We start from the raw sequence: 57011 nt of genomic DNA, 5'->3' as shown, positions 1-57011 counted from the left end.
ACTATATTTCTAAAACCTTGCCCAGGCCAGATACGATTGCGTTTTGCTGTGTAGCAGGTGATGCTGCTATTGAAAATCTACGTAGCCTCTTTCCGCAATGGCAAGATCTTGAGTGGAAGCAATTTATAGGCAGCAGTTCTTACGACGGTGTTCGCACACTCTATCAAGACCCAAGCAAGTTGGGCGCAGACCGATGGGCGGCATTGATTGGTGCAAGAGCAATCTCAAATACCAACACACTGGTGATTAATGCTGGGACCGCCACAACCATTGATTTACTAGGCGGTAATGGCATTCATTACGGCGGCTGGATACTACCGGGCCTCAGCATGATGCAAGAAAGCCTGCAACAAAATACGGCCCAACTCCCATTAGCGGTTCGCATCAGCAAGACTACAACTCAAGCGAGCTTTGGCACAACAACGGATGAAGCTATTACTGGCGGTTGTGATGCGGCACAAATTGGAGCAATACTGCGCGCAGCTTATTTAGCTAAAGCGATGAATCATCCTATCGAACGAATTTGGCTTGATGGCGGCAATGCCAAAGTCTTGGCGAATGAGATTAAACAATTTCCTGAGCTGGCAGCACTTCCAATTGAGCCTATCGAAGGCTTAGTACTTCGGGGGCTTTGGGCTTGGCTCTTACAAAACTTCTAGGTATTTGTATGCGTTAATTGGCAAGGCTTAACTAGTACGGATCTTGCCCAACAGAGTTGTTGTAGAGCGCTCATATAAAAATGGAATAGCAACCGCTTTGCCACCCCAGGTTTTCACTAAGCGAGTTTCTTGGAGGGTATCGATTTCATAATCTCCCCCCTTGACGTAGATATCTGGATGAATTTTTGCAATGAGATTCACTGGAGTCTGTTCCGTAAATAACACCGCTAAATCCACACTCTCCAGCGCCGCTAATAGAGCTTGGCGATCAGCCTCAATATTAATAGGCCTGTCATCACCCTTACCCAACATCTTGACTGAAGCATCTGAGTTCACACCCACCACCAGACTGGCGCCTAATGCTCGCGCTTGGGCTAAATAACTAGCGTGACCACGATGCAAGATATCAAAAACACCATTAGTGAACACCAGAGGTCTTGGAAGGGCGGCAATACGCGCCTCCAGCTCTGCAGGGTCACAGACTTTGGACTCAAATGAAGGTAAAGATAAAGAGCTCATAGCGTCATATTAATGGCATTGAGCTGGGCCCAACGATATTTGCCAGAATGTCTTAGACTTGGGCATCCCCACCCAGTCCATAGGCTCAAGATGATTCGCAATATGCAGAGCTACTTACTAGCACTACTTTTGCTGCTACCAGTAATGCAATTAGTTGAGGCAGCACCGCCAGCCTCACCCAGCTGCAGCCCCCTTCTGTCTCAGACCTTTCCGAGATTGCAGGATGAGGCACCTCAAAACCTCTGCCAATACCAGGGCAAAGTCATTTTAGTTGTGAATACAGCCAGCTTCTGTGGTTTCACTAGCCAATATGAGGGTCTTGAGAAGTTATATGCCAAATATAAAGATCGCGGCTTAGTGGTATTGGGATTTCCATCTAATGATTTTGGTCAACAGGAGCCCGGCAGTAATAAAGATATTGCTGAATTCTGTAAAAATACCTATGACGTGAAGTTCCCGATGTTTGCCAAGAGCTCAGTAAGCGGGGGCAACCCCAATCCTTTATTTAAGATGTTGATTGCTAAAACCGGTACAACACCTAAATGGAATTTTTATAAATACCTCATTAATCGCAACGGTAATGTAGTGGACGCATTTGGTAGTCTGACCAATCCAACAAGCACTAACATTACCGGTGAGATAGAGAAACTTCTTGGAGAGAAAATTTAGTGGGCAAGAAAAAAATTGCCATCATTGGCGCCGGCATTTCTGGCTTAGGATGCGCACATGCATTAAGACAGCACCCCGATTTAGATCTCACCATATTTGAAGGCGGCAACCATATTGGCGGCCACAGTAATACCGTAGATCTCACGCTAGAAACTCCTCAAGGCAAGATGACCCATGGAGTGGATACTGGATTTTTAGTATTTAATCGCAAAACCTATCCCCGCTTAGTTCGCCTTTTTGAGGAAATTCAGGTGCCCATTGCGCCATCAGAGATGTCATTTTCAGTGTCAATTGATGCTAGCAAAAAAACAGGTGCCAGTAAAAAGATTGAATGGGCTGGAAACGATCTCAATTCCTTCTTTGGACAAAGAAAGAATTTATTCTCGCTGTCATTTTGGAGCATGGCTTATGACATATTGCGCTTCAATCGTCTCGCCACTCAACTCGCAGAAAAGCAAATTACTGCCAAGCTTGAATACTCGGAGCCAGATGAGCGTATTAAAGATTTTTTAGATCGCAATCGTTTTGGCTCTAGTTTTAGAGAGAATTATTTTCTACCAATGATTGGCGCTATTTGGTCATGCTCCGTTGAGCAGATGCTGGAGTTTCCAATTCAGACCATGGTCCGCTTCTGTCATAACCATGGCCTTTTGCAAATTCAAAATCGCCCGCAATGGCTTACTGTGAAAGGCGGCTCGCGAGAGTATGTAGATCTTTTAGTGGCGGCTCTGGAGAAATATCGAGTTAAGTTTGTGCGCGAGGCGGTTACTCGCGTCAATGCCTGTCAAGCTGAAAATTCTCAGGTTGAAGTCATTGCGTCCACTGGATCACATTGGTTTGATGAGGTAGTTATGGCATGTCATAGTGATCAAACCTTAGATCTGGTACATGGTATTGATCAGGATGCCCGCAATATTTTGGCCTCGGTACCTTATCAAAAAAATCGTGCAATTTTGCATACAGACATTAATTTCTTACCGACTACCGAGCGCTGCTGGGCAGCCTGGAACTACACCGCAAAATCTGGCGCAACACCGACTGCACAACAACACGTCAGTGTGAATTATCTAATTAATCGCTTACAACCTCTACCCAAAGCATTCGAGGGCACACAGATTATTGTCAGCTTGAATCCATTGACTGATCCCAATCCAAAATTGGTGCATGAGGAAATTCACTACTCACATCCAGTCTTTGATATGCGCGCCGTTCAGGCGCAAAAAGAGCTACCACTGATTCAGGGTAATTCCTCAATTTGGTATTGTGGTGCATGGACTGGCTTTGGCTTTCACGAAGATGGTCTTCGCTCAGGTGAATTAGTGGCGATGGATCTAATGGGAAAAATTGCTCATCGTGTTTTACCCAATTCCATCAAAGATGCTCAGTAAATGAGTTTGCCAACGATTAATTTTGGCGCGGTAAAGCATCGGCGCTTTCGCCCCGCCAAGAACGCTTTTGGCTACGGTGTATTTACCTTATCTATTCCGATGCGTGCGCGCAGAAGTGACCCAAAACTACTCAGCAAGCACGGCCTTAAAGATAATCAGTTCGGGCTCTTCTCATTCTTCGACCAAGATCATGGATTGGGTAATGCGGATAGCCTATCCTGGATTGAAGCGATCCTCAAGGAAAATCATATTCAGCATGTTGATGGTGAAATTTGGTTACAAACCTTCCCGAGAGTCCTAGGCTACGTCTTCAATCCTGTGAGCTTTTGGATCTGCACTCAAGCCAATGGCCAAGTTCAAGCTGTATTAGCCGAGGTAAATAACACCTTTGGTGAACGGCACTGCTACTTACTCAATCATGACTCTGGCAAAGCCTTGCAATCCGGGGAGACCTTGGTAAGTAGGAAAGTTTTCCATGTATCGCCTTTCTGTGACGTACGCGGGGAATACCACTTCCGCTTTTTATTTCCCCAGGACAGCAATTCAAAGCGGAATAGCGTTTGTCGGATTGAACTCCACGAAGATGGCGCCCCACTGATTAATACAAGCATCAGCGGGCTAGCTCAGCCTTTAAATAAGAGCTCCCTCTATCTTGCCTTCCTTCAATACCCCCTGATGAGCTTAGGCGTCATTGGCCGAATTCATTGGCAGGCATTGAAATTATGGTTAAAAGGTGTACCCTTTCATTCAAAACCTAAACCACCAGAACTTGAAATTACCCGATGAATCGCCCCGGCCAATCACTGCTGTCCCGCCTAACCTTCTCTCGCCCTGAGAAGTGCGAATCTAAACAGCAACAATATCGCTCAAGCACAGAAACCTTATTAACTCTTTTAGGGCAATTACGCAGCGGACATTTGCTGCTCACCCTGCCAAATAAAGAAGTCAAAGAATTTGGAAATAGCGCAGACCAGCTGCATGCAGAAATCCAAGTTTTAGATTGGTCCGTATTTAAAGAAGTGTTATCTCATGGCGATATTGGCTTTGCTGAGAGCTATATTCGGGGTGAATGGAATACGCCTGATCTCAAAGCGGTTCTGGAATTAGCTATTCGTAACCGTACCATCCTAGAAAGAGCAATTTATGGAAGTTGGTTAGGCTCTATAGCGTATCGACTGAGGCATTGGTTTAGAGACAACTCCAAGTCTGGAAGCCGTAAGAATATTCATGCGCACTATGACTTAGGCAACGCTTTCTATACCCTTTGGCTAGATCCCACCATGAGCTATTCAAGCGCCTGGTTCTCTGAAGGTGACAAGCAACCTCTGATGGATGCGCAACGTGCCAAGATCAAACGTATTTTGGATGCCATACATGCCAAACCAGATGATCAACTCCTCGAAATTGGCTGTGGTTGGGGTGGCTTTATGGAAGAGGCTCTGCGGAACGGCAATCAAGTTACGGGCCTGACTTTATCGACTGAACAAAAGGCTTTTGCCGATACCAGACTGCAAAAAGTTGCTGCGCAGACAAGTGATGGCCAGCAATTCGAGGTGCGTCTTCAGGACTATCGAGACTGTGTAGAGCAGTTTGATGGCATCGCCTCAATTGAAATGTTTGAAGCAGTTGGTGAAAACCATTGGGGTGAGTACTTTCAAACCATTGCCAATCGACTAAAAGCAGGCGGCCGAGCTTGCATCCAAACCATCGTCATAGCAGAAGGTTTGTTTGATCGTTATCGCCATAGCACCGACTTTATCCAGCAGTATGTTTTCCCAGGTGGAATGCTGCCATCACCAAGCAAATTCAAGGCTGCAGCTGCTAGTGCCGGCTTAGAGGTTGAAGCTGAGTTTGCATTTGGCGCTGACTACGCTAAGACTTTATGCTTATGGCGTGATAGCTTTAATCAAAAGATTGAAGAAATATATCGCCTTGGATTTGATGAGGCGTTCATTCGACTCTGGAATTTCTATCTCATGTATTGCGCAGCTGGATTTTCCGAAAAGAATATTGATGTCGTTCAGTACATCCTTAAACACCAAGATGTTATTCACTCAAGTGATGCACTACGCCCATGAAGCAAAAAGGAATGGATTCATTTGTAAATCAACGGATTTGGATTGTTGGGGCCTCGAGCGGAATCGGTGAGGCCTGCACAAACGCTTTTATCAAGGCAGGCGCTAAAGTTGCCCTCTCTAGCCGTCGTGTTGAGCGTCTAGATGCACTTGCACAATCGGCAGACCCAGGACAAGCCTTAGTTCTCCCGCTAGATGTTACCCAGCAAGGGCAGCTCATTGCAAGCTATCAACACATCCTAGAGGCATGGGGCGGATTAGATCTACTACTCTTTGTTTCGGGTGTGTACACACCATTGCGTGCTGACAATTTTGACTTTGAGGTTGCACAACAAACTATTGATGCCAACTTACTAGGACCCATGCGGGCAGTAGGGGCAGTCTTGCCCAATATGCTTGAGACCCACTCTGGTCATATTGCGATCGTTGGTAGCGTTGCTGGATATAGCGGACTACCAAAAGCTTTGGCTTACGGGCCAAGCAAAGCAGGGATTATTAACTTCTGCGAAACCCTGTATTACGACTTACTGCCGCAGGGGGTGAGCGTACACATGATTTCACCAGGATTTGTGGCAACAGAAGCTACTGCACAGAATGATTTTGAGATGCCAGCACTGATAACCGCTGATGAAGCTGCAAAAGAAATCCTCGGCGGAATTCAGGCGGGAGAGTTTGATATTCACTTCCCTAAGCGGTTTTCAGGATTCTTAAAATTCCTCAGAATCCTGCCTTACCCTCTTTACTTCTGGATCGTACGACGCTTCGTCAAAATCTAAGACACTGAATTACTTGTACTTATCCTTACGGATTTTTTGCTCCAGATAATCCATTACAGCAATTGCTTTAGCCTTTGTTCCAGCAATGGATGGAGAAGTGACATAGCGACCCTGCATCACAATAGTTGGCACACCATCTATACGATAGGCATCAGCCATCTGTCTTGCAGCACGAGCTTTGGATACAACAGCAAATGAACGATAAGTAGCCAAGAAAGTATTGCGGTCGATGCCTTGAGAAGCAACCCAATCTGCAATCTCATTTTCTGTCATGAGGCGTTTATTTTCTTTATGCATCGCATACATCACTTTGTCATTCATCGCTTCACCCTTGCCCATAGACTCTAAGGCATAGAACAACTGGCTATGTGGCATAAAGTCATCGCGAAAGGCAACAGGTACTTTACGGAATGTCACATCCTTTGGCTGGCGCTTAAGCCATGCATTGAGCTCTGGCTCAAAGTCATAGCAATGCGGACAGCCGTACCAAAAAAACTCGATAACCTCAACCTTACCTTTGGACTCAACTGGCTGAGGGGTAGGCAGAATACGGTAATCAAAGCCCTCTTCAATTTTCGGGCTTTGCGCAGAAGCCAGACCTGAAAAAGAAAATGCCAAACCAAGAATGGCGGCAGATATAAGTGCTCTCTTAGACTTAGATAATGTGATCATGATTTACTAGATTTAATAACACTCGGTTTAATGCCCATGCCATTTAACTTATCTCGCACGGGATTGCTTTCCTCAACACTGTTATATGGGCCAACGCGAACACGCCAAAGCGTATTGCCCTCGCTACTAATTTCACTCAATTGTGACTGAATACCCTGAATAGCTAAACTTGCTTTTTGTGCATCTGCATCAGCGCGTTTATTAAAAGCACCCACTTGCAAGAAATAAATGGCATCCGATTTTGCAGCTGGTGCCGGGGTTGATTCAGCTGGTTTCTTGCCATTAGCTAAATCAGCAATTGGGTCTGGGGCATTGGCGGCAGGTGCTGCCGACTTGCCTTGCAAAGGCTTATTTAAGTCTAGAGCTTCCACTGGTGCGGTTGCTTCACCTTCTGCGGGAGCTGGCCCTGGCTTAATGGTCAAAGGCAGATTAGGCGCTCTGACTCCAGGGCGCTCTTGAGGTGTATTTTTAGAAAGATAGAAGGCGATCACAAAAGCAACCCCTAGTCCAACCCCAAGCCCCAAAATAAAACCAAGGATAGTGCCGCCATACTCTGGGCTCGTAGACTTCGTCTTTGGAGTGAAGCTGGTGTGTTGATTATTTTGTTTCATCGTATCCCCATCCTTCTTTTTACATCTTAAGCGCTAGCAATTGGTACAGCTTACATCTTAGCGGGTGCTGAGACACCCAATACTTTTAATCCATTTTCAAGCACCTGACGCGTCGCCGAAAGCAGTGCCAGACGAGCTAATTTCAAGGCAGGGTCATCCACCAGAACGCGATCTGCGTTATAAAAAGTATGGAAATCTCCAGCCAAATCACGTAAGTAAAAAGCTAAGGTATGTGGCGCTAAATCTGCGGCTGCATCCGTGAGCATTTCTGGATATTCAGCTAAACGACGTAAGAGATGATCTGAAGCTTTGCTTTGCAACAAAGAAAGATCTGCACCCTTCAGGTCAGAAACTTGTCCACCCCATTGGGTCAAGATTGAGCAAATACGCGCATGCGCATATTGCACATAGAACACGGGGTTTTCATCATTTTGCTGCAATGCTAGATCAACATCAAATACAAATTCCGTATCAGCCTTGCGAGAAATCAGGAAGAAACGTACCGCATCGCGTCCACGCTGCAACGCAAGCTCGCGCTCATCAACAGTCATCTCTGGCGTAACACCGCCGGACCATTCGACTAAGTCACGTACAGTCACATAAGAGCCTGCACGTTTAGAAATTTTTACCTCTTCACCATGGCGCATCACTGTCACCATCTTGTGCAATACATAGTCTGGGTAGGTTTTTGGAATATCCCAACCGCGCTTCTGCGCTACGCCCTGCAAGCCTGAGCGCACACGGGCGATCGTGCCATGGTGATCACTACCTTGGACGTTAATCACTTTTTGGAAGCCACGATTCCATTTACTGGTGTGATAGGCAACATCAGGCACGAAGTAAGTAAAGCTACCATCAGACTTACGCATAACGCGATCTTTATCGTCACCATCATCTGTTGTCTTCAACCAAAGCGCACCTTCAGACTCGTAGGTCTTACCAATATCCTGCAACTCTTCAACTATCTTGGCAACGCTACCATCGGTATACAAGGAAGATTCTAGGTAGTAGCAATCAAACTTCACGCCAAATGTTTTTAAATCGATATCTTGTTCATTGCGCAAATACGCTACGGCAAATTGACGAATGGCTTCAAGGTCATCTTTATATTCGGGTGAAGCCTTAAAAGCAGTCGCAATCTCCGCAATGTATTCACCGTTATAAGCACTTTCTGGCCAAGTGACATCACCTGGCTTAAGTCCGTTTAATCGAGCTTGTACTGAGAGTGCCAAGTTTGCGATCTGCACTCCAGCATCGTTGTAATAAAATTCGCGGTGTACTTTAATGCCCTGCGTTGCCAATAAGTTTGCCAAGGCATCACCGAGTGCAGCCTGACGACCATGGCCAACGTGTAGTGGCCCAGTGGGATTGGCCGACACAAACTCAATCATGGCGCTGGAGACTGGAGCCGCTTCTGGAGCTAACTGACCAAACTGAGGCCCCGCCATAAGAACCTCTTGAACCACCGCTGTTTTAGCGGCATTGCTTAGGCGAAAGTTAATAAATCCAGGGCCCGCGATTTCACAAGAAGCGATGAGGTCACCATAGCCGGGTTGCCGCTCCAAACGCTCAACCAGCGCTTGGGCTAATTCCCTGGGATTTAACTTCCAAGCCTTGGAAAGCTGGAGGGCAATATTGCAAGCAACATCGCCATGGTCTACCGCCTTGGGGCGCTCTAAACGAGGGGCAGGGGCATCACCCAAGCTGTGCTCCTGGGCCAAACCCTCTAGAGCGGCACTGAGCATCTCAATTAAACGATTTTTATTAGTTAACAACATAGATAAGTGAGTTTATCAGGTGGTAAGCTACTGAAATGATCTATCAATTTCGCTCCAAAGCGGGTCCTGACGTCATCATGTTGGCTGATCTGACCCAGCGAATCTTTGAAATTTTGGGCCGCCCATTAGAGCCCAGGGGGATTTTCACTGTTGAGCAACTACCAGCCCTCATTATTGCCCTAGAAACCGCCATTCTGAAAGATTTGGAAGAGCGAGCTAAAAGCAATGCGGATGACCAACAAAATACTGAAAAACCGAAGCTTGCAGACAGACTCGGCCAGCGTGCCTACCCCTTCCTAGAACTCATGAAACAGGCCAAGGCCAAAGATGAACCGGTGATGTGGGGCGTTTAAAGCACCACATCAAGGAAGTTCTTAGTCGATAGAGCTGGCCAGCTGACGGCGGATATCTTCCACAGTCTCGTTACGGCGCTTAGCAAGATCTTCAATTTGGTCTGCCGACAACTTACCCACATTGAAATACCGCGCATCTGGATGTGCCAGATAAAAACCACTGACGCTGGAAGCCGGATTCATTGCCATCGATTCAGTCAGGGTCATACCAATATCTTCTGAACCAATGACGCGCAATAAGTCTTTTTTCACTTCATGCGCAGGGCAAGCTGGATAACCTGGCGCTGGACGGATGCCACGGTATTCTTCATTGATCATTTGATCATTCGTCAGAATTTCATCAGTTGCATAACCCCACAGATCAGTACGAACACGGTGGTGCATTAACTCTGTAAATGCCTCTGCCAAACGGTCAGCTAAAGATTGCAACATGATTGCGCTGTAGTCATCATGCTTGGCATGAAACTCAGCCACTTTTTTCTCAACGCCATGGCCAGTCGTCACAGCAAAGCAGCCGAGATAATCAGCCACCTTAGAATCTTTTGGCGCAACATAATCTGCCAAGCAACGATTAGGTCGACGTACGCCATCAACTACAGGGCGCTCGGCCTGCTGACGCAAGTTATGCCAAACAAATAATGGATGTTCGCGTGATTCATCGCTGTATAAGACGATGTCATCACCGATTGTGTTGGCTGGATAAAAGGCCACTACAGCATCGGCTTGCAACCACTGACCTTTGATTAATTTATCTAAAAGCGCCTGGCCATCTTCAAATACTTTGCGAGCCTCTACGCCAACGATTTCATCATCCAAGATTGCTGGGAACTTACCAGCTAAATCCCAGGTCTGGAAGAATGGTGTCCAGTCAATATATTTAGCAATATCACTTAAAGCAAAATTCTTGAAAACACGGCGCCCAATGAACTTCGGCTTCTCAGGCACATAACTATCCCAATCAATCAGCTCGCGATTCTTGCGTGCAGCTTCTAGTGAGATGGTTGGCGAAGCTTTTTTATTGGCATGCTGCTCACGTATGCGCACATAGTCATCGCGCAGATCTTGAATAAATTTCTTGGCGCTCTCATCTGAAAGCAGGCTCGATGCCACCGACACAGAACGGGATGCATCAGGTACGTAGACCACAGGACCATCGTAGTGTGGCGCAATCTTAACTGCAGTGTGTACACGAGAAGTCGTAGCACCCCCAATCATCAATGGAATTTGACGTTCACGGAAATAGTCATCACGCTGCATCTCTTGAGCAACGTAAGTCATCTCTTCTAAGGATGGGGTGATCAAACCAGACAGACCAACAATATCCGCCTTTTCTTCTTTAGCACGCTTCAGAATTTCTGCGCAAGGCACCATCACGCCCATATTGGCAACTTCAAAGTTATTACATTGCAGCACTACCGTCACAATATTTTTACCAATATCGTGCACGTCGCCTTTAACAGTCGCCATCACAATCTTACCCTTGGCTTTGGCTTCACCACCAGAGGCAATATGCAAGCGTTTTTCTTCCTCAATGTAAGGAATCAAAATCGCCACTGCTTGCTTCATCACACGTGCACTTTTAACCACTTGAGGCAAGAACATCTTGCCGGCACCAAACAAATCGCCAACGACGTTCATCCCATCCATCAAGGGACCTTCAATCACCTCGATCGGACGACCACCCGCACCCATAATTTGCGCACGTAGCTCTTCAGTATCTTCTTCAATAAAAGTAGTGATGCCATGTACTAAAGCATGGGTTAAACGCTCACGTACTGGAGATTCACGCCAAACTAAGTTCTCTACCTGCTTTGCGCCACCACCCTTAAATTGGTCAGCAATATCCAGCAAGCGCTCCGTTGGAGTCTTGCCGTCTTTATCTTTAAAGCGGTTAAGCACCACATCTTCAACGCGTTCACACAATTCGGGATCTAGGTCTGCATAGACGCCGAGCTGTCCTGCATTGACGATACCCATATCCATGCCTGCCTGAATGGCGTGATACAGGAACACCGTATGAATAGCTTCTCGTACGCGATCATTGCCACGGAAAGAGAAGCTAACATTGGAGACGCCGCCACTGACCTTCGCGCCCGGCAGATTTTCTTTAATCCAGCGCGTAGCATTAATAAAATCTACTGCGTAGTTGTCATGCTCTTCAATACCAGTCGCAATTGCAAAGATATTGGGATCAAAAATAATATCTTCTGCAGGAAAACCAATCTCATTCACAAGAATTTGATAGCAGCGTTGGCAAATTTCAGTCTTGCGCTTAAAAGTATCGGCCTGACCTACTTCATCGAACGCCATCACCACGGATGCTGCGCCATAACGTCGAATTAGGTGCGCTTGTTTTCTAAAGGACTCCTCGCCCTCTTTGAGTGAAATTGAGTTAACAATCGGCTTACCTTGAATACATTTCAGACCCGCTTCGATAACACTCCACTTGGAAGAGTCAATCATGATCGGTACACGTGCAATATCTGGTTCTGAAGCAATCAAATTCAAGAAGCGCGTCATCGCTGCTTCAGAATCCAACATCGCTTCATCCATATTGATGTCAATGACTTGAGCACCATTCTCAACTTGCTGTCTTGCAACTACCAAGGCTTCATCAAATTGATTATTCAAAATCATTCGTGAAAATGCTTTAGAGCCTGTGACGTTAGTACGCTCACCGATGTTCACAAAGCCAACTTCAGGCGTGACATTGAAAGGCTCTAAACCCGAGAGCTTCATCGGCGGCATTACCTTTGCAGTCTTACTCATGCTGATGCCTCCACGCTCTCACGATAGAAGGCACGAGGCTTACGCTTAGCAACTGCATTCGCAATCGCACGAATATGGTCTGGCGTCGTTCCACAGCAACCGCCCACAAGATTCACCAAACCATCTTTTGCAAAGCCATCGACTAAGCTGGAAGTAATTTCTGGAGTTTCATCAAATCCAGTGTCACTCATTGGATTAGGCAAGCCTGCATTGGGATAGCAAGATACAGCGGCATCACAAATACGAGCAAGCTCAGCAATATACGGGCGCATTAGTGCAGCACCTAAGGCACAGTTCAAGCCAAAAGTTAATGGCTTAATGTGACGCAAGCTATTCCAAAATGCCTCAACTGTTTGTCCAGACAAAATACGACCAGAAGCATCAGTCACTGTACCTGAGATCATCACTGGTAAACGTTCACCAGTTTCTTCAAAGAATTCATCTAAAGCGAACAATGCAGCTTTTGCATTAAGTGTGTCAAAAATGGTTTCGACTAAAAATAAATCAACGCCACCTTCAAAGAGGCCTTCAATCTGTTCGCGATAGGAGGCACGCAATGCATCAAAAGTCACGTTACGGGCACCTGGATCATTTACATCTGGAGAAATGCTTGCTGTCTTTGGAGTAGGTCCGATTGCGCCCGCTGCAAAACGTGGCTTATCTGGCGTAGAGTATTTTTCGCAGGCAGCGCGCGCCAATTGAGCTGAGATGACATTCATCTCACGTGCCAAGCCTGCCATTTTGTAATCCTCTTGCGCAACCGAGGTAGCACCAAAAGTATTGGTTTCAATAATGTCTGCACCCGCATCTAAATACTGCTCATGAATCTTGCTAATGATTTGGGGCTGCGTTAAAACTAAAAGTTCGTTATTGCCCTTGATATCGCCCGGATGATTTTCAAAGCGAGTGCTCGCTGGTAATCCACGGTAATCCGCCTCATTCAGCTTGTATTGCTGAATCATGGTGCCCATAGCGCCATCCAAAATCAGAATGCGCTGCTTCAGTAGCTCGGGAAGTGCCTGGCCGCGGGTGTAAGGCTGGGATAAACCATTAGATTGCATTGCTTAACCGGGATTAATCTCTAGAATCTCTTATTGTATTGGCAATAAGCCACTTTTATCTGACCCGGAGCTCGCCCTATGTTTGGAACTATCCCTGAATTCAATCAAAGCCTTGAAATGATGAAAACCATGTGGGGCCAGGGGGCAGGCGGATCGACGCCAGGACAATTTCCCTTCACTACAGATGCCTCCAAGGCTGCTGGGGGGTTCGGCTCAGCATTTCCAGGGCTGGATACCGATGAGCTAGAAAAGCGCATCAAAGACCTCAAAAGCGTTGAAAACTGGCTTAACCTCAACCTCAATATCTTGAAGTCCACTATTCAGGGTCTTGAAGTACAACATGCCACCATGATGGCCCTCAAATCCTTTGGAGATGCGGTTTCAGCAACTGCTGCTGCCGGCGGATCTACTGAAGAGTCCGGAACTAAGGCCTCTAAACCACGCAAAACCGCAACACGCCGTCGTCGCAAAGCTGGCGACTCAACTTTCCTCGACGAAGTAGGTAATTCAGATGAGCAATAGCCTCACCCATAGCAAATGTCATTTGGTGAATATCTAATTCACGCTTAAATAAAACCGGCACTATCTCTCGAGCAGTTGCCGGTTTTTTACAGGCCCCAAGCGTTTCTGCCAAGCGCTCATCGTGGTGCAATTTCAACTGATCAATCCGCGACTTCATTCCTATAAATGGCTTACCATGAGATGGCAGTACTAAGGTGTTATCAGGCAAAGGTAGGTAGCGATCCAAAGAACTCAGATATAAACCGAGAGGATCTGCATCAGGATCCGCGTCATAGACACTGACATTGGTGGAGATGCGTGGCAACAACATGTCCCCAGAAATCAACACACCTAAATCTTTACAAAATAGTGAAGCATGCTCAGGCGCATGGCCAAACCCCATAATCACTTGCCACTCGTGTCCACCAATCAAAATCACTTCACCATCGATGATGCGACGATATTGTCGCGGTACACCTGGAACCATATTGCTGTAGTAATTCGAGCGTGCCCGGATTTTTTCTAAATCTTCTGGAGCACTTAATCCATGTCTCTGAAAGTGGTCCGCAGAACCACCGCCGCCAGCACGGGCACCAACAGTAGCACCACCTTCTTTATGGCTCAACCATTGCGCTGTTAAATAATCCGTCATGGAGATCCAGAGAGGTACATTCCATTTTTCGCAGAGCCATTGAGAGAGTCCCACGTGATCTGGATGCATATGGGTCACGATCACCCGCAATACCAGTAAGCCCTCTAGCTGTGTGGCAAAGATCTGCTCCCAAGCTGCTTTGGTCTCCTCATTGGCAATGCCGCAATCAACAATTGTCCAGCCTTGAATGCCTTCAAGCTCATCACGCAGCAGCCATAAATTAATGTGGTCCAGAGCAAAGGGTAAGCGCATACGCAACCAGCGCACGCCAGGCGAGACCTCCATTGAGTCACCCACTTCCGGCAAAGCATCGGCTAAGGGATAATGAATAGAACTAAGATCGCTGGATTGGTTTTTGGTATTCATCTATTTCTATTCTAGGTTTGCTTTGACAACAGTTCCATCGCCTTGCATCAACTGGTGCGACATCAACCCTGAAAATGGTTTTTGCCGTGGCTGCTATCGCACGCTCACTGAAATTGCAGGCTGGTCTGAACTTTCTAAGGCCGACAAGCTTGAGGTCTGGGAAAAACTAGAAACGCGCAAACCTCAAGTACCGCAGTAAGTATTGCCAATTACTAATTGCTTATTTATTGACATCAACAATCAAACGACCACGCACATTGCCTGCCATCAGTTCTGTTGCGTACTTTAAAGAATCTTCCAAGCTAATTTCATGAGAGATTTCTTCTAGAGTTTTGAGGTCAATCAGCTTACTCAATTGCTCATAGGCTGCAATACGTTTTGCTTTTGGCACTGTCACACTATTAATGCCGTACAAAGTTACACCACGCAAAATGAATGGAGCAACAGTCGATGGAAAATCCATTCCCTGAGCAAGACCACAAGCGGCAACCGCACCATCACTTTTGGTTTGTGCGCAGGCATTAGCCAAGGTATGACTACCAACGCTATCGACTACTGCCGCCCAGCGCTCTTTAGCTAAAGGCTTACCAGGGGCCGACAATGCGGTGCGATCAATTACTTCGCTTGCACCCAATTTCTTCAAATAATCAGCCTCAGACATACGTCCAGTGCTGGCAACTACGGTAAAGCCCAATTTACTTAATAGGGTGATAGCGAAGCTACCCACTCCACCAGCAGCCCCCGTCACCAATACTTCACCATCACTAGGTTTTAAGCCATGCTTTTGTAAAGCCATCACACATAGCATTGCCGTGTAACCTGCAGTACCAATAGCTAAGGCCTGCTTAGCAGTAAAACCCTTTGGCAGTGGAATGAGCCACTCTGACTTCACGCGTGCTTGTTGGGCTAACCCACCCCAATGACCTTCACCAACACCCCAACCATTCAGCAACACCATGTCGCCGGCCTTAAATTCTGGGCTAGCACTCTCCAATACCTCACCCGCAAAATCAATTCCAGGAACCATCGGAAAGCTGCGCACTACTGGCCCTTTGCCAGTAATGGCCAAGCCGTCTTTGTAGTTCAGCGTGGAATAGAGCACCTTCACTCTGACATCGCCCTCAGGCAAACTTGCCTCATTGACCTGAGCAAGCTCAGCTCGATAACCTTGATCATCTTTATTCACCAAAATCGCGTTAAACATGTCTCTTCCTTTTAAAAGCGCTGCATTCTCCACAGCAAATACGTAATAGGTTTATCCTAACGAGCATTGCTGATTATGGAGGTTTCCATGAAAAAAATTCTACTATTAACTGCGGCCTCTGGTCTAACACTAGTTGGATGCTCCTCAAGCCAAATTAATATGTCTATGGGTAATATGCGCTTAATTAGCTCCAGCGCAGCACCACAAGATGTCATGGATTTCGCCAACACAACTTGTAAGAATGATTTCTACCAAGGAGCAAGCTTCCTCTCTAAGGCAGGCAAGGAATATCGCTTTAAATGCGTAAAAGCTGAAGAAAATGAAATCCTCACCCCGATTCCTGGCACAGCAATGTCCTCTGATGCACCCACTACAGCTGTAGCAAAGTAAGTAAATCACTAAATAGATATAGCAAGATGACCCCATTTACCTCCCAAGAGCTACGCAAAGGCTTTTCCTCTTTTGCGACAGGGGTCACTGTGATTACTTGCCTGGATCCCGACCAGCAGGCGCACGGCATCACCATCAGCTCATTTAATACTGTTTCATTAGAGCCACCACTCATTTTGTGGAGCCTCAAAAAGCATTCACGTTTAATGCCCCACTTTGAGGTCGGTCAGAAACAGCTTATTCATGTCTTGGAGCGTTCGCAGGAAGCCATGGCAATGCACTTTGCCACCGTTAAAGAAAATCAGTTCGTTAACATTCCCCATCAAATTGCAGCTAGCGGCCTTACTCAAATTGATGGATGCTGCGCTTACTTTGAATGCGAAACTGTATCAGTGCACACCGGGGGCGACCACAACATTATTGTTGCCAAAGTTCTCAACTTAAAGCACGCAGCACAAAGTCACCCCCTCATCTTTGCGCATAGCAAATTTATGGGACTGGACTCACCCCTTTAAATACAGGCCAATAGGAGCTCTCATGATGCGTTTGTGGGGAAGAAAAACTTCAATCAATGTCCAAAAGGTGTTGTGGTGCCTGGCAGAGTTAGGGTTAGAAGAAGGCAAGGATTTTGAGCGCATTGATGCGGGCCTTCATTTTGGCAAGAGTCGCACTCCCGAATTCTTAGCCCTTAATCCAAACGGCTTAGTACCAACGCTTGAAGATGGAAATCTTGTGCTTTGGGAATCTAACACTATCTTGCGCTATCTAAACAACCAGTACGATCAAGGGAAACGCTTTCCTGCAGACATAAAAAGTCAGTTCCAATCTGAAAAATGGATGGATTGGCAACTGGGAACCATGTGGCCACCTTTAAGGGTGGCAGTGCTTGGACTCACTCGCGTCCCTGAAGCAGACCGTAACTATGAGCTAATTAAAAAGTCTTATCAAGAGGCAGACTCATGGCTCGCCTTGCTTGATCAGTATTTAGAGAATAACTCCTACTGCTCTGGTGAACAATTCACTATTGGAGACATTCCATTGGCTTTGTGCGTAAGTCGATGGCTCCTACTAGAGCAAACCTTCCCAGAAAAAACTGGACCACGCTCGCAATTAAGCAATATTGATGAGTGGATGAAGCGCATATCTAGGGAAACCAAATACAGCGTAGTAGAAGAAAAAGCACTCAACATTGTGAAGTAATATAAGTGCTCAATTAGAAAAGGGTGAACCAAGTTCACCCTTTTTCTTTACTTACTTGAGGAATATATTACTGCTGCTTGAATTTCTTTTGGTGGTGATCAGCGCCAATAAATAAATACATAGCGGGCACTACAAAGAGCGTGAACAGAGTGCCAATCGATAGGCCAGTAAAAATCACGATGCCCATAGATTGACGACCAGCCGCACCTGCACCAGAGGCAATCACCAGAGGTACTACACCCAACACCATTGCAGCAGTAGTCATCAATATCGGACGCAGACGCACGCTACTTGCCTCTACGATGGCATCCAACTTACTACGACCAGCTTCCTGCAATTCATTTGCAAACTCCACAATCAAAATACCGTGCTTACTAATCAATCCCATCAGCGTGACCAGTCCAACCTGGGTATACACATTCAAGGTGGTGAATCCTAAATTAATAAAAATCAATGCCCCAAACAAGGCGAGCGGTACTGAAACCAAAATCACGATCGGATCGCGGAAGCTTTCAAACTGTGCAGCTAAGACTAAGAACACGATCAAGATCGCAAAGAACATCGTCACCAAGAAGCCGCCGGACTCTGCCATGAACTGACGTGATGGGCCAGCGTAATCCATGGTGTAACCGTTCGGCGCTACTTCTTTTAAAGTTTGGCGCATGAACTCCAGCAGGTCCGCTTGAGAAATAAATGGCGTACTTACACCAGAGATTGTTGCGGAGTTGAGTTGCTGAAAGTGATTAATCGACTGCGGTACCACTCTTTGCTTAATCGTTGCGATGGTGCGCGCCTGAATCATCTGACCACTTGGCGTGCGTATGTAGTAATCCAAGATCTGGTCTGGATTTAAGCGATCTACTTGCTTAACTTGCGGAATGACACGATATGAACGGCCAGCGACAGAGAAGTAGTTAACATAACCGCCGCCCAAAGCAGCTGATAGCGCATTACCCACTTGCTGCTGCGTCATGCCCAGTGCAGCGACTTTTTCACGATCGATTTCTAAAACGTCTTGTGGCTTATCAATCTTCAAATCCGAGTCTACGAAGAAAAAGTTGCCGCTACGACGCGCTTTATCTAAAACTGCTTGCGAGACTTCATTCAGCGATTCATAAGACTCAGTGGTATTAATAACCACCTGAACAGGTAAGCCCTGCGCACCTGGCAACGCTGGGAACTGGAAAGCTGCTACACGAGCGCCAGCGATCGTATTCCACTTGCCCTGCATATCCTCTTGGAACTTTGTAGCATTGCGACTTCGCTGATCCCAATCCTTGAGCAACACACCACCAAAACTACTGGTGGGGCTGGTGATCTGGAACATCTGCTCATACTCAGGCTCTGCTGCTGATATTTGATAAATCTGATCGGCATAGGTCTGCATCTGATTGACCGTGCTGTTGGGTGGGCCTGAAGCCTGCATCAACACGATACCTTGATCCTCTGTTGGCGCTAATTCAGCGCGGGCAGTAGCGTAGAGGTAGGCAACTCCACCTAGCAAAATTACACCCATCACAATGATGACTTGCCAGGTACTCAAGAGCTCACGCAAAGTGGTTTGATAGCTGTGGTGGACCTTTTCAAATATGCGGTCAATCTTTTGCACAAAAGAAGAGGCCTCTTGCTCCTCAGTAAAGATGCGGGAACACATCATTGGAGAAAGCGTCAATGCAATTAATCCTGATACCGCGACTGCACTGGCTAGGGTAAAGGCGAATTCCGTAAAGAGCGCACCGGTTAATCCACCCTGAAAACCAATAGGGATATATACCGCGATCAATACAATGGTCATCGCCAAAATCGGGCCGCCTAACTCACGAGCAGCAATCAAAGAAGCCTCTAGCGGAGACTTTCCTTCCTTCATATGACGGTCAACGTTCTCAACCACAATAATGGCATCATCGACGACCAAGCCAATCGCCAGAACGAGGGCAAGAAGTGTCAGCAAATTAATGGAGTAGCCCAAGACCTGCATCAAAAAGAATGTGCCAATCAAAGAAAGTGGCATCGCAATCACAGGCACAGCAACAGCACGTGCGCTTCCTAAGAAGAGATAGATCACCACCGTCACAATCAACAGCGCCTCTAGAAGCGTTGCCACCACCTCATCAATCGACGTGGTAATGAACTTAGTAGAGTCGTAAACTACCTTGCCTGACATGCCAGTGGGTAACTGCTTCTGAATATCGGGCACCGCTGCACGCACACGCTCAGCAACATCAAGCAAATTCGCTTGGGGTGCTACCTTGATAGCAATAAACACCGATTTCTTACCGCTAAAGGCGACGTTGGTGTTGTAGTCCTCCGAGCCCATGCTTACAGTAGCCACTTGATCAAGGTACACAATATTGATGCCATCTTTCTTGACAACCAATTTACGGAACTCATCAAGCGTATGGAGATCGGTACCTGCCACCAAGTCAACAGCAACCATATCCCCTTTAGTGCTACCTACTGCGGATAAGTAGTTATTGGCTGCCATGGCACTATAAACATCATCTGCACCCACACCAAGCCCTGCCATCTTCTCGCGATCAAGCCAAGCGCGCAGAGCAAACTTTCTGCCACCAGTAATTTCAGCATTCTGTACACCGTCTACAGAATCCAGCTTTGGCTTCACTACCCGCAATAAGTAATCAGTAATCGCATTGTTTGGAATGTCATCGCTATAAAAACCCATATACATCGCTGCAGTGGACTGACCAATCTGTACAGTCAACACAGGTTGCTGGGCTTGCGGTGGTAACTGATTCTTAACCGAACTAATCTGAGTTTGGATCTGCGTTAACGCAGCATTGGAGTCGTAATTGAGCTTCAGAGTTGCGGTAATTGTCGATAGGCCGCTCACACTCATCGAGGACAAATAGTCGATACCTTGAGACTGAGCAATCGCCGTCTCTAGTGGCTGCGTAATAAATCCTGCAATCGTCTCTGGATCAGCGCCATAGTAAGCCGTTGTAATCGTAACGATCGCATTTTGCGTTTGCGGATATTGATTGACAGGCAAAGATCCAACCGCCTTTAAACCAAATACCAAGACGAGCGCACTCACTACCAGTGAGAGCACCGGCCTACGAATGAATATGTCAGTCCAATTCATCTAGGACTTATTCCTGTGGCTGTGGGTTTGGTGAATTCGCTGGCAACACCTTGTTATTCACAATCAGCGGAGTACCGTTCTTCAGCTTAAGTTGGCCACTAGTCACAACCGTGGCCCCCTCTTCAACCCCTTTGAGAATCGCCACTTGATCTCCACGGGTTAGTCCAGTAGTCACAAAAACTTGTTGAGCCTCAAGCGCAGGTTTGCCCTGCTTATCCTTTTTACCAGTTGGCTTAGCAATAAAGACTGTAGAGCCATATGGGTTATAAGTCACAGCAGTTTGAGGCAAGGTCAGCAACTTCACTTCATCACCCAACTTAATATTCACGTTAGCAAACATGCCCGGCAAAATCTTTTTATCCGGATTAGCCAGCTGGGCTTCAATCTGAATATTGCGCGTGTTGGTATCTACTTTAGGACTCACAGCAGTAACTTTGCCAGTAAAGCTTGAACCCTTAAAGGCATCGGTCGTCACTACAATTTCTTGGCCAACCTGAATCTGCTCAGCATTACCTTGTGGGAGATTAAAGTCCACAAAAATAGGATCTAAGGTTTGGAGGGTAAGCAACTTATCGCCCGGGTTAACGAACTGCCCAGGGTTGATCATCACAATACCGACGCGACCACTGAAGGGAGCTTTTAGATTCTTCTTAGCCACTAAAGCAGTTTGCTGCTCTACCTGAGCCTGCTTTGACTTGGCATCTGCTTTACTGGTATCGAATACATTCTTACTAATCGCCTGAATCTCTAACTGCTGTCTATCACGCTCATTAATTACCTTAGCCAAATCTGCCAATGCTTTTAAGGAGTTGAGCTGTGCAACATCAGAGGCATCATTCAATTTAATGAGCAACTCGCCCTCTTTAACATCCATGCCAGATTTAATGGGTACGTTTTGCACTAAGCCACCAATTTCAGTGCTGAGCTCTACACCTCTATATGCACGCACATTTCCAACGCTAGACAACTTGGGTTGCCATGCCGTTGTCTCCACCACCATCGTCGAAACTGTTGCTGGTGGTAAGCCCATGCCCGCAATGAAATGCTTAATCATGAAAGTCTTGAGTTGATTAAATCCAAATATCAAGCCCAATAACAAAAATACGCCGCACAACATAATCGTCATGCGACGACCTAAAGGCGTCATTGATTGCAGTTTGGCATTAGCCTTGCTCCGCAGAAAGCGTTCACGCAAGCGTACCCATACACCTTTTGCCTTTTCCCAAAGTGCAATGATCTTCTCGCGAAGTTTCCACTCGATCGCCTTAGCACATACCCAAGCCCACAAGGCAAGCACTGCTGCAGTTACTTTGGTTTTAATTGTTTCCAGAAGTTTCATTTTGATCTTTGTTCGCTATGGCTTTTGGTTGAAAGGCTGGGCCGGTACGATTCCACCAGCCACCGCCTAGTGCTGCAAATAATGCCGCTGTATCAGAGAACCGGGTTGCTTGCGCAGAAACCGATTTGACTTTAGCAATTTGGTATTGATTTTGATAATAGAGAACAGCCAAATAACTTGCAGTCCCTAGCTTGTATTGCTGCTGTACCAACTCTAAAGTTTCATAAGCGTAGCGCTCTGCATCTGATGCAGACTTCAATGCTTGGGCACCAGTCTCTAAAGCACGCAATGCATCAGCTACCTCTTGAAATGCCTTGAGTACAGTTGCTTGGTATTGATATACAGCTTGTTCGTAATTAGCCATGGCGCCACGGCGTTGCGCTAATAGTTGCCCGCCCTGAAAGAGTGGCTGAAAGATACCGCCAGCAATCGACCATAGCGTCGCGTTCGGCCCAAACAGAGCTGCACTAGTTAATGCTGCCGATCCAATTGCGCCAGTGATATTAAATTGTGGCAATAAATTTGCAGTGGCTACACCCACCAAAGCATTGGTAGCCTTGAGTTGTGCCTCTGCTGCACGGACATCTGGGCGCTGGCGCACTAAGCTTGATGGCACGGAGAGCGGCAGCTTCTCTGGTAAATGCAAAGACTTCAAATCAAATTTAGTGATGTTGGCATTACTGGGTAACTCACCAACCAACACTGCCAACTGATTGCGTGCAAAAGATAGATTGCGTTCGTAGGTAAATAAATCTACTTGCGAGTTAGAAACCAAAGTTCTTTGCGATGTCACATCCACTCGAGAAACTGTACCAATCACTAATTGCTTCTCTGTTACTTCAGCTAAATTCGTTTGCGCTTTCAGAATTTCTTCTGTGGCTTGCATTTGCGCACGCAGAGCAGCTTCACGCACAGCGCTAGTCACAATATTGGCAGTCAAGGAAAGGTATGCGCCTTCTAGCTGAAACTGTGCAATCTCCGCTTGCGCTCTCGCACCCTCAACAGCGCGGCGCGCACCACCAAAAACATCGAGCTTATAAGTGACATTTACAGAAGCGTTATAGAGGTTGTAGGTATCGGAGCCATAAGGCAGGCCATAAATAGCAGAAGGCTGCAACTGCCGAGCAACGCCGCCATTTAAACCTATCGCCGGGAAGTACTGTCCACCAATTTGCGCACTGACATTTTCCTGACTAGCGCGTAGTGCAGCATCTGCTGCACCTAAATTCGGATTTTGCTGCAAAGCTTTTTTAATCAATACATCAAGCTCTGGCGATTTGAATAACTCCCACCACTGAGCCTCAATATCAGCGCCTTCAATAAACTCTTGATCAGTTCCACCTGGTACCCCAGGTGCGGTAGCTAACTTCTTTGAAAGGGTGTTTTCTGTATATCTAGATGTATTTGGAGCATCAGGCTGCTTGAAGTCTGGGCCCACCGCGCATGCAGAAAGAAATCCCGCAAAAATAAGCGGAACCAATCGCAAACCAGAGAAATCTTTGAAGCCGTGCATGAACTGTGACAAATATCCTTTTCTTCACCAGCTATTAGAACACACTTTTACCAGTTATTTTTTGTAACATATTGATATAATTGGTTATTTTCTTATACACAGCCAAACAAAGAAGTCAAATGGAATTTTGGTACTTTTGATTTTTAATGGGTAATTCTGCCAAAGCTTCCGCTATTGAAATCCTGCATTGCCTGAGCAATCTCTTCCTTGCTGTTCATAACAAATGGACCGTATCCAACGATAGGCTCATTAATAGGTTCGCCACTCAGCAGCAAGGCAATAGAGTCTTCCAGCACATTGACTTGAATATCTTGGCCCTGATTACTAAACATCAACATCAGAGCATCTTTAGCCACCACACCATCACCAGCCTCAATGGCACCCTTGAGCACAACCAGTGAAGTATTCCAGCCCTCAGGTACAGGAATACTTGTCGAATCCTTCTTCAACTTCAGGTCAATCACATTGAGAGGGGTAAAGGTATTGGCTGGCCCTATATGGCCATCAAACTCTCCAGCAATGATGCGTGCTTGTCCTGCCCCCTTCCTCAAAGCAATCGCAGGAATCTGTTTATCCAAAATTGCCTGATAGCCTGGCTCAGTCATTTTGAGTTTTGCGGGCAGATTTACCCACAACTGCACCATCTCCAAAGTTCCGCCATTTTTGGCAAAGTCTTCAGAATGAAACTCTTCATGCAAGATGCCAGAGCCAGCAGTCATCCACTGCACATCACCGGGACCAATCACGCCACCCTGACCGGTGGAATCCTTGTGTGCAACTTCACCTTCATACACGATCGTGACCGTTTCAAAACCGCGATGAGGATGTGAGCCCACGCCTTTACGCTCAGTTGTTTGGGGGAACTCTGCTGGACCTGCGTAGTCCAATATCAAGAATGGACTCATTTGCTTGCCCAGATCTTGATAGAAGAACAGGGTGCGCACCGGGAAGCCATCACCTACCCAGTGACCTCGATCATTGCCTTGTATCCCAATGAGTTTTTTCATCATCCCCCCAATCGTCTCTATTGCCGATTCTTACTTCGTTTTTAGTATGCCAGCTATCTTCGCAATACGCTCACCATAGAGACGTGCGGTTTCTAGGTCGCCCGCATTCACTTCATCAGCACTTGCATCTGAAGGTGTCTGCATCATTGCGCCAGCAGATGAGCCTACATAATTCACATCATCACGCTTAGCTGCCTTGGAATTTGAAGGCATCAAACCAGTACCAACCCAGATGCCTGAATGCTGCATTGCTAGAGTGAAGAAGTAATGGAGGGTGGAATGCTTATCACCGTTCATGGTGGCAGAATTTGTGAAGCCACCAAATACTTTATCTTTCCACTGCTGTGAAAACCATTGCTTAGAACTGGCATCAGCAAATTTCTTGAACTGCCAGCTCACTGTACCCATATAGGTTGGCGAACCGAATACGATGGCATCAGCAGTGTTTAAGGTTTCCCACTGCGCATCAGTGATATTGCCTTCGGCATCAATTGCTACTAAGGTGCCATTAGCACCTTTAGCGAGCGCTTCAGCTTGTTTAACTGTGTGGCCATAACCACTGTGAAATACAACAGCTACTTTAGTCATGATCTTTCCTTTGAAAAATTGTTTTAACTTCTTTTAAAACCATTACCGCTTGTTCTAACTCTTTCTTGCTGAGCTTTCCGAAGGCTTTACTGAGATACTCAACATGCTCTGGAAATACTTTCTTAAATAACTTGTCGCCCGATTTTGAGAGGCCGATCTTGTAACTTCGACCATCCTCAATATTCATAAACTTTTCTATGAACCCTTTAGCTTCTAGGCGCTCAAGAACGCCTGTCATCGTGCCTTTGGAGACTAGCGTCTTCTCACCCAACTCCTTACAAGTCATCGGCGGCTGGTTACCCAAGGTCGCAACGATATCGAACTGAGTGGTGGTTAAACCCATCTCTTTGATATGCGCCGCAGAATGCACTTCAAATGCCTGATATGCCTGAACCAATTCCTTAACGAGCGATAGGTGATTCATTTAAAAACCTTAATTTAGTCTGTATACGTACTATTTTAGTACTAGTTAGTACTAATTGCAAGGCCTTACAAAATTAAAGGACATAAACCCTGCGGATTGGCTTCCGCCAGGTTTAAAAATCCCACTAAGAGTTTTGGGTTAAATCCACCCCAAGAGGAATTACTCGACCGTAACGCTCTTTGCGAGGTTGCGTGGCTTATCAACATCAGTACCCAGGGCACAGGCTGTGTGATAAGCCAAGAGTTGAAGCGGAACTACATGCAGAATTGGAGATAGATTACCGTAGTGCTCAGGCAAACGAATCACGTTAATACCCTCGCTACTAGTGATCTCGGTATCCAGGTCCGCAAAAACATAAAGCTTTCCACCGCGGGCTTTTACTTCCTGCATATTGGATTTGAGCTTTTCCAGCAAGTCATCTTTAGGGGCTACTGTAACCACTGGCATCTTTTCAGTAACCAAGGCGAGCGGTCCATGTTTTAACTCACCCGCTGGGTAGGCTTCAGCATGAATATATGAAATCTCTTTTAACTTAAGTGCGCCTTCAAGAGCAATCGGGTAGTGCATACCGCGCCCTAAGAATAAAGCGTTTTCACATTTAGCAAATGCAGTGCTCCAAGCCATAATCTGCGGCTCAAGCGCTAACACTGCATGCAAAGCTTTTGGCAAATGGCGCAAATCACGCAAGAGCTCTTTTTCTTGTTCAGGGCTCACCTTGCCCGCGCGCTTGGCCAATGAAACAGCCAACAGATAGAGCGCAACTAATTGAGTAGTGAAGGCTTTGGTAGAAGCCACGCCAATCTCGGTACCAGCCTTAGTTAAGAAATTCCAATTAGTTTCACGAACCATGGCACTAGACGCCACGTTACAAATCGCAAGAGTGTATTGATGCCCTAACGCTTGCGCATGACGTAATGCCGCTAAAGTATCGGCAGTCTCACCAGACTGAGAGACCACCACAATTAGTGTATTCGGATTAGGAACGGTTGTGCGATAGCGATATTCACTAGCAATCTCAACCTGGGTCGGGATGCCTGCTAAGTCCTCTAGCCAATATTTTGCTACACAGGCAGAGTAGTAGCTGGTGCCGCAAGCCAGGATCAAAATTTGATCAAACTTTTTCCACTGTTCAGGGTCAGCATTAAAGAGTTCTGGCCCAAAGCTAGCAATGTTGGCAAGCGTGTCACCAATTGCTCTGGGCTGCTCAAAAATCTCTTTTTGCATGTAATGCTGATAAGGCCCTAGATCAACTGAGTCAGCCTGAGCAGGCATGGGCTTTTGCTCTCGCTGCGTTGTCTTTCCCGCATGATCAATGATCTCAACTCCATCAGCCTTCAAAATGGCAACATCACCCTCTTCCAAATACATCATGGAGTGCGCTCGACCAGCAAGCGCTAACGCATCCGATGCGAGAAAGTTTTCATTTTTACCAAGAGCAACAACCAATGGGGAACCAGCACGCGCCCCAACCAAAACATCTGGACGATCTTGTGCAATCACGCCAATCGCATAAGCACCGTGAAGGCGCGGCAAAACCGAACGGACTGACGCAACCAAATCTGCTTGATTGCTAGCTACGTAAGCTTGATGAATCAAATGCGCAATGACTTCGGTATCAGTTTCTGAAGCAAATACATAACCCACAGACTTCAGCTCAGTGCGAAGTGATTCATAGTTTTCAATAATGCCGTTGTGAACAACCGCAATTAATCCACCAGAAATATGCGGATGTGCATTTTGCGTATCTGGCTTACCGTGAGTTGCCCAGCGAGTATGCGCAATTCCTAGTGTGCCATGAAAATCTTTACCCTGCTCCGCCAACTCAGAAACACGAGCAGTAGTGCGAGCACGTTCAATCAGATGCTTGGCATCATCACCATTGATTACCGCAAAGCCACAAGAATCATAGCCACGGTACTCAAGACGGCGCAAACCTTCAATCAACACTTCAACAATATTCTTACGCGAAGCTGCGCCAACGATTCCACACATTATTTTTTAGCCTTAGCGGGTTTTTTACTGGCTACTTTTCTTTCAACGACTTTCTTAGCTGCTGTTTTTTTTGCTTGCTTTACTGGGCGCTGCCACTGTAAAGAGATTTGCTTGGCCCTAGAGACAGTTAGCTGATTTGGGGGCGCATCTTTAGTCAGGGTGGTTCCCGCGCCTAAAGTCGCACCACGGCCAACGCGCACTGGGGCAACCAACTGAGTATCCGAACCAATAAAGACATCGTCCTCAATGATGGTTTGGTGCTTATTCACACCATCGTAGTTACAAGTAATCGTGCCTGCACCGATATTGACTCTAGAGCCCACAATGGAATCACCAACATAGGCCAGGTGATTGGCTTTGCTATTGGCGGCAATCTTGCTGTTCTTCACTTCGACAAAGTTGCCAATATGTACATCATTAGATAATTCTGCGCCAGGTCGTAAACGTGCGTATGGCCCAATTAGTGAATTTGCCCCAACCTGAGCTCCGTCGATATGGCTGTATGGGTGAATGGTGACATTCTTAGCAATCACGCTATTGCGAATAATGCAGTACGGACCCACTTTTGTGCCTGCAGCTAAAGTAACGCAACCTTCAAATACACAACCCACATCAATAAAGACATCAGTACCGCACTCCAGAGTTCCGCGGATATCGATGCGCGCTGGATCAGCCAAAGAAACGCCGGCATCCATTAAGGCATTCGCTTGATTAAGTTGATGCACTCGCTCCAACGAAGCCAACTGATCGCGACTATTAACACCAACGGTCTCATATTCGGCATCTGCTTGTGCAGTGCGAATAGGTACGCCATCTTTCACTGCCATTGCAATCACATCAGTTAAATAATATTCACCCTGGGCATTGCTGGCACGCAAAGACTTCAACCACTTCTTAAGTGAGTTAGTTGGCAGCACCATGATGCCGGTATTGATTTCTTGAATACGCTTTTGCTCAGGCGAAGCATCTTTTTCTTCAACAATCTCTTTTACCGACCCATCAATGTCGCGCACGATACGACCATAGCCTTTTGGATTGTTGAGGTTTTGAGTTAGAAGCGCTAACGCAGAATCTTTACCACGCACACCATCAGCCAATTTAGCCAATTTAGAGAGCGTTTTCTTACTTGTCAGGGGCACATCACCATAGAGAACCAAAGTAGGTTCATTCACATCTAGCTTAGGCAAGGCTTGCAATAAAGCGTGGCCCGTTCCTTTTTGCTCGGCCTGCAATGCGGTGCCCACTTTGCCAAATCGAGAATCTTGTTCGCTGGCAACCTGAAGAAATTGCTTTACATCAGCCGCGCCATGCCCAACTACGACTATAGGTCCAGTTTTAGCACCCTTACCTTGTAGCTCTAGGGCTGTATTGAGAACGTGCTGGAGCAGTGGCTTCCCGGCCAAGGTTTGAAGAACCTTGGGTAAGGCGGACTTCATCCGCTTTCCCTGCCCAGCAGCCAAAATAACGATGTTCATAAGGAGGGATTATAAGACCCCTGAATAAGCGTTCCACAGGCAATTTCATCAATTTCTGTCTCATCAATTGCCTTATCGCCAGCAGATCTTGCGGCAATACCTGACAGTTCTGTAGAAATCTCAAGATTCTTAAAATCAAAGGCCTCACTATCCATTAAATGGGACGGCACGATGTGGTGCATTGAGCGAAAGAGATTCTCAACGCGCCCTGGGTGCTTTTTCTCCCACTCACGCAACATCTCTTTCATAGCGCCACGCTGCAAATTTGGCTGACTACCGCACAGATTGCACGGAATAATCGGGAAGTTCATATCCACCGCATATCGTTCAAGCAACTTTTCAGGAACGTATGCGAGAGGACGAATCACAATATGCTTACCGTCATCAGATCGCAACTTTGGTGGCATGCCTTTGAGCTTGCCGGCAAAGAACATATTTAGCATCAGCGTTTCTAAGATGTCATCACGGTGGTGGCCCAAGGCAATCTTGGTTGCACCCAGCTCGTCTGCCACGCGATATAAAATTCCACGACGTAATCGAGAGCAAAGGCCACAGGTAGTTTTACCTTCTGGAATTACACGCTTAACAATGCTATAGGTATCTTGGTTTTCAATGTGGTACTGAACACCTAAAGCCTTTAAATAGTTCGGCAAAATTTCTGCCGGAAATCCTGGTTGCTTCTGATCTAAATTAACCGCAACGATTTCAAAATCAATCGGGGCGCGCTCGCGTAACTTCAAAAGAATATCAAGCATGGCGTAACTATCTTTACCGCCTGACAAGCAAACCATCACCTTGTCACCATCTTCGATCATGCCAAAGTCACCAATCGCTTGACCCACTAAACGACATAGCTTTTTCTCTAGCTTATTTTCTTCGAAAACGACTTTGCGGACATCACTCATGGCAACTGAATTCTTTTCTGAATTTTCTTTAAGCCTGCTTCATCCGAAATACCTCAACACCAACGGAGTGACAATCTGGATAAACATCTGGCTTTGCCGTACTAACACGAGCAGCAATGACCTTGGGATGCAAGAGCATCGCGGCAACGATGTCATCGCAGAAGGTTTCTTGTAAATGAATATGACCCTGGGAAGACCGCGCCTTAATGGTCTCACGCATAAAGTCATAATCAACCACTTCTTCCAATAAATCCTGAGAAGGGGTGTTCATATTCAGTGGAATATAGAGATCTACATTGAGAATAACGCGCTGCTCAGCCTTTTTCTCAAAATCATGAACGCCAATATTGATATAGATTTCATAGTCACGCAGAAATAAGCGGCGGCAATCAGCAAGTGCTGGATGAGAAAGAATGGCATGCATAAATTTGTATTAGCTCTTTTTAACTTTTGATTCTGTATTAAATTCTTAACTTGTCTTAAACATCACATCGCGTGATGATGGTAAAAGATGCTGTCCGCCATCTACATATAAGGTGGTGCCTGTAATTGCATTCGAGCTTGCCAAAAATACTGCTGCTTTTGCAATATCGCTTGGTGTTGATGACTTACCCAAGGGCGTCATTTGATGCGCCTTGGTAAAACCGGATTCAGTTTGATCGCCCGAAGTCAGCGTAATGCCAGGAGCCAAACCAATCACTCTCAAGTGCGGAGCAAAATCCACAGCAAGTACGTCAATCGAAGTGAGCAGTGCAGCCTTAGATAATGTGTAAGACAAATAATCTGGATTGAGATTAATTAATTTTTGATCGAGCAGCTGGATCACCGAAGGGATAGATAAATCACTCTCGTCTGCTTTCTTTGTCTGACTCTTTTGATACTCAAACATCAACTGAGAAAGTAATATGGGTGCGGCTAAATTCACCTGCATATGGTCTCGCAAACTTTTACCACTCAAGGGCGCCCCAGAATTAGCGCGATCGTATTCAAAGATCGAAGCGCTATTAACTAGACATTGCAAATTACTGAACTCAGCTACAACTGCGGTAAACAGAGAAGTAATTTCTAGTTCGCTAGCGAGGTCAGCCTTAAATGCCACGGCCTTACGCCCCAGCTTCTGAATCTCAGCTACAGTGACTTGAGCATCGGATTCAGAGCGGCCATAGTGAACTGCCACATCCCAGCCCTGACGAGCAAATTCCAAGGCAATTTCACGACCAAGGCGCTTGGCAGCGCCGGTCACTAAAACCGCTTTATTTTGCTGAGGTGATGGGTTTGAACTCAAGTTCACTTAAATTCTCTTAGACTAGCGAGCTATGGATATTACCTTGACCAGCCTTGAAAAGGCTCATACCGAGCTTCTTAGCCAAAAAATAATGGCTGAAATCGCCTCCAAAGGCGGCTGGATACCCTTTTCAAGGTATATGGAAATGGCCCTCTATGAACCTGGAATGGGCTATTACAGTGCTGGAGCTCATAAATTAGGTGCTGGCGGTGATTTCACGACCGCACCTGAGCTCTCCTCCTTATTTGGTGCAGCTATTGTGGAAACGCTTCTACCCATTCTTGAGGGACTTCAGGCTCAAGGGCTCCCCACCCAGATTCTGGAGTTTGGTGCCGGCACCGGCAAGTTAGCCGAATCCATTCTCACCCGACTGCACGATCTGGGATTTTCCTTAGATCGCTACGACATTATCGAGATCTCGCCAGACCTAGCTCAAAGACAAGAAGATCGCCTCCAGCAACTTACGGGGAAGCTAGCCTTACCTACTCAATGCAATTGGTTAAGTTCTTTACCCAGCAAGTTCAAAGGTGTTGTCCTGGCCAATGAGGTAATTGATGCGATTCCTTGTGACGCCATCATTTCTCAAAATGGCTTTTGGTATCAACAAGGGGTCGCTGTAATTGACGGTAAGCTTGCTTGGTCGACAGGAAAGCCCGTTGAGCAGTCTCTACTTCCAGAGGCCCTGCTAACTGGAAACTTTTCTGAAGGCTACGTTACAGAATTACATGTGCCTGCAAATGCCTGGATGCACCATGTAGCCAAGCATCTCGATACCGGACTCTTCCTCACATTTGATTATGGATTTCCGGAGAGCGAGTACTACCACGCGCAACGCCTTGAAGGTACACTCATGGCGCATCATCGCCATCATGCCATTCAAGATCCATTTCATCTCCCGGGGCTTTGTGATTTAACAACCCATGTGGAATGGTCACAGATTGCACGCAGTGCACTCGAAGAAGGGGTGGATGATGTCTATCTCAGCAATCAAGCAAGCTACTTACTTGATGCGGGTATTGGAGATATTGCATTAGAGATTGGCAACCCCAGCAACCCGGAAACTTTCTTACCCATTTCGAACTCACTGCAAAAAATATTGTCCGAAGCGGAGATGGGCGAGCTCTTTAAGGTCTTTGCATTCTCAAAGAAACTATCTGACGTATTGCCAAACCACGTCTTAGAAGACTTACCAGGCTTTCGAGGCAGAAATCGACTGTAAGCTTTTAGATGGCTACGGCCATAGTAATAGCTACGAGTCTAGCAGCATCTACTGCACTACGAATTCTTTCACCGTTAGATCGCTCCTCTGCCGGAACACCTTCGATAATTTCGGCCGTGTTGAGCGATTGAGAATTTTGCATTGCCGAAATTAAAGCGCTGACATTCAAGCCAATATGATTTGCCAAACCTAACAAAGCATTTCCACGGTCAGGCTTACGCCAAACGTCTGCACGATTAAACCAAGCCAATATATCTGCAGGCTGATAGTTAGCGCCTACATCGTTAACCGATTTCTCGATGAGTGCATTGAGCTCACTAAATAATTCACTGAAATCACGGACTTCATTTGGCATCTTGACGCACTCTGCCCATGAACGAATTTCTCTAGCAGGCAAATGCATGAGTGTCACAGCGCAGCGATCTTCTAGGCGATTATCTGCTGCATGCAAATGTGCAATGAGCTGATCGCGGAATTCTTCTTGAGCCAAAGAAGATGTCAATGATGCCGGCAGTAATACCTTAGCTGCATCAGAATCGAGCAAGACCTGAAACATTCGCATGGGCTTGCTGGCAGTAAAACCTCTAGCCAACTCTTGCCAAATTCTCTCAGCTGAGAGCGCTGATAATTCATTCGATTGAACAATGGCCTGCAAAGCAGCCATGCTTTCTGGCGCTACCGCGAACTCCGGGAAGCGTGCTGCAAAACGGGCAATGCGCAATAAGCGTAAAGGATCCTCTGCAAACGCATCGGACACGTGTCGAAATATCCTGGCTGCTAAATCTTGCTGACCGTTATAGGGATCCAAAATAGGCCCCACCCATTCTCCATCAGCGCTCACCTCTTGGGCCATTGCATTGATGGTCAAATCGCGACGCTCTAAGTCCTGCTCTAGCGTGACAGTCGGGTCAGCGTAAAACATAAAGCCTTTATATCCCTTGCCGGTTTTACGCTCAGTTCGAGCTAAGGCATATTCAGCTTGAGTCTCTGGATGCAAGAACACTGGAAAATCTTTACCCACTGGACGATATCCCTGGGCAATCATCTCTTCTACACTTGAACCAACCACTACATAATCAATGTCGTGCACTGGCAAACCCATCAGGGTGTCCCGAATGGCGCCACCAACAGCGTAGATCTTCATGGGCTTATTTCATGCCTTCTAGGGTGCGACGACTAATACCAAATACTTTAGTCAGGGCATCTTCGCCATTCAGCGGCAAGATGTTTGGCACCTGCATTGAAGCAATATTGTCCCGCGACATTAAAGTCGGAACTGGCAGGTACTCAAAAGCCAAGGCCTGAAGGTAACCAACAAAAGTAGGTACAGGAATAATGACGCATTTTGTGTTGGCCTTATGCGCAGCAAATTCCACAATTTCTTTCATGGTGTAAACAGTAGGACCCACCAAATCATAAGATTGATGAATGGCCGATGGCATTTTCAGAGACTTGGTAAATGCACTGGCCACATCATCTACGCTCACTGGCTGAAACTGCGCTCCAGAGTTTGCCAGAGGCATTGCTGGAAATAATTTCGTTAATTTGGAAAACAAATTAATAAATTGATCTTGAGCGCCAAAAATCACTGAAGGCCTAAAAATAGTCCAATCGAGGTTGCTGGCTTTGACTGCAGCCTCGCCATCACCTTTACTACGCTGATACATCGATGGACCATTTGAGTCTGCACCCAATGCACTCATATGCAGGTAACGCTTAAGACCATGCAACTGCATAGCAGTCATGATATTTTTTGGGAGCTCCACGTGAGCCGCTTTAAACACTTTGCCATAAGGCTGAGCAGGCTTGTCATGTAACACGCCAACTAAATTAATGACTACGCCACCAGGCTTGATTCGCGAACAAAGCTCTTGCAAAGAATCAAACTCGTGTACATCAGCATCCTCTAAGTGTACTTTCGGTAGCATGCGCAATTCACGTGCAGATGCTAAGTGCCTAGTAGGCAGTAGAACGGAGTAGCCTTCTGCTTGCAACTGGGCAGCCAAAACTCTGCCTACAAAACCGTTACCGCCAATTAGCAGAATGTCATATTTCATAAAATTCCAATGTAGTTGAAATACTAAGGTAACTCAGATGCGTTTGCTGCTTTAGGAGCAATCACACCTAAACGCTGCTTTAAAGACTGTGTCTGCCCATGCATCACTGATGAATAATACGTTGCATTAGCCAAAACGTTTTTTACATAAGTTCGTGTTTCATTGAACGGAATTGTTTCTGCAAAGATCGCGCCCTCAGTAGGGCTGGTGAGCTTTTCCCGCCAAGTTTTAGAGCGTGACGGGCCTGCGTTATAAGCCGCAGATGCCAGGACCCAAGAGCCATCTAGATCCACTAAGACCATATTTAAGTAATTACTGCCCAGTGTGAGATTGGTATTGGTATCAGCGAGCTTGTCATTGGTGTACGAGGTCATGCCAATTTTCTTGGCGACATACTTCGCCGTGTTTGGCATCACTTGCATCAAGCCTGAAGCACCCACTGAAGAGGAGGCATTCATGATGAAGCGTGACTCCTGACGAATCAACCCATATGCCCAAGCCAAGTTCAAATCAATTTGCTTAGCAATTGGCGATAGTTCATCACGATAAGGTGTTGGGTAGCGCAAGCTAAAGTCATGCTCTTGCTTAGTACGATCTGCCGTATTCACAACGCGGTCGTATAAACCGATCCGCTTGGCGTATTCAGCAGCTGCAAGCAACTGCTTATCACTCATATTGCGCAACTCCCAATTCCAGTCACGGTTGCCTTCAAAACGTAAGTTCATCGCATAGAAGCGCTCACCCCTAATAAAGCCTATACGTTGAGACATGGCTTCGATTTCTGCATCACTCACTTTGGTGCGGGCAGGTGCATGATTGGATTTACCTAAATCTTCGCGAGCAAGCTGTCCATAAAAGTTATATTGGTCAGCAACGAGTTCGAGGTTCTCGCGCGCTTTTTCATTTTGACCATCCATTTTTAATGCGCGTGCATACCAATAAGTCCAAGCGGGATCTTTACTGCGTACCGCTGGGTTCATGCCTTCAATGGCATTCTTTACCAAGGTCCAATCCTTGGCGCGCAAGCCTGCACGCACTTTCCACTCCTGACCCTCAGTAGAAAGAAGTTCGTTGTAGCCCAGGTCTTGCTGAAGACGATAGGCATCATCTGCATTGGGATCTAATTTCTTTGCGAGGAACTGTCCAATCACACCCCAAGCTACCGCCTGATTCTCCTTACTGTAGCGAGATGCATTTTGGGAAAAGTCTCTAAATGCCTTTGCAGGGTCTGCTTTAGCAGCCTTCACAATATCGGCAATAGGATCTTCGCCACCCAAGCGACGTGACATGGCGTCAAAACTCATCTCGCTAGCAGCGCGACCAATCGCTTTTGCTTCGCTCGGTGTCATACCACCAGCACCAACCAAAATAGGCACCAATTCTTGGCAAGCCTGACCGAAATAACGTGGATCCAATAATATTGCGCGTGCATCAATCGCCACTTTGGTTGGGTTCTCACCTTGAGCTAATTTTGACTGCAGTGAATAGCACTTCACCTGAGTGTCGTCATCCAAAAAAAACTTAGGGTACTCAGCATCAAAACGCGACCAATCTTTTCGCTTACCCAAAACGAGTAGCCAGTCATTGCGCATCCGATCGGCCAAAGCCGTATCTTGATATTGATTTAGAAAAGCCGCTACCTGAGCATCAGCGTTACTATCCGCACGAGCAACACCAGCGCTATCAAATAACTGGGGCTTAATACGGAAATAGGTTACATAGTCCTCATATGGGTAATTAGAGAGGCTAGCCGCTAATGTTTGTGCGCGAGCCACATCATTTCTCTTGGCTGCTTCACGCAATTCAATAAAAGTGCGATCGCCCTGCGTAATCTCAAAGGCTGAAACCCTAGTTTCTTTAGCAGGAATGGTTTTCTTGGCTTTTTCCGCAAAAATGCTGGGCGCAGAAACTGCAAGGGCTAGAAATAGAATCCCGCCTGCGGTTTTTTGCCAGCCACCAAGAATACAAAACTTCTTTTTCACCGTCTTACCTTATCGATTTACTATATCTCTTAATTTTCGCCTGATAATGGTCTATATGCACGGCAATTCTCCAAAATCGCTACGGCAAGACTTGCTAGCCCAAAGGAAACAGTTTGCGGCCAGCACAGGCTATTCCATCACTCAAGAAGCCATTTTGGCTGGGCTGGTTAGTTTTCTGGCTGACCATGACGCTCAAGTTCAATCCATTGCCTTGTATTGCCCTATACAAGATGAGCTTGATTTGCGACCTACACTATTAGCGTGGGTTGAGAGTAAGGCAGATAAAACGCTGGCCCTCCCCTTTGCGCGTCCCGATAAACATTTGGATTTTTATGCCTGGCAAGCTGGCGACCTACTCATTCCTAGTCGCCATGGTGTGCCTGAGCCGGATCCCAATAATCCTCGCAGGCCTCAAGTTACTCCAGACTGCATCTTGATTCCCTGTGTAGGCTGGTCAGAATCCAGGGTAGGCGATAAAACACATTATTGGCGGCTTGGGTATGGAGGCGGCTACTTTGATCGCACCTTGGCCCAGCTGCGTAAAGCCAAACCAAACCTACTATGCGTAGGTATTGGCTTTGATTGGCAAAAATTAGATGACTCTCAGTGGCAGGCTCAAACGCATGACGAGCCTTTAGATGCTCTACTCACTGAGTCGGGCTTAGTAATTACTTATTGAGACTGAGATTGTCTGCAATCGCTAGAACAGCATCCGCCTGATTGAGCGAATAAAAATGTAGCCCAGGTGCGCCAGCCACTAAAAGCTGATCGCAAAGATCGGTAACTACTTCTTCACCAAATGCACGAATCGAAGCAGTGTCATCGCCATAAGACTGCAAACGCAAACGAATCCAACGCGGAATCTCCGCACCACAGGCATCAGAGAAACGCAGCAGCTGAGTGCTATTAGTGATTGGCATGATTCCGGCAATGACTGGTTGCGTAACGCCTAGGTCATAGGCCTCATCAACAAAGCGGAAATAGGCATCACTATTATAAAAATACTGCGTTACTGCTGAATTGGCTCCAGCCTTCATCTTCTGCACAAAGAAATCAACATCCGTTGCAGGCGACTTGGCCTGCGGATGGCATTCTGGATAAGCTGCTACATCAATATGAAACCAATCACCAGTTTCTGCACGAATAAATTCGACCAATTCGTTAGCGTGATGAAACTCACCATACTGACCCATGCCAGATGGTAAGTCGCCACGTAAAGCTACGATACGCTTAACACCTAAGGCTTGATATTGCTTCAACATTTCGCGCACACTTTCACGCGAGCTACCAACACAAGATAAGTGTGGAGCAACCACAGCACCTGCAGCATGAATATCACTCACGACTTTTAATGTGCCAGATTGAGTAGAGCCACCAGCACCAAAGGTCACAGAATAAAAAGCGGGCTTGAGCGTTTCACTAAAACGCTCGCGCACGAGATGCAGCTTGCCCTCACCTTCAGGTGTTTTTGGAGGGAAGAATTCAACGCTTAATTCCATGATCTTGGGCCTGTATCTGTATCTCTATCTCTCTATTGAACAATATCTAGCAAGGGGCAAATTAATAACGATAGTGGTCAGCCTTATAAGGGCCTTCCTTCGTTACGCCAATGTAAGAAGCTTGCTGATCTGACAATACAGTTAACTGTGCATTCAATGTCTTGAGCTGCAAACGGGCAACCTTCTCATCTAAATGCTTAGGTAATGTGTAAACACCAACTGGGTATTTATCTGTACCAACTGCATTCCACAATTCCATCTGCGCAATCACTTGGTTCGCAAATGAAGAACTCATGACATAAGATGGGTGACCTGTACCGCAACCGAGGTTAACCAAACGACCTTTAGCCAAGATGATGATGCGCTTCTCAGGATTGCCATTCGCTGCCGGGAAAATCACGTGATCTACCTGTGGCTTAATTTCTTCCCACTTGTACTTCTCGATACCAGCAACATCAATCTCGTTATCGAAGTGGCCGATGTTACAAACAATGGCTTGATTCTTCATCTTCGCCATGTGGTCATGTGTAATTACATGGTAGTTACCCGTTGCTGAAACAAAGATGTCTGCCTTATCTGAAGCGTAATCCATTGTGACAACACGGTAGCCTTCCATCGCTGCTTGCAATGCGCAGATTGGATCTACTTCAGTAACCCAAACTTGGGCTGACAAGGCGCGCAAGGCTTGAGCTGAACCCTTACCTACGTCTCCATAACCACAAACCACTGCAACCTTACCGGCAACCATCACATCGGTAGCACGCTTGATTGCATCAACTAAAGATTCGCGGCAACCGTAGAGGTTGTCGAACTTGCTCTTCGTAACAGAATCGTTCACGTTAATTGCTGGGAACTTCAAATCGCCTTTAGCGAACATCTGATAGAGACGATGTACACCAGTAGTAGTTTCTTCAGTAACGCCTTTGACTTTTTCTAAACGTGTGGAATACCAAGTTGGGTCTTGCGCCAATTTCTTTTTAATGGCTGCAAACAAAATGGTTTCTTCTTCGCTAGTTGGGCGATTCAAGCAAGCTTGATCTTTCTCGGCGCGTGCACCGAGATGCAACAACAAAGTCGCATCGCCACCGTCATCCAAAATCATATTGGTGAAGCCATCATCGGCCCACTCAAAAATACGGTGGGTGTAATCCCAGTATTGCTCAAGAGTTTCGCCCTTGATTGCAAATACTGGTGTGCCATTGGCAGCAATTGCCGCAGCAGCATGATCTTGTGTAGAAAAAATATTGCAAGAGGCCCACTGCACTTCAGCACCGAGAGCTTCGAGCGTCTCGATCAACACTGCAGTTTGAATGGTCATGTGTAATGAACCAGTGATGCGTGCACCACGTAATGGCTGCTGTGATGCGAATTCGTCGCGAATCGCGATCAAGCCTGGCATTTCTGTTTCAGCAATGGCGATTTCTTTACGGCCAAAATCAGCCAAAGAAATATCTGCAATAGCGCAACGGGTTGCTACAAAATTATTTAAATCGGAAACGGTACTCATGAATGCTCCAGCTAAATACGATCCAATGCTGGAGTAGAAACTCGCTAGCCATTGAATCATGGGTTAGCGAGCGCAGTTGCAATTAGCAAACTCTAGAGTTACCTAAGAGCTCACTCCCTTCAAGCCTGGGGAAACACTGGTTCTCAGCATTCCTTGCAACGCTCCTTGAAGGTATGGCCAAATTGTAATCAATTTCGCCATATTTCGCCTCAATACAACAACATACTGCAAATTTACTGCCTAAAAAGCAGATTACAAGCCAGCAGCCGCGCGTAACGCAGGCGCCTTATCGCACTGTTCCCAAGTAAATTCTGGCTCTTCACGACCAAAGTGGCCGTAAGCAGCAGTTTTGCGATAAATCGGACGCAAGAGGTTCAACATCTTGACGATGCCTTTTGGACGCAAGTCAAAGTGCTCAGATACCAGTTGCGCAATCTTCTCGTCAGAGATCTTGCCAGTGCCGAAAGTGCTCACCATCACTGAAGTTGGCTTAGCTACACCAATCGCGTAGGAGATCTGAATCAAGCACTTGCTTGCCAGTCCTGCTGCAACTACGTTCTTGGCTACATAACGACCAGCATAAGCAGCAGAACGGTCAACCTTGGATGGATCCTTACCAGAGAACGCGCCACCACCGTGAGGGGCTGCACCGCCGTAGGTGTCCACAATGATCTTGCGACCTGTTAGACCGCAATCACCTTGCGGGCCGCCGATAACAAATCGACCTGTTGGGTTCACTAAGAAGTTAATCGCACCTTTAATCAAATGCTTTGGCAATACAGGTTTGATGATTTCCTCGATCACTGCTTCGCGCAATTTCTCAAGAGAAATTTCTTCATCATGTTGTGTAGAGAGAACCACGGTATCGATTGAGTCAGGCTTGCCATCCACGTAGCGCAAGGTTACTTGGGACTTCGCATCTGGGCGTAACCAATTCAAACGACCATCACGGCGCAGTTGAGACTGACGCTCAACCAAGCGGTGTGACAAATGGATTGGTAAAGGCATAAGCTCTGCAGTTTCGTCACAGGCGTAACCAAACATCAAACCTTGGTCGCCAGCACCTTGATCCAAGCCGTCGTCATGCGCCTTATCAACACCTTGAGCAATATCCGGGCTCTGCTTGTCATAGGCAACCAAAACCGCACAACCTTTGTAATCAATACCGTAGTCAGTATTGTCATAACCAATTTCACGCAAAGTATTGCGGGCTACTTGGATGTAATCCACATTCGCATTTGTAGTAATCTCACCGGCCAATACCACTAGCCCGGTATTACACAAAGTCTCTGCAGCAACGCGCGCAGTTGGGTCTTGAGCCAGGATTGAATCCAAGATGGCATCAGAGATTTGGTCTGCTACTTTATCGGGGTGACCTTCAGAAACAGATTCTGAGGTAAAGAAGTAATCATTTGCCATTGCATATTCCTTTAAAAATTAACACGATCTAAGGGACAACTCGACGTGCCAGGAACTTCAACGGCGACGCTTTAGCAGAATTTATGAATCGCCCTGCAAGTTGCCTTAACTCAGCGATGATGCAATTCTATCCGAAAAATGCCTTATTTATCAAGCACGGTTGGAAATTTGGCCCTAGCGCCAGCATTGAATATCATTAGAGGGTGCGCAAAGTCCTTCTTAAACTAATCCTCGCTGCAATAGCGGTATTGCCCTTATTCCTAGTTCAGGTGATTGGGGCTGCCTTAGGGATGCTGGCCTATGTAGGATCTAAGCAATATCGATCACTCTTCCGCCCTCAATACGAGGCGGTTGTGAAAAGCCATCATTTACCCCTGCAAATCTGGCGTGCAGCAGTTGCTTCAGGACAACTTTTTTCAGACAGCTTGTGGATTTGGCGCAATCCAGCAAAGGCCCTCAAGCTAGTCGAAGTCCAGGACTGGGATTTGGTGAAAGCGGCCATTAACGAAGGTCATGGCTTAGTTATGCTCACGCCTCACCTCGGTGGCTTTGAAATCATTCCTCGAGTCTTAGCTCAGCACTTCCCTGCCACAATCCTTTATCGCCCATCACGCCAAGAATGGCTTAACGAAGTGGTGGAAGAAGGTCGCACCTATCCCAATATGCATTTCGTACCAACCAACCTGAATGGCGTTCGTCAAATGACACGAGCACTCACTCGCGGTGAGGCTATAGGCATTCTTCCAGATCAAGTGCCTAGCGGTGGTGAGGGTGTATGGGTACCATTCTTTGGGCGCCCCGCTTATACAACTCCACTGCCAGCACGCTTAGCTAATCGCAACAACTCACCTGTTGTGATGTTTACTGCCAAACGCAAAGGGCTCGGTAAAGGCTGGCTTATGCAAGCCAAGAGATTAGAGCCGCTATCCGAAGATTCCGCCCTAGCAGCAGCCGAACTCAATGTTGCAATTGAAAATGCAATTCTGGTTGCGCCCAATCAATTCATCTGGGCTTACAACCGCTACAAACATCCCAGCGGAGCAGAATTACCACCAAGCAATTAGTTAATAAATTGATGATTTATTCAACATGACCTGGTTACAAAACGTTTTCAATTTTCTGGCGCTGAGCTTACTGCGCCTATTTGCATTTCTGCCTTACACCCTGACGATTTACATAGGCTATGGTCTTGGCTGGTTAGCAGCGCACATACCTAATGAACGCGCCAAGGTAGTTAAAACCAACTTACGCCTGTGCTTTCCCAGTCTGAGCGAAGACGAAATTGATGCGCTTGCTTTAGAGCACTGGAAATTATTTGGGCGCAGCGTGATGGAGAGAAGTCGTATTTGGCTCGGTAGCGGCAAGCAGATTACTGACATCGTCACCATCAACTCTGCGATTACGCTGGGTGATCGCAAGCCACGGCTCTTAATCAACCCTCACTTTGTTGGGCTTGAGGGCGGCTTCATGGCACTATCGGTTTTAGCAAGTCAGCATGACTGGCCACGTGGCGCAGGGCTCTACCAAAATATGAAGAATCCATTCTTTAATCAAAAGATGATTGAATGGAGAAATCGATTCGGCGGAAAATCGATTGAGAGGCAAAGTCGCTTACGTGATTTGATTCGTGAAATTCAAACAGGTAACTTTATTTTTATTGCGCCTGATATTGATCTCGGTCCACGTGACTCCGTTTTCGTACCCTTCTTTGGCATTCAAACCAATACGATCACTTCGGTCTCACGCTTAGCTAGACTCAGTGGCGCAGAAGTCTGCCTCATGACCACCACATTAAATCCCGATCGCATGGGGTACACCTGCAATATCAGCGCACCACTCCCCAATTTTCCAACAGATGATGTTGAAGCGGATACTGCGCGATTGAACAAATACATCGAAGACCTTGTTCGAGAAAGGCCGGCGGAGTACTATTGGGTACATAAACGCTTTAAACATCGGCCACCTGGCGAGCCAAGTCTTTACAAATAATTGGGATTCTTTTGAGTACGAATTTAAACAAGCCTGCACGCACATTACGCTTCACCAAAATGCATGGTGCTGGCAATGATTTCATTGTGCTTAACGGTATTGATCAAGACCTCAGCGATATCACTCGCCAGCAATGGCAAAAATTAGCCCATCGCCAATTTGGCATTGGTGCCGATCAAATTCTGCTCGTTGAAAAAGCCACGCGTCCGGATGCAGATTTTCGTTATCGCATTTTCAATGCGGATGGTGGCGAAGTTGAGCAATGCGGCAACGGTTCACGTTGCTTTGTTCGCTTTGTGCTCGACCAAGGTCTTTCTACAAAGAACCCATTGCGCGTGGAAGTAGCGCATACCGTTCTCACCTTGAGATCTCATGATGATGGCCAGGTGGAAGTGGATATGGGCGCGCCGATTTTTGAGCATAGCGAAATTCCTTTTAATGCAAGCGGCCTAGCAAGTAAGCAAGAGTTTCATGAAATGCTCTACGCGCTGCCTATTGCTACGCCTGCTACCCACGACAGCTGGATCGGTGTCTTGTCGATGGGTAACCCCCATGCAGTGCAAGTAGTGGGTGATGTTGATAGCGCACCCGTTCTCGAAGAAGGTACATCAATCGAAAAGGATGCGGTATTTCCGAAAAGAGTCAATGCGGGTTACATGCAAATTCTGAATCGCCATGAAATCAAGTTGCGCGTCTTTGAGCGTGGTGCCGGCGAGACTTTGGCTTGCGGCACAGGTGCATGTGCCGCAGTTGTCTCCGGCATTCGCCGTGGCTTACTCGACTCCCCGGTGAAGGTGCATACCCGTGGTGGAGATTTACAAATTGCCTGGGGCGGCATGATCAATGAAGTGGCTCAGAGCGTCATCATGACAGGCCCAGCCATTACCGTATTCGAAGGTGAAACAAAGATCTAAAGAGCGGAAATCCAGCAACTACCGCTACCACTACTACTCTTTAGATTAAATCCCGTACTTCTCACGATAGGATTTCACCGCTGGCAGGTAGCTTGTTAACTCCGAACTGCTTGAGGCAGTTAAGAAAGCCATCAAGTCGGCTAGGTTCGCAATTGCTACAACTGGCAATCCAAATTCTTGTTCCACTGCTTGCACCGCAGACTTGTCGCCAATCTCTGTAGCGGTCCCCGACTTTTCCATGCGATCCAAAGCAATCAATACTGCTGCTGGCTCAGCACCTGCATCCCGAATGAGTTTCACAGACTCGCGTACAGACGTCCCAGCAGAAATTACGTCATCAATGATGACCACTCTGCCCTTTACTGGGGCACCTACCAATGAACCGCCCTCACCATGATCTTTGGCTTCTTTGCGGTTGTAGGCATAAGGCACATTACGTCCAGCATCGACCAAAGCAATTGCAGTGGCAGCAGCCAAAGTAATACCTTTATAGGCTGGCCCATAAAGCATGTCGTATTGCAGACCAGATTCTTGCAAGGCTTTAGCGTAATAATGGCCAAGCGCACTAAGGCGGGCACCATCATTAAATCCACCCGCATTAAAGAAATAAGGGGAAAGTCGCCCCGCTTTAGTTTTAAACTCCCCAAACGACAAAACATTTGCCTCTAAGGCAAATTGAATAAAGTTATCTTGATTAGAATTTTTTGAGCTCATAGGCCTATATGTTACGCATCATTTCTGCCAACCTCAACGGTATCCGCTCTGCAGTCAAAAAAGGCTTTCTGCCTTGGCTTGTGAAGCAAAAAGCGGACTTTATCTGCATGCAGGAGCTCAAAGCTCAACAAGACGACTTAGAAGATGCCATTCTCAATCCAGATGGTCTACACGGCTTCTTTCATCATGCCGAGAAAAAGGGCTATAGCGGTTGTGGCATCTACACCCCGCATAAGCCCGACGAAGTGCTCTATGGCTATGGCAACGAAGAATTTGATGCTGAGGGACGCTACGTAGAGGCCCGGTTCAAAAAGCTGTCAGTAATCTCGGTGTATATGCCCTCAGGCTCTAGCTCTCCGGAAAGACAGGAAGCTAAATATCGTTATCTAGACTCTTTCTTGCCACACCTAGTTGAACTCAAGAAGTCAGGGCGTGAGATTGTCCTGTGTGGCGACGTCAATATTGCCCACAATGAGATTGACCTCAAAAACTGGAAAGGCAATCTCAAGAACTCGGGATTTTTGCCTGAAGAGAGAGCTTGGCTAACAAACCTGTTTGGCAAAGTCGGTTACGTAGATGTCTATAGAAAACTAGAGCCTGAAGCCACTGATACCTGCTACACCTGGTGGAGTAACCGCGGTCAAGCGTATGCAAAGAACGTAGGCTGGCGCATCGACTATCACATCACCACCCCAGGAATTGCGGCAAGCGCTAAGGATACTGCCGTTTATAAAGATGAGCGCTTCTCAGATCACGCTCCACTCACAGTGGACTACGACTGGTCTATTTAGCGACCTGTGAATCGTGCCGTTTAAATTCGACCACTTTGAAGTGAATGGTGAGCCAAATCAGAATTAATACCGGCGCACCAATAATCGCAGTACTAATAAAAAAGTTTGAGTAGCCAAAGTTATTTACAAAGACGCCCGAGAATCCAGCCAACCACTTTGGCAATAAGAGCATCATCGAACTAAACAATGCGTACTGGGTTGCAGAGTACTGAATATTTGTCAGCGCTGAGAGAAACGCAATAAAGGCGGCCGAAGCAATTCCGGAACTCAGGTTATCGGCAGAAATTACCCAGATCAAGCCATGCAAATCATGGCCCTGCGTCGCAAGCCAAGCAAATAATAAATTGCTGACGGCCGATAAGATTGCACCCAAGAATAAAATTCGCATCACACCAAAGCGCAATGTGAGAACACCGCCAAGGAAGGCTCCGACCAATGTCATCACCACACCAAAGACCTTGCTGACTGCTGCAACCTCATCCTTGGTGTATCCCATGTCTACATAAAACGGATTGGCCATAATGCCCATCACCACATCACTAATACGATAGACGGCAATTAAAGACAAAATCAAAACGGCGTGCCAGCCATAGCGTTTAATAAAGTCTGCAAATGGTTCAATCAAAGTTTGATGTAGCCATGCCCTTGCATTGCGGGTCTTTTCAAGCTCAATGCGAACGGGCTCTTTACTAAATAAGGTGGTGACCACGCCCACACCAATCGAGAGCGCCATACAAAGATAAGCAAATTGCCAGGCAGCAGGATCATAGCCAGCAGAGCCTGACTCAGCACGGGCGGCCAACCAAAGAACGCCGGCCCCAGCCCAAATTAAAGCGAGTCGATAGCCTGTTTGATACGTAGCGGCTAATGCTGCTTGATGATCACTATCTGCAGACTCAATCCGAAAAGCATCTAAAGCAATATCTTGAGTTGCAGAGCCAAAGGCAACTAAGAGTGCGCACCACACAATTGACGTGAGCTGAGCTTTGGGGTCAATGCTGGCCATACCGACCAGGCCAAGAATAATTAGCAACTGCGCAAAAAGCAGCCAGCTACGCCTTCTACCAAACAAGCTAGATAGCAAGGGAATGGATAGTCGATCTACTAAAGGCGCCCACATCCACTTAAACGCATAGATCAAGCCAACCCAAGTGAGGTAACCAATAGTACTGCGATCAATACCTGCTTCTCTTAGCCAAAAGCTCAGTGTTCCCAAAATAAGCAGTAAGGGTAGACCGGCGGAGAATCCCAAAAAGAGCATTCGGAGACAAGGCCATTCGAGATAAACCCGAAAATCTTTCAGCCAGGACTGAGCGCTACTAAGCACGTCGAACGCGGAACAGCGCTAAGCTTCCAAAAAGATTAGGCATCAAGGTAACTTGTCGCCCCTCATGCAAAATGCATTGATCCAGAATCTGCAAGCCCAAGCTCGAGGCTAACTTTTCAAAATCAGCAACGGTAAGAACGCGCACATTGGGTGTGTTGTACCACTGGTAAGGCAAGCTTTTCGAAACCGGCATACGGCCAAAACCAACGGCTAGGCGGTGTGACCAATGGCCAAAATTCGGGAAAGAGACAACCGACTCTTTACCCACCCTAACTACTTCACGCAAGATCTTTTCAGTTTCGTGAATAGTTTGCAGTGTTTGTGAGAGCACAACCGTATCAAAACTATTGTTCTCAAAGAGCGCCAAACCCCCTTCAAGATTTTGTTGAATGACGTTCAAACCTTTTTGGACGCAAGAAAGTACGCGCGCATCATCAATCTCAACGCCATAAGCATGCACAGGTTTTTGCTTTTGCAAATACTCCAAGAAGCTACCGTCACCACAGCCAAGATCCAAAACTTCGCTATTGGGCGCAATCCAGTTTGCTATTGCAGCAAAGTCTGCGCGCTTCATGATTTAGCCTCTAGCATTTGTTCGAAGTAAGCACGAATCAGATTGTGATAACGCGGATCATCCAATAAGAAAGCATCGTGCCCGTGTGGTGCATCAATCTCTGCATAACTCACTTCACTCTTATTGCTGAGCAAAGACTCCACAATCTCGCGACTGCGATTAGGTGGGAAGCGCCAATCGGTAGAAAAGCTCACAACTAAAAACTTGGCCCGCACCTCAGAAAGAGCGCGATTTAAGCTACCCTCATAACGACGAGAAGGGTCAAAATAATCAAGTGCCCTAGTAATGAGTAAATAAGTATTGGCATCAAAGTAAGTGGAAAACTTATCGCCCTGATGGCGCAAATAACTTTCCACCTCAAACTCCACATCAAAGCTGAAGCGGTAGTCATGAGACTCACCATTTGGTCTTTGCAGCTCGCGCCCAAACTTTTCCGCCATATCATCATCTGACAAATAAGTGATGTGGCCGACCATGCGCGCTAGTCTGAGACCACGCTTCGGCACTACACCGTGCTCATAGTAATTGCCGCCATGAAAATCCGGGTCAGACAAAATGGCATTACGCGCCACTTCATTAAATGCAATATTCTGTGCGCTCAATTTTGGTGTCGAGGCAATTACTAGGCAATGGGCAAGACGCTTTGGGAACTGGATGGACCAAGCCAATGCCTGCATACCGCCCAAGCTTCCGCCCATCACTGCAGCAAAACGACGAATGCCTAACTTATCAGCCAAGCGTGCCTGGGTATTCACCCAATCTTCAACCGTAATTACTGGGAAGTCTGCGCCATAGGGCTTGCTAGTGGCGGGATTGATGCTCATTGGCCCGGTAGATCCGAAGCATGAGCCTAAATTGTTAACGCCAATAACAAAAAAATGGTTTGTATCTACCGGCTTACCTGGCCCAATCATGTTATCCCACCAGCCGATATCTTTTGCATTATCAGGATTAGGACCGGCTACATGGTGGGATGCATTAAGTGCATGACAAACCAGCACAGCATTACTTTTATCGGCATTGAGCTTGCCGTAAGTTTCAATAACTAAATCGTAGCCCGATAAGATGGCGCCACTTTGCAAAGGCAAAGGCTCGGCAAAGTGGATGGTGTTTCTAGAGAGGTGTAGCTCGCTCATTCGGACAGAAGAATGCGAAGACTAATATCAGATGCTTCGGTTGGGAACTTCTTAAAGCCGCTACGAGCAAAGCGATGCCAGCGGCCCAAGACATAACTCATCAACATCGCTGCACGAATGCTGACTTCATCTTGAGATACGTTTGCCCAGTTACCGCCCTGAGTTTGAGCAATGCGCAGTGCCTGCTTTAAGGATGCCTCTACACGATCGAGTACTTGTGTAATGCGGTCTTGTAGACGATCATCTTCTTGCAATAATGCGTCCCCCAAGAGAACACGAGTCATGCCGGGATTCTTTTCGGCGAAGAATAAAAGCATCTGCAAAATGCCACGAGCTTGCGCAAGCCCAGATTCTTCCTTTTGATTAATCTGATTAATCAAACCAAAAACAGTTTGCTCAATGAAGGAGATCAAGCCTTCGAACATCTGCGCCTTACTAGCGAAATGTCGATAGAGTGCCGCCTCTGAAACCTGAATTTTTGCCGCCAACGCCGCAGTTGTTACACGCTCACCCTTAGGGTTTTGCAACATCTCGGCCAATACTTGCAAGATTTGCAAGCGGCGCTCACCAGGGCGTGGACGCTTGCGTGTCTTACCCTCTTCGGCAACTGTTGCCTCGATTTCTGATGCAGTAGGGTCTAAAGAATCACGCATACCTATATCTCTTATTCAACTCTTAACGAGAGCGAATCATTGTTCCAAAAGCTTGCTCCGTCAGAATCTCTAACAATAAAGAGTGTTCAATTCGTCCATCAATAATATGAACGGAATTCACACCACTCTTTGCCGCATCTAATGCAGAAGAAATTTTCGGCAACATCCCACCAGAAATCGTGCCATCAGCAAAGAGGCCGTCAATTTCACGGGCAGTCAGGTCGGTTAAGAGCGTGCCATTTTTATCCATCACACCAGGAATATTGGTCATCATGACCAATTTCTCTGCATGTAAAATTTCCGCCATCTTGCCAGCCACTAGATCAGCATTGATGTTGTATGCTTGGCCTTCTTCACTAAATCCAATTGGGGAAATCACCGGAATAAATGCATCGTCTTGCAGTGCTTTAACAACCGCCGGATTAATAGCTTCGATCTCACCAACAAAACCTAAATCAATGGTTGCGCCAGCCTTCTTTTCATCGGCAACAAACATTTTCTTCGCGCGAATCAAGCCACCATCTTTACCAGTCAAACCAACAGCCTGGCCGCCAAAGTGGTTAATCAACATCACAATATCCTGCTGCACTTCACCACCAAGAACCCACTCCACTACCTCCATGGTTTCTTCGTCGGTTACACGCATACCTTGAATAAAGGTGCCAGTTTTACCAATCTTCTTGAGGGCCTCATCAATTTGTGGGCCGCCGCCGTGGACCACCACTGGATTCATACCAACCAGCTTCAGCAAGATGACATCACGGGCAAAGCTTTCCTTCAAACGCTCTTCGACCATGGCGTTTCCGCCGTACTTAATCACAATAGTCTTACCGTGATACGCACGAATGTAAGGCAAAGCCTCGGCCAAAATCTCCGCTTTTAATAAAGGAGAAATTTCGCTAATAGATGGGGATTGCTTGGTCATTGCTACTTTTATATTCAATCTAGTAATTAATCGCCAAACAACTTTTGACGAAGCTCACGGCGCTCTTGCGCCTCGAGAGAGAGGTTGGCTGTTGGACGCGCAATTAAACGGTTCAAGCCAATCGGCTCTCCAGTCTCCTCACACCAGCCATAATCACCAGACTCGATACGGGCCAAAGCTTGCTCTACTTTTTTCAATAACTTGCGCTCACGATCACGCGTGCGCAACTCAAGAGCATGCTCTTCTTCAATCGTTGCACGGTCCGCCGGATCAGGAACCAAAATGTTTTCACGCAAATGCTCTGTGGTTTCAGAGGCGTTTTTCAAAATATCGTCTTTTAAGGTCAGAAGCTTTAGACGGAAAAAATCGAGTTGAGCTGCATTCATATAGTCCTTTTCGGACATCTTGAGCAATTCAACCTCTGTTAAAGGAGCACCCTTTGCAACCTTTGCACTTGCAGCCTTAGTAGGCGCTTTTGCTGTAGCCGTAGATTTCGTTGGTGTTTTTACCGTCATTTCGTTCTTTCAGTGGATCTAAACCATTATTACTTCATTCTGCCAAACTTTTACTGCCCTTTTGCCAATATTTATCAATATTGACCGTGGCGGCGGATTGTACTTTATATTTTTTAAACTAAACAGCCCTCAAGCCCAGCCAGTAGCGTGTCTTTAGGTAAATCGATGCCAATAAAGACCATGCGGGTTTGCTTGGGTTCGGCACCCCATAAACCAGCCATATCGCTACCCATCATCTGATGAACGCCCTGGAACACGACTTTTCGGTTAGTTCCCTTCACATAGAGGACGCCCTTATAGCGCAACATCTTCTCTCCGAAGACCTCCAAAATGCCTCCCAGGAAGTCCTCTAGTTTTTTATGATCAAAGGGTTTATCACTACGAAAAACGAAGGATTGGATGCGGTCTGTATGGCCGGCATGGCCATGATGATCGTGACTATGGTCATGCCCACAAGTGGCGTGGTCATGGTGGTCATGGCTGTGGTCATGCCCACAAGTAGCATGGTCATGATCGTCTTGCTCCAAAAAGTGAGGGTCAATATCGAGCTTCGCGTTCAAATTGAAGCCCTTGAGATCCAAAACGGCATCCAAAGGAACTACACCCTTAGAGATACCCTGAATCGGAGCGCGAGGGTTCATATGCATTAAGCGATTGCGTAAAGTATCCACTTCAGCAGGCGTTACTAAATCTGTTTTGGTGATGAAGATTTGATCGGCAAAGCCTACTTGGCGCTGCGCCTCTTCATGCTCAGTCAGTTGCTGCGGGCCATGTTTAGCATCCACAAGGGTGACCACTGCATCTAATACGTAATGATCTGCAACATCATCATCCATGAAGAATGTTTGCGCCACCGGGCCTGGATTAGCTACACCAGTAGTCTCAATGACTACGCGCTCAAAGCTAATTTTTTTATCTTTGCGCTGCTCCCAGAGAGTATTAAGTGCCTCAACTAAGTCGCCACGAATGGTGCAGCAAATACAGCCATTGCTCATTTGCACAATATTCTCTTGATTGTCTTGAACCAAGATGTCGTTGTCGATATTCTCTTCGCCGAACTCGTTCTCAATCACGGCTATTTTTTTGCCATGCTCGGCCGTCAGGATGTGTTTGAGCAAAGTGGTTTTGCCGCTACCTAAAAAGCCTGTGAGAATTGTTACCGGAATTAACGCCATCATTGATCCTATCAAAATCTATAAATACATTCCCCAAACGGGAAACCTTCTATCTTACCGAGTTCCTCAGGCTTTGCCAGCCTTTGCGCGTGGATGGGCTTTATCGTATGCCTGCGCTAGGTGTTGGAAGTCTAAAGAGGTATAAATCTGCGTACTAGCGATGCTGGCATGCCCCAGCATCTCCTGAACTGCCCGCAAATCTTGGGACGATTGCAATACGTGGCTAGCGAAGCTATGACGCATCATATGTGGATGCACATGGGTTGGTAGACCAGCTCTCATTGCCAAAGTCCGCAGACGTGCCTGCACTGTCCGAGGAGATAAACGCGCACCCGTAGCAGAAATAAACAAAGCCAGCGATAAATCCGCTTGCTCGAGTTGGTCGCGGACCGCACGCCAAACTTTGAGGGATTGCATTGCGGGCCCACCAATCGGAACTGAGCGGCGCTTACCACCCTTACCCAAAACTGTTACTTCTGCAGCATCCCAGTCTAACCATCCAGCAGACTCGTGTTGGCGATCCTTGCTTTGCATCACATCAACGCCTAGAAGCTCTGATAAACGTAGGCCTGAGGAATACAGCAAATCGATGATCGCTGCGTCACGCACCGTCTCTAAATCTTTTTTTTCTTCAGCTTCTTTTACGGCTTGATTTACTAAAGAGAGCACCTGTTCAACCGAAAGTGCTTTAGGCAAAGACTTCAGACGTTTGGGGGCCTTCACATCATCTACAGGATTGGCGACTAGGTTTGCAGTCACTCTTCCCGCCTGTGCATCACGACGGGCATCTTTTTCAGTCAACCAGTCATACCAACCTCGCCACGCAGAAAGTGCTCTAGCAATCGTACGAGATGATTTTCCTTTGGAGTGCAAGCGACCAGCCCAGCGACGTACATGCGCATTCGTTACTTTTAACAAATCAACAGCATCATCTGTTGCCAATGCCTGCAACTCGCCGAGATCCATGCGATACGCTTTAAGCGTGTGAGGTGAGAGCTGCCTCAATACATGCAGCTCGTGCAAATACTCTTGCACCAAGGGATGAAGATCAGCTGGTACTTGGCTCATAAGCCTGGATACGATCAAAAGCTGCAGCAGTGAGTTCAGCAATTTGACGCAAATAGAATGCGCCCATATCAGCAGTAAAACGAGACTCGTCTTTACTTGCTAACAAAAGCACTGCTGGTGATTGCGCCACGCCAATACTTTTTCCTAGTGGCAGACCAATAGCGACCATGCTTTGCCACTCAGGATCGATGGTGACTTGAGTTGCCAACAAATCCACGCTAGCAGCGACCAACTCTTTAGCGGAGCCACATAGAGGCGTATCAATCCAAGGACCAAATGCCGTATTAGGTGAGAGTAGTTGCGCCGACTCCACCTCAAAAACTTCCGCCAATCCAGCCGTCACCGCAGACTCAACGTCCGCCTTTGTATTTGCACCCATGAGGCGCAATAACCAAGCCACCAAACTTTGCTGAGTCTTGTCATTGCGACTACCAAAGTGCAACATCTCACTTAGGCGACGATTGAGCTCTTGGTTCTGAGTGCGCAACAAAGTCATCTGACGCTCTTGCAAGGAGATCGCGCGATCTTCATGTGGATGCTTCAAGCGGATTTCATTTAAGAGATTGGCGTAGCGCTCAAAAAAACCTGGGGTAGCGCGCAACCACTCCGCCACCAATTCTTCTTGTTCGGCTTGCTTAGGATCGATTGCGCTCATCTATGTCTCTCTCGCTTATTTTCTGATTTAATTTGTTTAGCTCAGCTTTTTACGCAGAAGCTCATTCACCTGACCTGGATTGGCTTTCCCTTGTGAGGCTTTCATAATCTGGCCAACCAAGGCATTGAAAGCCTTTTCTTTACCAGAGCGGAACTCTTCAACCGACTTCTCGTTGGCCGCCAAGACCTTATCAATCATGACCTCAAGCTCACCACTATCGCTAATCTGCTTCAAGCCTTTGACGTCAATTACTTGATCAACAGTGCTAATAGCTTTGCCTGCGATAGCCTCTTCCCACAGAATGGCAAAGATATCTTTTGCAATCTTGTTAGAGATGGTCCCATCTGCTACGCGAGTTAATAGTGGTGCTAAACGCTCCGCTTTCAACGGCGCATCTGCAGTTGCAATACCAGCACGATTTAGTGATGAAGCGAACTCGCCCGCAATCAAATTAGCCGCAGCTTTTGCCAAAGACTTACCAACAATAGCCAGAAGCTCTTCAAATACTTTGGCAGTGTCGCGATCTTGCGTGAGCAATTGCGTGTCGTAAGCACTTAAGCCAAACTCGGTTTGCCATTGCTCCCGCAGCTGTGCTGGTAATGCTGGCATCTTGCTGCGTACATCAGCAATCCATGCGTCATCAATCACAACTGGCAATAAATCTGGGTCCGGGAAATAGCGATAGTCGTTTGCATCCTCTTTACTGCGCATGCTGCGAGTCTCTTGACGATCAGGGTCGTATAAACGGGTTTCTTGAACGACTGTTCCGCCATCTTCAATTAATTCAATTTGACGACGCACTTCATATTGAATCGCTTCTTCCAAAAAGCGGAAGGAGTTCAAATTCTTAATCTCGCAACGAGTACCAAATTCCTTTTGACCAACAGGTCTAACAGATACGTTGGCATCACAACGGAAAGAACCTTCTTGCATATTGCCATCACATACCCCAAGCCAAACAACTAGAGTGTGAAGTGCTTTTGCATAAGCCACTGCCTCAGCAGCACTGCGCATGACTGGCTCAGTCACAATTTCCAACAATGGTGTACCGGCACGATTCAAATCGATGCCACTAGATGCTTCACCATGCGGACCTAAGAAGCCCTCTTCGTGGACTGACTTACCGGCGTCCTCTTCCATATGGGCGCGGGTGAGCTCAACTACCTTGACTTGATCGCCAACCAATATTTCCAGATGGCCGCCAACGACCACAGGAAGATCCATCTGACTAATCTGATATCCCTTTGGTAAGTCCGGGTAGAAATAATTTTTGCGCGCAAAAATACTTGCCGGCGAAATTTTTGCGCCAACTGCCAAACCAAAACGAATGGCGTGCTCAACTGCTTGGCGGTTCAACACTGGCAACACGCCCGGTAACGCCAAGTCAACAGCACAAGCTTGCGTATTCGGTCCCGCACCAAAGCGAGTACTTGCGCCACTAAAAATTTTGGATTGTGTTTGTAACTGTGCGTGGGTCTCTAGACCAATAACGATTTCCCATTGCATCATGCCACCTCACTTGCTTGACGCAAATGCCAGTCACTATTTTGCTGATATTGGTGCGCCACTTGAAGTAAGCGCGCCTCAGAAAAATAATTCCCAATTAACTGCATGCCGATAGGCATCTGGCTTGAATTAAATCCACAAGGAACACTCATCGCTGGCAGTCCCGCCAAATTGGTTGAGAGCGTGTAAATATCTTCTAAGTACATTTGTACTGGATCTTTTGATTTTTCGCCTAAGCGCCACGCAACATCTGGCGCAACCGGCCCCAAGATCACATCGCACTTTTCAAATGCCGCTTGAAAATCGGCTGCAATAATCCGACGAATTTTTTGAGCCTGTAAATAATAGGCATCGTAATAACCATGACACAGCACATAGGTGCCAACCAAGATACGACGCTTTACTTCTGCGCCGAATCCTTCGGTGCGTGATTTCTTATACATATCCGATAAATCGCGATATTCATTTGTGCGGTGTCCGTAGCGCACACCATCGAAGCGACTCAAATTACTTGAGGCTTCGGCAGGAGCTAAAACGTAATACACCGGTATGGATAGTTTCGTTTTTGGCAAACTCACTTCAAGCAATTCCGCACCCAATTCTTGCAGAGCTTTTGCTGCGGTGTTAACTGCATTAGCCACTTCTGGCGCTAAACCTTCCGCAAAAAATTCTTTTGGCAAGCCAATGCGCAAGCCTTCCAAAGGTTTTGCTGGATTAGAGCCACTCTCTTTCCACGACTGGGTGAGGTAACGACCGTAGTCCTCACCAGAATCTGCCAAAGAAGTAGAGTCTCGCGGGTCATGGGAAGACATTGCTGTGAGCAATAGGGCGCAGTCCTCTGCGGTCTTGCCCATTGGGCCAGCTTGATCTAATGAAGACGCATAAGCAATCATTCCGTAGCGAGATACACGACCATAACTCGGCTTGATTCCAGTTAATCCGCAAAAAGCTGCTGGCTGTCGTATGGAGCCGCCAGTATCAGTACCTGTAGCGATCGGCGCCAATCCTGCCGCTACTGCCGCTGCAGAACCCCCAGACGAGCCGCCTGCAACATATTCTGAATTCCAGGGGTTTAAGACTGGTCCATAGGCTGAATTTTCATTGGAGGAGCCCATTGCAAACTCGTCCATATTGGTTTTGCCAAGGCAAACCATGCCGGCACCATTAGGGTTGAGTTCGTCCGGAATTCCAAGGTTTGCCACTACCGTGGCATCAAATGGACTGAGGTAACCCTCGAGCATTTTGGATGCGGCAGTCGACTTCCAACCGCGCGTCACAAAGACATCTTTGTGGGCAACTGGGATACCCGTCAATTTTCCAGATTTTCCAGAAGAAATAATTTTATCTGCTTTATAGGCTTGCTCTAAACTTAAGTGAGCGCTTACATCAAGATATGCATTCCAGTGTTTTCCGGCCTCAATACGATCCAAAAAGTGCTTTGTCAGCTCAGTACTGGAGACCTCTTTAGCAGCCAAGGCTTTGGCCATTAAGGCGATGGGGGTTTGGTGCCAGCTCATTCGATCACCTTTGGAACTAGGAAGTAGCCATCCTGCACAGCAGGGGCGGATTGCATATTTTCAGAGCGATGGTCGGTTTCAGTAACCGTATCACCGCGCAAAGGTTGCGCCAAATCACGCAAAAAGAGGATGGGGTGAGCTAGAGGGGCAAGACCGCTCGTATCGACAGCCTGCATCTCCTCAACCAAGGCAAAAACTGCCTGTAATTGGGGCAATACTGCCTCGGCTTCTGCCTGACTTAACTCAAGGCTGGAAAGGTGCGCAATGCGCTGGACATCATCAAGTTTCATGGGGCGCTAGAGTATCATTCCTGTATATATTTTTTAACACTTACTTATTTTCCCACTACATCATGTTTGGTTTTTTCCGCAGCTACTTTTCTAATGACCTGGCTATCGACCTAGGTACCGCCAACACCTTAATTTACATGCGTGAACGGGGTATTGTGCTTGATGAGCCGTCAGTTGTGGCAATTCGCACTGAAGGTGGCCCAAATGGCAAAAAAACCATTTTGGCAGTCGGAACCTGCTAGTTTGTCTTCCTTGGTTTGGTATACTTGATACCAATCAGCAGACAATTTATTATCTACAATAAA

At 46.8% G+C, this 57011-nt stretch carries 56 protein-coding genes, 1 pseudogene and 1 riboswitch (1 of these 58 running past the window's edge); of the genes and pseudogenes, 19 read left to right on the top strand and 38 right to left on the bottom strand.

The annotated features are described in order from the left end of the window. On the top strand, nucleotides 1-659 hold the 3' portion of the coding sequence (locus B7Y67_RS00285) for a type III pantothenate kinase (protein WP_293596763.1). 163 nt of this gene lie to the left of the window's left edge; only the last 659 of its 822 coding nucleotides appear in the window; the start codon falls outside the window, past its left edge; the stop codon is at nucleotides 657-659. 27 nt (nucleotides 660-686) lie between these two features. Here B7Y67_RS00285 and rfaE2 read toward each other — a convergent pair whose 3' ends face one another. Further along, the gene (gene rfaE2, locus B7Y67_RS00280; protein ID WP_293596762.1) at nucleotides 687-1178 is read right to left on the bottom strand and encodes a D-glycero-beta-D-manno-heptose 1-phosphate adenylyltransferase; all 492 of its coding nucleotides are present in this window, start codon (nucleotides 1176-1178) and stop codon (nucleotides 687-689) included. Nucleotides 1179-1322: 144 nt separating this feature from the next. Between rfaE2 and B7Y67_RS00275 the strand changes: the two genes are divergently transcribed. The 5 genes from B7Y67_RS00275 to B7Y67_RS00255 are packed head-to-tail and all read left to right on the top strand — an operon-like array spanning nucleotide 1323 to nucleotide 6086. Continuing rightward, nucleotides 1323-1847 carry a glutathione peroxidase gene (locus tag B7Y67_RS00275; RefSeq protein WP_293596807.1) on the top strand — a complete coding sequence of 175 codons (525 nt, stop codon included), beginning with the start codon at nucleotides 1323-1325 and terminating at the stop codon, nucleotides 1845-1847. Continuing rightward, entirely contained in the window at nucleotides 1847-3235 is a 1389-nt protein-coding gene (locus B7Y67_RS00270; protein WP_293596761.1) for an NAD(P)-binding protein, read from the top strand. Before B7Y67_RS00275 ends, B7Y67_RS00270 begins: the two co-directional genes overlap by 1 nt. Next, the gene (locus B7Y67_RS00265) at nucleotides 3236-4021 is read left to right on the top strand and encodes a DUF1365 domain-containing protein (protein WP_293596760.1); all 786 of its coding nucleotides are present in this window, start codon (nucleotides 3236-3238) and stop codon (nucleotides 4019-4021) included. Next, nucleotides 4018-5313, top strand: a complete 1296-nt coding sequence (locus B7Y67_RS00260; RefSeq protein WP_293596759.1) for a cyclopropane-fatty-acyl-phospholipid synthase family protein — start codon at nucleotides 4018-4020, stop codon at nucleotides 5311-5313. The genes B7Y67_RS00265 and B7Y67_RS00260 overlap by 4 nt, the downstream gene beginning before the upstream one ends. Further along, nucleotides 5310-6086 (top strand): SDR family oxidoreductase, encoded by a 777-nt coding sequence (locus tag B7Y67_RS00255; RefSeq protein ID WP_293596758.1) that lies wholly within the window; start codon nucleotides 5310-5312, stop codon nucleotides 6084-6086. Before B7Y67_RS00260 ends, B7Y67_RS00255 begins: the two co-directional genes overlap by 4 nt. Nucleotides 6087-6095: 9 nt before the next feature. On the opposite strand, the gene B7Y67_RS00250 is transcribed toward B7Y67_RS00255, so the two are convergent. From B7Y67_RS00250 to argS, 3 genes are read right to left on the bottom strand one after another with little or no spacing between them, the layout of a single operon-like run. After that, a complete protein-coding gene (locus B7Y67_RS00250; protein WP_293596757.1) occupies nucleotides 6096-6758 on the bottom strand; it encodes a thiol:disulfide interchange protein DsbA/DsbL in 663 nt (220 codons plus the stop codon). Then, nucleotides 6755-7369, bottom strand: coding sequence for an SPOR domain-containing protein (locus B7Y67_RS00245; RefSeq protein WP_293596756.1), 615 nt, complete (start codon nucleotides 7367-7369; stop codon nucleotides 6755-6757). Before B7Y67_RS00245 ends, B7Y67_RS00250 begins: the two co-directional genes overlap by 4 nt. A gap of 50 nt (nucleotides 7370-7419) precedes the next feature. Continuing rightward, nucleotides 7420-9114 (bottom strand): arginine--tRNA ligase, encoded by a 1695-nt coding sequence (gene argS, locus B7Y67_RS00240; RefSeq protein WP_367227269.1) that lies wholly within the window; start codon nucleotides 9112-9114, stop codon nucleotides 7420-7422. Nucleotides 9115-9182: 68 nt separating this feature from the next. Between argS and B7Y67_RS00235 the strand changes: the two genes are divergently transcribed. Continuing rightward, nucleotides 9183-9500, top strand: coding sequence for a DUF1840 domain-containing protein (locus tag B7Y67_RS00235; protein ID WP_293596754.1), 318 nt, complete (start codon nucleotides 9183-9185; stop codon nucleotides 9498-9500). Nucleotides 9501-9521: 21 nt separating this feature from the next. On the opposite strand, the gene metH is transcribed toward B7Y67_RS00235, so the two are convergent. Both metH and B7Y67_RS00225 read right to left on the bottom strand, forming a co-directional pair. Beyond that, complete coding sequence (gene metH / locus B7Y67_RS00230) at nucleotides 9522-12269, bottom strand: methionine synthase (RefSeq protein WP_293596753.1); 2748 nt, start codon at nucleotides 12267-12269, stop codon at nucleotides 9522-9524. After that, nucleotides 12266-13330 (bottom strand): homocysteine S-methyltransferase family protein, encoded by a 1065-nt coding sequence (locus B7Y67_RS00225; protein ID WP_293596752.1) that lies wholly within the window; start codon nucleotides 13328-13330, stop codon nucleotides 12266-12268. Before B7Y67_RS00225 ends, metH begins: the two co-directional genes overlap by 4 nt. A gap of 78 nt (nucleotides 13331-13408) precedes the next feature. Here B7Y67_RS00225 and B7Y67_RS00220 point away from each other — a divergent pair, with 78 nt between their 5' ends. Beyond that, nucleotides 13409-13852 carry a PhaM family polyhydroxyalkanoate granule multifunctional regulatory protein gene (locus B7Y67_RS00220; RefSeq protein ID WP_293596751.1) on the top strand — a complete coding sequence of 148 codons (444 nt, stop codon included), beginning with the start codon at nucleotides 13409-13411 and terminating at the stop codon, nucleotides 13850-13852. Here the strand turns inward: B7Y67_RS00220 and B7Y67_RS00215 are convergent. Next, the gene (locus B7Y67_RS00215; RefSeq protein WP_293596750.1) at nucleotides 13764-14849 is read right to left on the bottom strand and encodes an MBL fold metallo-hydrolase; all 1086 of its coding nucleotides are present in this window, start codon (nucleotides 14847-14849) and stop codon (nucleotides 13764-13766) included. The two genes, B7Y67_RS00220 and B7Y67_RS00215, sit on opposite strands and share 89 nt — an antisense overlap. Nucleotides 14850-14871: 22 nt before the next feature. Here B7Y67_RS00215 and B7Y67_RS00210 point away from each other — a divergent pair, with 22 nt between their 5' ends. After that, nucleotides 14872-15048, top strand: coding sequence for a DUF1289 domain-containing protein (locus B7Y67_RS00210; RefSeq protein ID WP_293596749.1), 177 nt, complete (start codon nucleotides 14872-14874; stop codon nucleotides 15046-15048). Between the two features lie 21 nt (nucleotides 15049-15069). Here B7Y67_RS00210 and B7Y67_RS00205 read toward each other — a convergent pair whose 3' ends face one another. Then, a complete protein-coding gene (locus B7Y67_RS00205; protein ID WP_293596748.1) occupies nucleotides 15070-16053 on the bottom strand; it encodes an MDR family oxidoreductase in 984 nt (327 codons plus the stop codon). Nucleotides 16054-16140: 87 nt separating this feature from the next. Here B7Y67_RS00205 and B7Y67_RS00200 point away from each other — a divergent pair, with 87 nt between their 5' ends. Genes B7Y67_RS00200 through B7Y67_RS00190 form a run of 3 tightly spaced genes read left to right on the top strand, consistent with a single transcriptional unit; the run spans nucleotide 16141 to nucleotide 17643 of the window. Continuing rightward, nucleotides 16141-16443: a hypothetical protein gene (locus B7Y67_RS00200; protein ID WP_293596747.1), complete on the top strand. Its 303-nt coding sequence runs from the start codon at nucleotides 16141-16143 to the stop codon at nucleotides 16441-16443. 26 nt (nucleotides 16444-16469) lie between these two features. Continuing rightward, the gene (locus tag B7Y67_RS00195; RefSeq protein WP_293596746.1) at nucleotides 16470-16958 is read left to right on the top strand and encodes a flavin reductase family protein; all 489 of its coding nucleotides are present in this window, start codon (nucleotides 16470-16472) and stop codon (nucleotides 16956-16958) included. Between the two features lie 22 nt (nucleotides 16959-16980). After that, complete coding sequence (locus B7Y67_RS00190; protein WP_293596745.1) at nucleotides 16981-17643, top strand: glutathione S-transferase N-terminal domain-containing protein; 663 nt, start codon at nucleotides 16981-16983, stop codon at nucleotides 17641-17643. 67 nt (nucleotides 17644-17710) lie between these two features. Here B7Y67_RS00190 and B7Y67_RS00185 read toward each other — a convergent pair whose 3' ends face one another. From B7Y67_RS00185 to B7Y67_RS00135, 11 genes are all read right to left on the bottom strand, one after another. After that, nucleotides 17711-20746 carry an efflux RND transporter permease subunit gene (locus B7Y67_RS00185; RefSeq protein WP_293596744.1) on the bottom strand — a complete coding sequence of 1012 codons (3036 nt, stop codon included), beginning with the start codon at nucleotides 20744-20746 and terminating at the stop codon, nucleotides 17711-17713. A 7-nt stretch (nucleotides 20747-20753) separates the two neighbouring features. Beyond that, a complete protein-coding gene (locus B7Y67_RS00180; protein WP_293596806.1) occupies nucleotides 20754-21893 on the bottom strand; it encodes an efflux RND transporter periplasmic adaptor subunit in 1140 nt (379 codons plus the stop codon). A 169-nt stretch (nucleotides 21894-22062) separates the two neighbouring features. Further along, nucleotides 22063-23598: an efflux transporter outer membrane subunit gene (locus B7Y67_RS00175; RefSeq protein ID WP_293596743.1), complete on the bottom strand. Its 1536-nt coding sequence runs from the start codon at nucleotides 23596-23598 to the stop codon at nucleotides 22063-22065. A 143-nt stretch (nucleotides 23599-23741) separates the two neighbouring features. Beyond that, complete coding sequence (locus B7Y67_RS00170; protein ID WP_293596742.1) at nucleotides 23742-24605, bottom strand: pirin family protein; 864 nt, start codon at nucleotides 24603-24605, stop codon at nucleotides 23742-23744. Nucleotides 24606-24635: 30 nt separating this feature from the next. Then, nucleotides 24636-25193, bottom strand: a complete 558-nt coding sequence (locus tag B7Y67_RS00165) for a flavodoxin family protein (RefSeq protein WP_293596741.1) — start codon at nucleotides 25191-25193, stop codon at nucleotides 24636-24638. Continuing rightward, the gene (locus tag B7Y67_RS00160) at nucleotides 25186-25617 is read right to left on the bottom strand and encodes a MarR family winged helix-turn-helix transcriptional regulator (protein ID WP_293596740.1); all 432 of its coding nucleotides are present in this window, start codon (nucleotides 25615-25617) and stop codon (nucleotides 25186-25188) included. The genes B7Y67_RS00165 and B7Y67_RS00160 overlap by 8 nt, the downstream gene beginning before the upstream one ends. A gap of 159 nt (nucleotides 25618-25776) precedes the next feature. Next, nucleotides 25777-27609, bottom strand: a complete 1833-nt coding sequence (gene glmS, locus B7Y67_RS00155) for a glutamine--fructose-6-phosphate transaminase (isomerizing) (RefSeq protein ID WP_293596739.1) — start codon at nucleotides 27607-27609, stop codon at nucleotides 25777-25779. Continuing rightward, nucleotides 27609-29084: a bifunctional UDP-N-acetylglucosamine diphosphorylase/glucosamine-1-phosphate N-acetyltransferase GlmU gene (gene glmU / locus B7Y67_RS00150; RefSeq protein WP_293596738.1), complete on the bottom strand. Its 1476-nt coding sequence runs from the start codon at nucleotides 29082-29084 to the stop codon at nucleotides 27609-27611. Before glmU ends, glmS begins: the two co-directional genes overlap by 1 nt. Continuing rightward, entirely contained in the window at nucleotides 29081-29989 is a 909-nt protein-coding gene (gene ttcA, locus B7Y67_RS00145) for a tRNA 2-thiocytidine(32) synthetase TtcA (protein WP_293596737.1), read from the bottom strand. Before ttcA ends, glmU begins: the two co-directional genes overlap by 4 nt. Before the next feature lie 28 nt (nucleotides 29990-30017). Next, nucleotides 30018-30413, bottom strand: coding sequence for a dihydroneopterin aldolase (locus B7Y67_RS00140; RefSeq protein WP_293596736.1), 396 nt, complete (start codon nucleotides 30411-30413; stop codon nucleotides 30018-30020). A gap of 45 nt (nucleotides 30414-30458) precedes the next feature. Then, on the bottom strand, nucleotides 30459-31280 hold the full coding sequence (locus B7Y67_RS00135; protein WP_293596735.1) for an SDR family oxidoreductase: 822 nt from the start codon (nucleotides 31278-31280) through the stop codon (nucleotides 30459-30461). A gap of 25 nt (nucleotides 31281-31305) precedes the next feature. Here B7Y67_RS00135 and B7Y67_RS00130 point away from each other — a divergent pair, with 25 nt between their 5' ends. After that, the gene (locus B7Y67_RS00130; protein ID WP_293596734.1) at nucleotides 31306-32493 is read left to right on the top strand and encodes an SAM-dependent methyltransferase; all 1188 of its coding nucleotides are present in this window, start codon (nucleotides 31306-31308) and stop codon (nucleotides 32491-32493) included. 4 nt (nucleotides 32494-32497) lie between these two features. On the opposite strand, the gene B7Y67_RS00125 is transcribed toward B7Y67_RS00130, so the two are convergent. From B7Y67_RS00125 to B7Y67_RS00115, 3 genes are read right to left on the bottom strand one after another with little or no spacing between them, the layout of a single operon-like run. Continuing rightward, nucleotides 32498-33637 (bottom strand): polynucleotide adenylyltransferase, encoded by a 1140-nt coding sequence (locus tag B7Y67_RS00125; protein ID WP_293596733.1) that lies wholly within the window; start codon nucleotides 33635-33637, stop codon nucleotides 32498-32500. Between the two features lie 4 nt (nucleotides 33638-33641). Then, nucleotides 33642-34550 (bottom strand): complex I NDUFA9 subunit family protein, encoded by a 909-nt coding sequence (locus B7Y67_RS00120; RefSeq protein WP_293596732.1) that lies wholly within the window; start codon nucleotides 34548-34550, stop codon nucleotides 33642-33644. A gap of 23 nt (nucleotides 34551-34573) precedes the next feature. Then, entirely contained in the window at nucleotides 34574-36532 is a 1959-nt protein-coding gene (locus B7Y67_RS00115; RefSeq protein WP_293596731.1) for a lytic transglycosylase domain-containing protein, read from the bottom strand. Nucleotides 36533-36587: 55 nt separating this feature from the next. On the opposite strand from B7Y67_RS00115, the gene B7Y67_RS00110 reads away from it, so the two are divergent. Then, nucleotides 36588-37211 carry a 5-formyltetrahydrofolate cyclo-ligase gene (locus B7Y67_RS00110; protein ID WP_293596730.1) on the top strand — a complete coding sequence of 208 codons (624 nt, stop codon included), beginning with the start codon at nucleotides 36588-36590 and terminating at the stop codon, nucleotides 37209-37211. Here B7Y67_RS00110 and metF read toward each other — a convergent pair. From metF to metK, 3 genes are all read right to left on the bottom strand, one after another. Then, nucleotides 37201-38031 carry a methylenetetrahydrofolate reductase [NAD(P)H] gene (gene metF, locus B7Y67_RS00105; RefSeq protein WP_293596729.1) on the bottom strand — a complete coding sequence of 277 codons (831 nt, stop codon included), beginning with the start codon at nucleotides 38029-38031 and terminating at the stop codon, nucleotides 37201-37203. The genes B7Y67_RS00110 and metF overlap by 11 nt on opposite strands. 61 nt (nucleotides 38032-38092) lie before the next feature. Next, the gene (gene ahcY / locus B7Y67_RS00100) at nucleotides 38093-39538 is read right to left on the bottom strand and encodes an adenosylhomocysteinase (protein ID WP_293596728.1); all 1446 of its coding nucleotides are present in this window, start codon (nucleotides 39536-39538) and stop codon (nucleotides 38093-38095) included. 61 nt (nucleotides 39539-39599) lie between these two features. Beyond that, a riboswitch (S-adenosyl-L-homocysteine riboswitch) is annotated at nucleotides 39600-39711 on the bottom strand. Nucleotides 39712-39790: 79 nt separating this feature from the next. Beyond that, nucleotides 39791-40957, bottom strand: a complete 1167-nt coding sequence (gene metK / locus B7Y67_RS00095; protein WP_215302209.1) for a methionine adenosyltransferase — start codon at nucleotides 40955-40957, stop codon at nucleotides 39791-39793. A 203-nt stretch (nucleotides 40958-41160) separates the two neighbouring features. Between metK and B7Y67_RS00090 the strand changes: the two genes are divergently transcribed. Genes B7Y67_RS00090 through dapF form a run of 3 tightly spaced genes read left to right on the top strand, consistent with a single transcriptional unit; the run spans nucleotide 41161 to nucleotide 43860 of the window. Continuing rightward, nucleotides 41161-42021 carry a lysophospholipid acyltransferase family protein gene (locus B7Y67_RS00090; RefSeq protein WP_293596727.1) on the top strand — a complete coding sequence of 287 codons (861 nt, stop codon included), beginning with the start codon at nucleotides 41161-41163 and terminating at the stop codon, nucleotides 42019-42021. Nucleotides 42022-42046: 25 nt separating this feature from the next. Continuing rightward, nucleotides 42047-42946 (top strand): lipid A biosynthesis acyltransferase, encoded by a 900-nt coding sequence (locus B7Y67_RS00085; RefSeq protein WP_293596726.1) that lies wholly within the window; start codon nucleotides 42047-42049, stop codon nucleotides 42944-42946. A 59-nt stretch (nucleotides 42947-43005) separates the two neighbouring features. Continuing rightward, a complete protein-coding gene (gene dapF / locus B7Y67_RS00080) occupies nucleotides 43006-43860 on the top strand; it encodes a diaminopimelate epimerase (RefSeq protein ID WP_293596805.1) in 855 nt (284 codons plus the stop codon). A 45-nt stretch (nucleotides 43861-43905) separates the two neighbouring features. Here the strand turns inward: dapF and pyrE are convergent, their stop codons facing one another. Continuing rightward, nucleotides 43906-44574: an orotate phosphoribosyltransferase gene (gene pyrE, locus B7Y67_RS00075; RefSeq protein ID WP_293596725.1), complete on the bottom strand. Its 669-nt coding sequence runs from the start codon at nucleotides 44572-44574 to the stop codon at nucleotides 43906-43908. Between the two features lie 8 nt (nucleotides 44575-44582). Between pyrE and B7Y67_RS00070 the strand changes: the two genes are divergently transcribed. Beyond that, entirely contained in the window at nucleotides 44583-45365 is a 783-nt protein-coding gene (locus B7Y67_RS00070; protein WP_293596724.1) for an exodeoxyribonuclease III, read from the top strand. Here the strand turns inward: B7Y67_RS00070 and B7Y67_RS00065 are convergent. The 12 genes from B7Y67_RS00065 to gatC all read right to left on the bottom strand — a co-directional run bounded on the left by B7Y67_RS00065 (nucleotide 45358) and on the right by gatC (nucleotide 56706). Then, nucleotides 45358-46692, bottom strand: coding sequence for an MFS transporter (locus B7Y67_RS00065; protein WP_293596723.1), 1335 nt, complete (start codon nucleotides 46690-46692; stop codon nucleotides 45358-45360). The genes B7Y67_RS00070 and B7Y67_RS00065 overlap by 8 nt on opposite strands. Next, nucleotides 46685-47266: a methionine biosynthesis protein MetW gene (metW, locus tag B7Y67_RS00060; RefSeq protein ID WP_215302215.1), complete on the bottom strand. Its 582-nt coding sequence runs from the start codon at nucleotides 47264-47266 to the stop codon at nucleotides 46685-46687. Before metW ends, B7Y67_RS00065 begins: the two co-directional genes overlap by 8 nt. Beyond that, on the bottom strand, nucleotides 47263-48402 hold the full coding sequence (locus B7Y67_RS00055; RefSeq protein WP_293596722.1) for a homoserine O-acetyltransferase: 1140 nt from the start codon (nucleotides 48400-48402) through the stop codon (nucleotides 47263-47265). The genes metW and B7Y67_RS00055 overlap by 4 nt, the downstream gene beginning before the upstream one ends. Then, entirely contained in the window at nucleotides 48399-49055 is a 657-nt protein-coding gene (gene slmA, locus B7Y67_RS00050; RefSeq protein ID WP_293596721.1) for a nucleoid occlusion factor SlmA, read from the bottom strand. The genes B7Y67_RS00055 and slmA overlap by 4 nt, the downstream gene beginning before the upstream one ends. Before the next feature lie 22 nt (nucleotides 49056-49077). Further along, nucleotides 49078-49980 carry an acetylglutamate kinase gene (gene argB / locus B7Y67_RS00045; RefSeq protein ID WP_215376228.1) on the bottom strand — a complete coding sequence of 301 codons (903 nt, stop codon included), beginning with the start codon at nucleotides 49978-49980 and terminating at the stop codon, nucleotides 49078-49080. Nucleotides 49981-50006: 26 nt separating this feature from the next. Further along, nucleotides 50007-50384, bottom strand: coding sequence for an RNA polymerase-binding protein DksA (dksA, locus tag B7Y67_RS00040; RefSeq protein WP_293596804.1), 378 nt, complete (start codon nucleotides 50382-50384; stop codon nucleotides 50007-50009). Nucleotides 50385-50608: 224 nt separating this feature from the next. Continuing rightward, a complete protein-coding gene (locus tag B7Y67_RS00035) occupies nucleotides 50609-51673 on the bottom strand; it encodes a GTP-binding protein (protein ID WP_293596720.1) in 1065 nt (354 codons plus the stop codon). A gap of 63 nt (nucleotides 51674-51736) precedes the next feature. Next, nucleotides 51737-52738 carry a tyrosine recombinase XerC gene (locus B7Y67_RS00030; protein WP_293596719.1) on the bottom strand — a complete coding sequence of 334 codons (1002 nt, stop codon included), beginning with the start codon at nucleotides 52736-52738 and terminating at the stop codon, nucleotides 51737-51739. Continuing rightward, nucleotides 52719-53393, bottom strand: coding sequence for a DUF484 family protein (locus B7Y67_RS00025; RefSeq protein ID WP_293596718.1), 675 nt, complete (start codon nucleotides 53391-53393; stop codon nucleotides 52719-52721). Before B7Y67_RS00025 ends, B7Y67_RS00030 begins: the two co-directional genes overlap by 20 nt. Nucleotides 53394-53429: 36 nt before the next feature. Then, nucleotides 53430-54899 (bottom strand): Asp-tRNA(Asn)/Glu-tRNA(Gln) amidotransferase subunit GatB, encoded by a 1470-nt coding sequence (gatB, locus tag B7Y67_RS00020; RefSeq protein WP_293596803.1) that lies wholly within the window; start codon nucleotides 54897-54899, stop codon nucleotides 53430-53432. Next, entirely contained in the window at nucleotides 54899-56416 is a 1518-nt protein-coding gene (gene gatA / locus B7Y67_RS00015) for an Asp-tRNA(Asn)/Glu-tRNA(Gln) amidotransferase subunit GatA (RefSeq protein ID WP_293596717.1), read from the bottom strand. The genes gatB and gatA overlap by 1 nt, the downstream gene beginning before the upstream one ends. Beyond that, on the bottom strand, nucleotides 56413-56706 hold the full coding sequence (gatC, locus tag B7Y67_RS00010) for an Asp-tRNA(Asn)/Glu-tRNA(Gln) amidotransferase subunit GatC (RefSeq protein ID WP_293596716.1): 294 nt from the start codon (nucleotides 56704-56706) through the stop codon (nucleotides 56413-56415). Before gatC ends, gatA begins: the two co-directional genes overlap by 4 nt. Before the next feature lie 62 nt (nucleotides 56707-56768). On the opposite strand from gatC, the pseudogene B7Y67_RS00005 reads away from it, so the two are divergent. Beyond that, nucleotides 56769-56939: pseudogene (locus tag B7Y67_RS00005) on the top strand (rod shape-determining protein); the annotation flags it as partial. Nucleotides 56940-57011: the final 72 nt, after the last annotated feature.

Source organism: Polynucleobacter sp. 35-46-11, assembly GCF_002281105.1.
The sequence above is the reverse complement of the archived record's forward strand: the minus strand, read 5'-3'. Positions and strand labels throughout refer to the sequence as shown.

Excerpts from the sequence above, each read along its gene's own strand:
- rfaE2 (WP_293596762.1), bottom strand. The coding sequence starts at position 1,178 with ATGAGCTCTTTATCTTTACCTTCATTTGAGTCCAAAGTCTGTGACCCT.
- B7Y67_RS00275 (WP_293596807.1), top strand. The coding sequence starts at position 1,323 with ATGCAATTAGTTGAGGCAGCACCGCCAGCCTCACCCAGCTGCAGCCCC.
- B7Y67_RS00265 (WP_293596760.1), top strand. The coding sequence starts at position 3,236 with ATGAGTTTGCCAACGATTAATTTTGGCGCGGTAAAGCATCGGCGCTTT.
- B7Y67_RS00260 (WP_293596759.1), top strand. The coding sequence starts at position 4,018 with ATGAATCGCCCCGGCCAATCACTGCTGTCCCGCCTAACCTTCTCTCGC.
- B7Y67_RS00255 (WP_293596758.1), top strand. The coding sequence starts at position 5,310 with ATGAAGCAAAAAGGAATGGATTCATTTGTAAATCAACGGATTTGGATT.
- B7Y67_RS00250 (WP_293596757.1), bottom strand. The coding sequence starts at position 6,758 with ATGATCACATTATCTAAGTCTAAGAGAGCACTTATATCTGCCGCCATT.
- B7Y67_RS00245 (WP_293596756.1), bottom strand. The coding sequence starts at position 7,369 with ATGAAACAAAATAATCAACACACCAGCTTCACTCCAAAGACGAAGTCT.
- argS (WP_367227269.1), bottom strand. The coding sequence starts at position 9,114 with ATGCTCAGTGCCGCTCTAGAGGGTTTGGCCCAGGAGCACAGCTTGGGT.
- B7Y67_RS00235 (WP_293596754.1), top strand. The coding sequence starts at position 9,183 with ATGATCTATCAATTTCGCTCCAAAGCGGGTCCTGACGTCATCATGTTG.
- metH (WP_293596753.1), bottom strand. The coding sequence starts at position 12,269 with ATGAGTAAGACTGCAAAGGTAATGCCGCCGATGAAGCTCTCGGGTTTA.
- B7Y67_RS00225 (WP_293596752.1), bottom strand. The coding sequence starts at position 13,330 with ATGCAATCTAATGGTTTATCCCAGCCTTACACCCGCGGCCAGGCACTT.
- B7Y67_RS00220 (WP_293596751.1), top strand. The coding sequence starts at position 13,409 with ATGTTTGGAACTATCCCTGAATTCAATCAAAGCCTTGAAATGATGAAA.
- B7Y67_RS00215 (WP_293596750.1), bottom strand. The coding sequence starts at position 14,849 with ATGAATACCAAAAACCAATCCAGCGATCTTAGTTCTATTCATTATCCC.
- B7Y67_RS00205 (WP_293596748.1), bottom strand. The coding sequence starts at position 16,053 with ATGTTTAACGCGATTTTGGTGAATAAAGATGATCAAGGTTATCGAGCT.
- B7Y67_RS00200 (WP_293596747.1), top strand. The coding sequence starts at position 16,141 with ATGAAAAAAATTCTACTATTAACTGCGGCCTCTGGTCTAACACTAGTT.
- B7Y67_RS00195 (WP_293596746.1), top strand. The coding sequence starts at position 16,470 with ATGACCCCATTTACCTCCCAAGAGCTACGCAAAGGCTTTTCCTCTTTT.
- B7Y67_RS00190 (WP_293596745.1), top strand. The coding sequence starts at position 16,981 with ATGATGCGTTTGTGGGGAAGAAAAACTTCAATCAATGTCCAAAAGGTG.
- B7Y67_RS00185 (WP_293596744.1), bottom strand. The coding sequence starts at position 20,746 with ATGAATTGGACTGACATATTCATTCGTAGGCCGGTGCTCTCACTGGTA.
- B7Y67_RS00180 (WP_293596806.1), bottom strand. The coding sequence starts at position 21,893 with ATGACGCCTTTAGGTCGTCGCATGACGATTATGTTGTGCGGCGTATTT.
- B7Y67_RS00175 (WP_293596743.1), bottom strand. The coding sequence starts at position 23,598 with ATGCACGGCTTCAAAGATTTCTCTGGTTTGCGATTGGTTCCGCTTATT.
- B7Y67_RS00170 (WP_293596742.1), bottom strand. The coding sequence starts at position 24,605 with ATGAAAAAACTCATTGGGATACAAGGCAATGATCGAGGTCACTGGGTA.
- B7Y67_RS00165 (WP_293596741.1), bottom strand. The coding sequence starts at position 25,193 with ATGACTAAAGTAGCTGTTGTATTTCACAGTGGTTATGGCCACACAGTT.
- B7Y67_RS00160 (WP_293596740.1), bottom strand. The coding sequence starts at position 25,617 with ATGAATCACCTATCGCTCGTTAAGGAATTGGTTCAGGCATATCAGGCA.
- glmS (WP_293596739.1), bottom strand. The coding sequence starts at position 27,609 with ATGTGTGGAATCGTTGGCGCAGCTTCGCGTAAGAATATTGTTGAAGTG.
- glmU (WP_293596738.1), bottom strand. The coding sequence starts at position 29,084 with ATGAACATCGTTATTTTGGCTGCTGGGCAGGGAAAGCGGATGAAGTCC.
- ttcA (WP_293596737.1), bottom strand. The coding sequence starts at position 29,989 with ATGAGTGATGTCCGCAAAGTCGTTTTCGAAGAAAATAAGCTAGAGAAA.
- B7Y67_RS00140 (WP_293596736.1), bottom strand. The coding sequence starts at position 30,413 with ATGCATGCCATTCTTTCTCATCCAGCACTTGCTGATTGCCGCCGCTTA.
- B7Y67_RS00130 (WP_293596734.1), top strand. The coding sequence starts at position 31,306 with ATGGATATTACCTTGACCAGCCTTGAAAAGGCTCATACCGAGCTTCTT.
- B7Y67_RS00125 (WP_293596733.1), bottom strand. The coding sequence starts at position 33,637 with ATGAAGATCTACGCTGTTGGTGGCGCCATTCGGGACACCCTGATGGGT.
- B7Y67_RS00120 (WP_293596732.1), bottom strand. The coding sequence starts at position 34,550 with ATGAAATATGACATTCTGCTAATTGGCGGTAACGGTTTTGTAGGCAGA.
- B7Y67_RS00110 (WP_293596730.1), top strand. The coding sequence starts at position 36,588 with ATGCACGGCAATTCTCCAAAATCGCTACGGCAAGACTTGCTAGCCCAA.
- metF (WP_293596729.1), bottom strand. The coding sequence starts at position 38,031 with ATGGAATTAAGCGTTGAATTCTTCCCTCCAAAAACACCTGAAGGTGAG.
- ahcY (WP_293596728.1), bottom strand. The coding sequence starts at position 39,538 with ATGAGTACCGTTTCCGATTTAAATAATTTTGTAGCAACCCGTTGCGCT.
- metK (WP_215302209.1), bottom strand. The coding sequence starts at position 40,957 with ATGGCAAATGATTACTTCTTTACCTCAGAATCTGTTTCTGAAGGTCAC.
- B7Y67_RS00085 (WP_293596726.1), top strand. The coding sequence starts at position 42,047 with ATGACCTGGTTACAAAACGTTTTCAATTTTCTGGCGCTGAGCTTACTG.
- dapF (WP_293596805.1), top strand. The coding sequence starts at position 43,006 with ATGCATGGTGCTGGCAATGATTTCATTGTGCTTAACGGTATTGATCAA.
- pyrE (WP_293596725.1), bottom strand. The coding sequence starts at position 44,574 with ATGAGCTCAAAAAATTCTAATCAAGATAACTTTATTCAATTTGCCTTA.
- B7Y67_RS00070 (WP_293596724.1), top strand. The coding sequence starts at position 44,583 with ATGTTACGCATCATTTCTGCCAACCTCAACGGTATCCGCTCTGCAGTC.
- metW (WP_215302215.1), bottom strand. The coding sequence starts at position 47,266 with ATGAAGCGCGCAGACTTTGCTGCAATAGCAAACTGGATTGCGCCCAAT.
- B7Y67_RS00055 (WP_293596722.1), bottom strand. The coding sequence starts at position 48,402 with ATGAGCGAGCTACACCTCTCTAGAAACACCATCCACTTTGCCGAGCCT.
- slmA (WP_293596721.1), bottom strand. The coding sequence starts at position 49,055 with ATGCGTGATTCTTTAGACCCTACTGCATCAGAAATCGAGGCAACAGTT.
- argB (WP_215376228.1), bottom strand. The coding sequence starts at position 49,980 with ATGACCAAGCAATCCCCATCTATTAGCGAAATTTCTCCTTTATTAAAA.
- dksA (WP_293596804.1), bottom strand. The coding sequence starts at position 50,384 with ATGTCCGAAAAGGACTATATGAATGCAGCTCAACTCGATTTTTTCCGT.
- B7Y67_RS00035 (WP_293596720.1), bottom strand. The coding sequence starts at position 51,673 with ATGATGGCGTTAATTCCGGTAACAATTCTCACAGGCTTTTTAGGTAGC.
- B7Y67_RS00030 (WP_293596719.1), bottom strand. The coding sequence starts at position 52,738 with ATGAGCCAAGTACCAGCTGATCTTCATCCCTTGGTGCAAGAGTATTTG.
- B7Y67_RS00025 (WP_293596718.1), bottom strand. The coding sequence starts at position 53,393 with ATGAGCGCAATCGATCCTAAGCAAGCCGAACAAGAAGAATTGGTGGCG.
- gatB (WP_293596803.1), bottom strand. The coding sequence starts at position 54,899 with ATGCAATGGGAAATCGTTATTGGTCTAGAGACCCACGCACAGTTACAA.
- gatA (WP_293596717.1), bottom strand. The coding sequence starts at position 56,416 with ATGAGCTGGCACCAAACCCCCATCGCCTTAATGGCCAAAGCCTTGGCT.
- gatC (WP_293596716.1), bottom strand. The coding sequence starts at position 56,706 with ATGAAACTTGATGATGTCCAGCGCATTGCGCACCTTTCCAGCCTTGAG.